Annotated in this window: 47 protein-coding genes and 1 pseudogene (1 of these 48 running past the window's edge); 38 read left to right on the top strand and 10 right to left on the bottom strand. The window is 40.3% G+C overall.

All coding sequences use genetic code 11. The annotated features are described in order from the left end of the window. From RMZ41_RS12080 to RMZ41_RS12010, 15 genes are all read left to right on the top strand, one after another. A protein-coding gene (locus tag RMZ41_RS12080; protein ID WP_322642740.1) for an HNH endonuclease crosses the window boundary here: on the top strand, positions 1-166 show its final stretch. 332 nt of this gene lie to the left of the window's left edge; 166 of the gene's 498 nt are visible here — the last part of the coding sequence; the start codon falls outside the window, past its left edge; it ends in the stop codon at positions 164-166. Positions 167-787: 621 nt separating this feature from the next. Further along, positions 788-2,074 carry a bifunctional oligoribonuclease/PAP phosphatase NrnA gene (locus RMZ41_RS12075; RefSeq protein WP_322642739.1) on the top strand — a complete coding sequence of 429 codons (1,287 nt, stop codon included), beginning with the start codon at positions 788-790 and terminating at the stop codon, positions 2,072-2,074. A 194-nt stretch (positions 2,075-2,268) separates the two neighbouring features. Continuing rightward, complete coding sequence (locus RMZ41_RS12070) at positions 2,269-2,739, top strand: DUF29 domain-containing protein (RefSeq protein WP_322642738.1); 471 nt, start codon at positions 2,269-2,271, stop codon at positions 2,737-2,739. A 253-nt stretch (positions 2,740-2,992) separates the two neighbouring features. Next, the gene (locus RMZ41_RS12065; RefSeq protein WP_322642737.1) at positions 2,993-3,193 is read left to right on the top strand and encodes a hypothetical protein; all 201 of its coding nucleotides are present in this window, start codon (positions 2,993-2,995) and stop codon (positions 3,191-3,193) included. Then, positions 3,190-3,450: a hypothetical protein gene (locus tag RMZ41_RS12060; protein ID WP_322642736.1), complete on the top strand. Its 261-nt coding sequence runs from the start codon at positions 3,190-3,192 to the stop codon at positions 3,448-3,450. The genes RMZ41_RS12065 and RMZ41_RS12060 overlap by 4 nt, the downstream gene beginning before the upstream one ends. A 51-nt stretch (positions 3,451-3,501) precedes the next feature. Continuing rightward, positions 3,502-3,996, top strand: a complete 495-nt coding sequence (sixA, locus tag RMZ41_RS12055; RefSeq protein WP_322642735.1) for a phosphohistidine phosphatase SixA — start codon at positions 3,502-3,504, stop codon at positions 3,994-3,996. Positions 3,997-4,104: 108 nt separating this feature from the next. Beyond that, complete coding sequence (locus tag RMZ41_RS12050) at positions 4,105-5,241, top strand: citrate synthase (RefSeq protein WP_322642734.1); 1,137 nt, start codon at positions 4,105-4,107, stop codon at positions 5,239-5,241. Between the two features lie 335 nt (positions 5,242-5,576). Beyond that, entirely contained in the window at positions 5,577-6,695 is a 1,119-nt protein-coding gene (gene nuoH / locus RMZ41_RS12045) for an NADH-quinone oxidoreductase subunit NuoH (RefSeq protein WP_174708586.1), read from the top strand. A 132-nt stretch (positions 6,696-6,827) separates the two neighbouring features. After that, a complete protein-coding gene (ndhI, locus tag RMZ41_RS12040; protein WP_322642733.1) occupies positions 6,828-7,412 on the top strand; it encodes an NAD(P)H-quinone oxidoreductase subunit I in 585 nt (194 codons plus the stop codon). A 111-nt stretch (positions 7,413-7,523) separates the two neighbouring features. After that, a complete protein-coding gene (locus RMZ41_RS12035; protein WP_322642732.1) occupies positions 7,524-8,138 on the top strand; it encodes an NADH-quinone oxidoreductase subunit J in 615 nt (204 codons plus the stop codon). 59 nt (positions 8,139-8,197) lie between these two features. Next, the gene (gene nuoK / locus RMZ41_RS12030; RefSeq protein WP_322642731.1) at positions 8,198-8,503 is read left to right on the top strand and encodes an NADH-quinone oxidoreductase subunit NuoK; all 306 of its coding nucleotides are present in this window, start codon (positions 8,198-8,200) and stop codon (positions 8,501-8,503) included. A 6-nt stretch (positions 8,504-8,509) separates the two neighbouring features. After that, complete coding sequence (locus tag RMZ41_RS12025; protein WP_322642730.1) at positions 8,510-9,430, top strand: NAD(+) kinase; 921 nt, start codon at positions 8,510-8,512, stop codon at positions 9,428-9,430. Between the two features lie 623 nt (positions 9,431-10,053). Beyond that, positions 10,054-10,848, top strand: coding sequence for a GNAT family N-acetyltransferase (locus RMZ41_RS12020; protein WP_322642729.1), 795 nt, complete (start codon positions 10,054-10,056; stop codon positions 10,846-10,848). Positions 10,849-10,997: 149 nt separating this feature from the next. After that, positions 10,998-12,653: a glycosyltransferase family 39 protein gene (locus RMZ41_RS12015; RefSeq protein WP_322642728.1), complete on the top strand. Its 1,656-nt coding sequence runs from the start codon at positions 10,998-11,000 to the stop codon at positions 12,651-12,653. Between the two features lie 197 nt (positions 12,654-12,850). Then, positions 12,851-13,570 carry a DUF4079 domain-containing protein gene (locus tag RMZ41_RS12010; protein ID WP_322642727.1) on the top strand — a complete coding sequence of 240 codons (720 nt, stop codon included), beginning with the start codon at positions 12,851-12,853 and terminating at the stop codon, positions 13,568-13,570. A 22-nt stretch (positions 13,571-13,592) separates the two neighbouring features. Here RMZ41_RS12010 and RMZ41_RS12005 read toward each other — a convergent pair whose 3' ends face one another. After that, positions 13,593-14,012 carry a hypothetical protein gene (locus RMZ41_RS12005; protein WP_322642726.1) on the bottom strand — a complete coding sequence of 140 codons (420 nt, stop codon included), beginning with the start codon at positions 14,010-14,012 and terminating at the stop codon, positions 13,593-13,595. Positions 14,013-14,058: 46 nt separating this feature from the next. Further along, positions 14,059-14,634 carry a bifunctional adenosylcobinamide kinase/adenosylcobinamide-phosphate guanylyltransferase gene (cobU, locus tag RMZ41_RS12000; RefSeq protein ID WP_322642725.1) on the bottom strand — a complete coding sequence of 192 codons (576 nt, stop codon included), beginning with the start codon at positions 14,632-14,634 and terminating at the stop codon, positions 14,059-14,061. Between the two features lie 469 nt (positions 14,635-15,103). Here cobU and RMZ41_RS11995 point away from each other — a divergent pair, with 469 nt between their 5' ends. The 4 genes from RMZ41_RS11995 to hpsU all read left to right on the top strand — a co-directional run bounded on the left by RMZ41_RS11995 (position 15,104) and on the right by hpsU (position 18,596). Then, entirely contained in the window at positions 15,104-15,913 is an 810-nt protein-coding gene (locus RMZ41_RS11995; RefSeq protein ID WP_322642724.1) for a hypothetical protein, read from the top strand. Between the two features lie 134 nt (positions 15,914-16,047). Next, positions 16,048-16,980: a glycosyltransferase family A protein gene (locus tag RMZ41_RS11990; RefSeq protein WP_322642723.1), complete on the top strand. Its 933-nt coding sequence runs from the start codon at positions 16,048-16,050 to the stop codon at positions 16,978-16,980. A gap of 74 nt (positions 16,981-17,054) precedes the next feature. After that, a complete protein-coding gene (locus tag RMZ41_RS11985) occupies positions 17,055-18,011 on the top strand; it encodes a glycosyltransferase family 2 protein (protein WP_322642722.1) in 957 nt (318 codons plus the stop codon). Between the two features lie 3 nt (positions 18,012-18,014). Next, positions 18,015-18,596, top strand: coding sequence for a hormogonium polysaccharide biosynthesis acetyltransferase HpsU (hpsU, locus tag RMZ41_RS11980; protein WP_322642721.1), 582 nt, complete (start codon positions 18,015-18,017; stop codon positions 18,594-18,596). A gap of 158 nt (positions 18,597-18,754) precedes the next feature. On the opposite strand, the gene RMZ41_RS11975 is transcribed toward hpsU, so the two are convergent. From RMZ41_RS11975 to RMZ41_RS11960, 4 genes and pseudogenes are all read right to left on the bottom strand, one after another. After that, positions 18,755-19,447, bottom strand: a complete 693-nt coding sequence (locus tag RMZ41_RS11975) for a manganese catalase family protein (RefSeq protein WP_322642720.1) — start codon at positions 19,445-19,447, stop codon at positions 18,755-18,757. A gap of 160 nt (positions 19,448-19,607) precedes the next feature. Continuing rightward, positions 19,608-19,829: pseudogene (locus RMZ41_RS11970) on the bottom strand (GlsB/YeaQ/YmgE family stress response membrane protein); the annotation flags it as partial. A gap of 679 nt (positions 19,830-20,508) precedes the next feature. Next, positions 20,509-21,891 (bottom strand): oxygen-independent coproporphyrinogen III oxidase, encoded by a 1,383-nt coding sequence (gene hemN, locus RMZ41_RS11965; protein WP_322642719.1) that lies wholly within the window; start codon positions 21,889-21,891, stop codon positions 20,509-20,511. 155 nt (positions 21,892-22,046) lie between these two features. Then, positions 22,047-22,724 carry a heme oxygenase (biliverdin-producing) gene (locus RMZ41_RS11960; protein ID WP_322642718.1) on the bottom strand — a complete coding sequence of 226 codons (678 nt, stop codon included), beginning with the start codon at positions 22,722-22,724 and terminating at the stop codon, positions 22,047-22,049. Between the two features lie 402 nt (positions 22,725-23,126). Here RMZ41_RS11960 and RMZ41_RS11955 point away from each other — a divergent pair, with 402 nt between their 5' ends. Further along, complete coding sequence (locus tag RMZ41_RS11955; RefSeq protein ID WP_322642717.1) at positions 23,127-23,348, top strand: hypothetical protein; 222 nt, start codon at positions 23,127-23,129, stop codon at positions 23,346-23,348. On the opposite strand, the gene egtC is transcribed toward RMZ41_RS11955, so the two are convergent. Next, positions 23,311-24,120, bottom strand: coding sequence for an ergothioneine biosynthesis protein EgtC (gene egtC / locus RMZ41_RS11950; protein WP_322642716.1), 810 nt, complete (start codon positions 24,118-24,120; stop codon positions 23,311-23,313). The two genes, RMZ41_RS11955 and egtC, sit on opposite strands and share 38 nt — an antisense overlap. A gap of 192 nt (positions 24,121-24,312) precedes the next feature. Here egtC and RMZ41_RS11945 point away from each other — a divergent pair, with 192 nt between their 5' ends. Beyond that, positions 24,313-24,819, top strand: coding sequence for a DUF1993 domain-containing protein (locus RMZ41_RS11945; protein ID WP_322642715.1), 507 nt, complete (start codon positions 24,313-24,315; stop codon positions 24,817-24,819). A gap of 150 nt (positions 24,820-24,969) precedes the next feature. On the opposite strand, the gene RMZ41_RS11940 is transcribed toward RMZ41_RS11945, so the two are convergent. Beyond that, a complete protein-coding gene (locus RMZ41_RS11940) occupies positions 24,970-27,801 on the bottom strand; it encodes a CHAT domain-containing protein (RefSeq protein ID WP_322642714.1) in 2,832 nt (943 codons plus the stop codon). A 559-nt stretch (positions 27,802-28,360) separates the two neighbouring features. On the opposite strand from RMZ41_RS11940, the gene RMZ41_RS11935 reads away from it, so the two are divergent. From RMZ41_RS11935 to RMZ41_RS11920, 4 genes are all read left to right on the top strand, one after another. After that, positions 28,361-30,778 carry a filamentous hemagglutinin N-terminal domain-containing protein gene (locus RMZ41_RS11935; protein ID WP_322642713.1) on the top strand — a complete coding sequence of 806 codons (2,418 nt, stop codon included), beginning with the start codon at positions 28,361-28,363 and terminating at the stop codon, positions 30,776-30,778. 104 nt (positions 30,779-30,882) lie between these two features. Then, entirely contained in the window at positions 30,883-31,164 is a 282-nt protein-coding gene (locus tag RMZ41_RS11930; protein ID WP_322642712.1) for a hypothetical protein, read from the top strand. A gap of 147 nt (positions 31,165-31,311) precedes the next feature. Continuing rightward, on the top strand, positions 31,312-33,039 hold the full coding sequence (locus RMZ41_RS11925; RefSeq protein WP_322642711.1) for a ShlB/FhaC/HecB family hemolysin secretion/activation protein: 1,728 nt from the start codon (positions 31,312-31,314) through the stop codon (positions 33,037-33,039). Between the two features lie 227 nt (positions 33,040-33,266). Further along, entirely contained in the window at positions 33,267-33,887 is a 621-nt protein-coding gene (locus tag RMZ41_RS11920; protein ID WP_322642710.1) for a Uma2 family endonuclease, read from the top strand. A 190-nt stretch (positions 33,888-34,077) separates the two neighbouring features. On the opposite strand, the gene RMZ41_RS11915 is transcribed toward RMZ41_RS11920, so the two are convergent. Both RMZ41_RS11915 and RMZ41_RS11910 read right to left on the bottom strand, forming a co-directional pair. Further along, positions 34,078-34,221 carry a hypothetical protein gene (locus tag RMZ41_RS11915; protein WP_322734340.1) on the bottom strand — a complete coding sequence of 48 codons (144 nt, stop codon included), beginning with the start codon at positions 34,219-34,221 and terminating at the stop codon, positions 34,078-34,080. A 103-nt stretch (positions 34,222-34,324) separates the two neighbouring features. Continuing rightward, a complete protein-coding gene (locus RMZ41_RS11910; protein WP_409875177.1) occupies positions 34,325-38,146 on the bottom strand; it encodes a filamentous hemagglutinin N-terminal domain-containing protein in 3,822 nt (1,273 codons plus the stop codon). 532 nt (positions 38,147-38,678) lie between these two features. Between RMZ41_RS11910 and aroF the strand changes: the two genes are divergently transcribed. The 13 genes from aroF (at position 38,679) to RMZ41_RS11845 (ending at position 57,293) form a co-directional block, all read left to right on the top strand. Beyond that, positions 38,679-39,788 (top strand): 3-deoxy-7-phosphoheptulonate synthase, encoded by a 1,110-nt coding sequence (gene aroF, locus RMZ41_RS11905; RefSeq protein ID WP_322643440.1) that lies wholly within the window; start codon positions 38,679-38,681, stop codon positions 39,786-39,788. Between the two features lie 58 nt (positions 39,789-39,846). Next, on the top strand, positions 39,847-41,553 hold the full coding sequence (locus tag RMZ41_RS11900) for an aromatic amino acid ammonia-lyase (RefSeq protein WP_322643439.1): 1,707 nt from the start codon (positions 39,847-39,849) through the stop codon (positions 41,551-41,553). A gap of 286 nt (positions 41,554-41,839) precedes the next feature. Then, positions 41,840-43,261: a cytochrome P450 gene (locus tag RMZ41_RS11895; protein WP_322643438.1), complete on the top strand. Its 1,422-nt coding sequence runs from the start codon at positions 41,840-41,842 to the stop codon at positions 43,259-43,261. A 165-nt stretch (positions 43,262-43,426) separates the two neighbouring features. After that, positions 43,427-44,950 (top strand): long-chain fatty acid--CoA ligase, encoded by a 1,524-nt coding sequence (locus tag RMZ41_RS11890; RefSeq protein WP_322643437.1) that lies wholly within the window; start codon positions 43,427-43,429, stop codon positions 44,948-44,950. Positions 44,951-45,044: 94 nt separating this feature from the next. Further along, the gene (locus tag RMZ41_RS11885; RefSeq protein ID WP_322643436.1) at positions 45,045-46,898 is read left to right on the top strand and encodes a ScyA-related TPP-binding enzyme; all 1,854 of its coding nucleotides are present in this window, start codon (positions 45,045-45,047) and stop codon (positions 46,896-46,898) included. Between the two features lie 299 nt (positions 46,899-47,197). Continuing rightward, complete coding sequence (locus tag RMZ41_RS11880) at positions 47,198-48,343, top strand: 3-oxoacyl-ACP synthase III family protein (RefSeq protein ID WP_322643435.1); 1,146 nt, start codon at positions 47,198-47,200, stop codon at positions 48,341-48,343. A gap of 572 nt (positions 48,344-48,915) precedes the next feature. Further along, complete coding sequence (locus RMZ41_RS11875; RefSeq protein WP_322643433.1) at positions 48,916-49,575, top strand: hypothetical protein; 660 nt, start codon at positions 48,916-48,918, stop codon at positions 49,573-49,575. A gap of 136 nt (positions 49,576-49,711) precedes the next feature. Next, a complete protein-coding gene (locus RMZ41_RS11870; protein ID WP_322643432.1) occupies positions 49,712-50,350 on the top strand; it encodes a hypothetical protein in 639 nt (212 codons plus the stop codon). A 687-nt stretch (positions 50,351-51,037) separates the two neighbouring features. Then, on the top strand, positions 51,038-51,475 hold the full coding sequence (gene aroH / locus RMZ41_RS11865) for a chorismate mutase (RefSeq protein WP_322643431.1): 438 nt from the start codon (positions 51,038-51,040) through the stop codon (positions 51,473-51,475). Positions 51,476-51,546: 71 nt separating this feature from the next. Beyond that, positions 51,547-52,785 (top strand): bifunctional chorismate mutase/prephenate dehydrogenase, encoded by a 1,239-nt coding sequence (gene tyrA, locus RMZ41_RS11860; protein ID WP_322643430.1) that lies wholly within the window; start codon positions 51,547-51,549, stop codon positions 52,783-52,785. 98 nt (positions 52,786-52,883) lie between these two features. Beyond that, positions 52,884-54,617, top strand: coding sequence for a multicopper oxidase family protein (locus RMZ41_RS11855; protein WP_322643429.1), 1,734 nt, complete (start codon positions 52,884-52,886; stop codon positions 54,615-54,617). A 101-nt stretch (positions 54,618-54,718) separates the two neighbouring features. Beyond that, positions 54,719-55,273: a hypothetical protein gene (locus RMZ41_RS11850; protein WP_322643428.1), complete on the top strand. Its 555-nt coding sequence runs from the start codon at positions 54,719-54,721 to the stop codon at positions 55,271-55,273. A 295-nt stretch (positions 55,274-55,568) separates the two neighbouring features. Next, complete coding sequence (locus RMZ41_RS11845; protein WP_322643427.1) at positions 55,569-57,293, top strand: ankyrin repeat domain-containing protein; 1,725 nt, start codon at positions 55,569-55,571, stop codon at positions 57,291-57,293. The last annotated feature ends 378 nt before the right edge of the window (positions 57,294-57,671 follow it).

Here is a 57,671-nt window from a genome sequence, read left to right as displayed (position 1 = left end):
TTGTGTCCGTTGCAATGTTAAAAAAGGCAGTCGCACTCCTCATGAAGCCCACATGCCTTTACGTCATCCTCCCCGCCAACCTTATAGCAGCCTTTATTTTGAGGTCAGCAAACATCTTAAGAGTGGACTGCATACAGAGTGGCAAAAGTATGTTATAGGTCTTTGAGTAATATAGAGGAGCAAAGGAGAAAGAAGAAATACTTTCTTGTGGGATACACTCAACGACTTTAGTTGTTGGGTGTTGAGAGATTGGTGGTTATACGAACTGCAACGAAGCGATCGCGTCTTGTAGAAAGGCAGAATGGAGCAACGCTCAAGCCTCTACACTTGTGTATGGGTTTTGTCTTTTGCTGCCCATTCTGACTTCCCAGAATTTTCAAAGGGCATATAAACTGTTAATTGCTCAATAGTCATAATAATGAGATTATTGAGCATAAAAATATTTGAATATCAAAGACTAACCCTAAAGTATAAGATAGAAAGTAGACCCTAAGTTAGATAAAAATCCTGCTGATTCAATTTACGGAAGGTCAAAAAAGCTCCTCAAACAAATTTATGCTCCCAAATACAGCCAAATATACTAAATTTTCTTGTCTCCAGCACTTATACACCCAATAGTCGAATTTAGTTGATGTCAAGCGCTATTACTGACAAAAAATATACTTAGATGTATAGTGCAATGTCTTTATATTTTTGCGAAGATCAAAATAATGTGGCTAAATTCAGTGAATAGCTGATCTTAGTATTTCTGAATTAAAGGAGCCTCACACTAAAAAAAAAGTTCCCTATGTACTTGAATTCTCCCGTTACTCAGTTTGAGAGTTTGTCATTGACCACAGCAGAGCCAAACCCAGAGGAACCTGAAATAGAGAAAGCGCCAGTGGAAGTTGCATTTAAAAGTCCATCATTACCGCCATCGGTAGGTGATGGGGCTATATTTCTCAATCAACGCGGTAATTCTTTGGCACAACAAAAGTCAGAAGAATTGCAAAAAACTCTTCTGGCACATCGACACGATCGCCAACTGGTAATTCTGCAAGATTTTCCTGACCCTGATGCCCTTTCTTGTGCGTGGGCTTATCAGTTAATTGCCCAGCAATATGATATCAAATGCGAAATCATTTATGCAGGCGCATTGAGCCATCAAGAAAATATTGCCTTGGTAAGGCTGACTAACTTACCTATTCAACGCTGGACAACGCAAACCTTGAAAACCAAGGATTTGTCATGTTATCAAGGTTTTGTATTAATTGATAACCAGGGAACCACTTCACAGCTACTATCAGCCGTGCAGCAGGCTAAAATTCCCCTAGTGGTACTCATTGACCATCACAGTATCCAAGGCGATCTGCACTCAGAGTTTGAGGATATCCGTCCTTACGTAAGAGCAACGGCAACAATTTTTACACAGTATCTCCAAATGGGGTTATTGGCATTAGATAGCAGCATAAATCAACACGTTAAATGTGCAACTGCCTTGATGCACGGCTTGCGATCGGATACAAATCGGTTAATGCAAGCACAAGAAGAAGACTTTATGGCAGCTGCGTATTTAAGCCGATTTTATGATGCCCAATTGCTGAATGCTATTTTACAGGCGAACCGTTCCAAGCGGGTAATGGATGTGATCGAGCGATCGCTAAAAAATCGCATCGTCCAAAATAACTTTTCCATTGCTGGTGTTGGTTACTTACGCTATGAAGATCGTGATGCCATCCCCCAAGCGGCTGATTTTCTCGTTACCGAAGAAAACGTCCACACTGCGGTAGTTTACGGCATTGTTCACGATGAAGATGATGAACTAGAAATAGTTATCGGCTCCCTGAGAACCAGCAAACTTACCCTTGACCCCGATGAATTCATCAAAGAAGCCTTTGGACAAGATAGTGCAGGGCGCTTTTTCGGCGGTGGAAGGACAAGCGCAGGCGGTTTTGAAATTCCAATGGGCTTCTTATCTGGTAGCAACGAAAATTCCGCCTATGCGAAAATGAAATGGGAAGTATTCGACGCTCAAATTAAGCAAAAACTGCTGAGGTTAGTTAACCCTAGAGACAACCCGATTCAGTCAGAATAAAGGCAGAAGGAGATGGGGAGAACTCCTAACTCATGCAGCAGTCAAAGTATTTGGTCAGATAGCATCCCTAAGTCATTCGTGATAAATATATTTCCCGGCTTTTTATAAAAGTCGGGAATTTTGATCTTTTGACATAGGCTGAACAGATTGAGAATGTAGTTTGTGCCTAATACTATTTGTAAAAGAAGAATTCTATGAAAATTATAGAACTGCAAATGTTACAAACTCTGTATGAGCAAGATTTTTATGCTTGGGTAGAGCAGACAGCAGAGCTTTTGCGATCGCACCAGTGGGACACCCTAGATTTAGAAAACTTAATTGAGGAAGTAGTGGACTTGGGTAAGAGTCAACAACGGGCGTTGCAAAGTGCGTTGCGGTTGGTATTGTTGTATTTGCTGAAGTGGAAGTATCAACCCGAACGCCGCAGCCGCAGTTCGCAAGTTACCATTACCCGTGAGCTACTAAATATAGATGAATTACTGCAAGAAAGTCCTAGCTTGCAGCGTTTTTTAAATGATGATGAGTGGATTAATACTATCTATCAAAGAGCGCAACGAGAGGCAATGGTGGAGACTGGTTTATCAGAGGATGAATTTGCGATCGCTTGTCCGTTTTCTGTTGATGAGATTTTAGACTTAGACTTTTATCCTAACGCTGACCAATAATCGTAAAGTTATTTACCCTCTAACAATTCCTACTCATAGTCTAAATTAAGTAAAAATACGGCTTAAGTTTAGTATGATAAATGGCTAGCATCATGATAATCATGAGCGGTCAATTTTATTTCTGATGGAAACTATAATTTTTCTTTGCAACGGTGAAGCAGAATATTACAGTGGAAAAGGAATCGTTAAAAATAGAGAACGGAAGTATTTGTATATTTAAGTTAGAGAATGACAAGCTTGATTTATCTAAATTATGAGTACCCTAAAGGAAGTAGAACTCGCTGTTAGTCAACTTTCACCAGAGGATTTAGCTGCTTTTCGTACCTGGTTTGCTGAATTCGATGCAGCAGCTTGGGATAAACAGATTGAAAAAGATGTGGCTGAAGGTCGGTTAGATGCATTGGCACAGAAAGCACTCAAACATTTTCGAGAAGGGCGTTGTACCGACCTGTGAAACATCGAGCAACCCCTGATTTTTGGTATTACTATCGCCAGTTACCAATTGATATCCAAGAGCTTGCTGATCGATGTTACGAGTTTCTTCGGGAAGATCCCAAATATCCATCATTGCATTTCAAAAAAGTCGGTCAGTTTTGGTCAGTGCGTATTGGTATATATTATCGGGCACTTGCTGTAAAAGAAGATGATAATTTTGTATGGTTTTGGATTGGCTCACATCCAGACTATGACAGATTGCTAAGTGGTGGATAGCGTTCTAACATTGCCTAAGAGCAGCCTAACTGATCACTCACAATACAAAGTATGGAACTATACTTAATTCGTCATGGCATCGCCGAAGATAAGGGATTAGGGATTAAGGATGAAGAACGCAGCCTTACCAAAGAAGGAAGGCAAAAAACTGAGAAAGTTGCCCAGAAACTTGTTAAATTGGGTTTAAGTTTTGACTTGATTCTTACCAGCCCCTTAGTGCGGGCCCGCCAAACGGCTGAAATTCTTATAGAAGAAAAACTAAGCTCCCAGTTAGAGGAATCTAGCCATCTCGCCCATGATGGTCAAATTTCTAGTTGGCTAAAAGACTGGTTAGAGCCAAAAAATTATTCTCAAAATACCCAACTGGCGTTGGTTGGACACGAACCTGATTTGACCAGTTGGGCAGAAATTCTCCTGTGGGGGGAAGTCAAAGAAAGCTTAGTCTTGAAAAAAGCAGGTATGATTGGGATAAAACTACCAGAAACAGGTTCTCCTCTGGGTCGGAGTCAGATGTTTTGGTTGACACCACCCAAGTACCTGCTATAACAGTTTTTCAACATTTTCGATTGTTGTTAGAACGGCTACTGTTATGGCGAAGATAAATTTCTGGTAAGTTAGCTTGATCAGATATTTCAAAAAGCAAATGGTGGTGCCATGATGGTGTGCGAATACAAGCCTGGTTTAGAAGGCATTCCCGCCGCTCAATCAAGTATCAGCTATGTTGATGGGCAAAAAGGAATACTAGAATATCGTGGCATCCGGATTGAAGAACTAGCAGAAAAAAGTACATTCCTAGAAACTGCTTATCTCTTAATCTGGGGTGAACTGCCAAGCAAGGAAAAACTGGAAGCATTTGAGCATGAAGTTCGTTACCATCGGCGGATAAAATACCGCATTCGGGACATGATGAAATGCTTTCCAGAAAGTGGCCACCCAATGGATGCCTTACAAGCCTCTGCTGCGGCTTTAGGCTTGTTTTATTCACTTCGGGATTTACATAATCCTGCCTACATTCGAGAATCCGTGGTGCGTCTGATAGCAACCATTCCCACGATGGTGGCGGCGTTCCAACTGATGCGAAAAGGTAACGATCCGATACGTCCCCGTGATGACTTAGACTACTCCGCCAACTTTCTATACATGCTTGATGAGAAAGAACCCGATCCTCTAATGGCGCGGATTTTTGATATCTGCTTGATACTTCAAGTCGAGCATACAATGAATGCTTCTACCTTCAGTGCCAGGGTGACAGCTTCCACCTTGACAGATCCTTACGCTGTGGTTGCTAGTGCTGTAGGAACTTTGGGAGGCCCTCTGCATGGGGGAGCCAATGAAGAAGTAATTCAGATGTTGGAAAAAATTGGCTCTGTAGAAAATGTCCGTCCCTACATAGAGCATTGTCTAGAAACTAAATCTAAGATTATGGGCTTTGGACATCGTGTGTATAAAGTAAAAGACCCACGAGCCATAATTTTACAAGGTTTAGCAGAGCAACTGTTTGAGAAGTTTGGGCATGACAAATTCTATGATATTGCTCTAGAGATGGAACGAGTGGCAGAGGAAAAACTTGGTAGTAAAGGGATTTATCCCAATATTGACTTTTACTCAGGTTTGGTGTATAGGAAGATGGGGATTCCTACAGACTTGTTTACGCCAATATTTGCGATCGCTCGCGTTGCCGGTTGGCTAGCCCACTGGAAAGAACAATTAGAAGAAAACCGGATTTTCCGTCCTACCCAGGTTTACAACGGTTTGCACGAAGTTACTTATACTCCAATTGAGGAACGGTAATTGGGCATGGGGCAGAAGAGGCAGAGGGGCAGGGGGCAGGGGGCAAGGGGGAGAATTAAAAATTACATCTTTCCCCTCTGCTCCCTGCTCCCTGCTCCCTGCGTCCCCGCATCCCATATCCGCTCAATAGCCAATCCCAATGCCAATCATAAGTAGAAGTTCTCATATCGCTTCAGAGGGCTAAAACCATCCAAGGATATACTAGGCATGGGAATTAGCGACAAATCTTCTATCAAGCATCATCTGGGCAAAAATTAAAAATGGGTGAATTTACAGGTATTAATTTAACTAATAGTTGTAATTCACTATGACTCGATGTTTTAAAGAGCGGAAACATGAACTCAGGAATTGACCTCCAAGGAACTTTTATTGAATCCCTCCGGGATTTAGGTTTACCAGCAGGAACAGCCAAAGCAATTTGGATGCCCCTGCCAATGATACTGATGCTGATTGGGGCAACAGTGGGGGTATTAGTTGCTACTTGGCTAGAACGAAAAATTTCTGCGGCAGCACAGCAGCGAATTGGGCCAGAATACCAAGGGCCTTTTGGGTTGCTAGTGCCTGTAGCGGATGGTTTGAAGTTGGTATTTAAGGAAGATATAGTACCAGCCAAGTCTGACCCCTGGTTGTTTACCCTCGGCCCAATTATTGTTGTAATTCCGGTGTTTCTGTCATTCCTGATCGTCCCCTTTGGGCAGAATATCGTTATTAGCAATGTGGGCATGGGCGTATTCTTGTGGATTGCCTTATCAAGTATTCAACCCATTGGCTTGCTGATGGCTGGCTACGCATCTAATAACAAATACTCCCTCTTAGGGGGCTTGCGGGCAGCAGCGCAATCTATAAGTTACGAAATTCCTTTGGCGCTGGCGGTGTTAGCGATCGCTATGATGTCTAATAGCCTCGACACCGTTGATATTGTCAATCAGCAATCTGGCTACGGCATTCTAGGCTGGAACATTTGGCGACAACCAGTTGGTTTTCTGATCTTTTGGATAGCCGCCCTAGCTGAATGCGAACGATTACCCTTTGACTTACCCGAAGCGGAAGAAGAAATCGTTGCAGGCTATCAGACTGAATATTCAGGGATGAAATTCGGACTATTCTACCTGGGTTCCTACGTTAACTTAATCCTTTCTTCCTTACTAGTAGCAATTCTCTACCTGGGCGGTTGGGACTTTCCCATTCCCCTCAACCTCATTGCTGGTTGGCTGGGAGTCAGTGAATTAAATCCCGTGTTCCAGATAGTCACTGCTTCTTTGGGAATCACAATGACCGTCTTCAAAGCCTATTTACTAGTGTTTGTCGCCATCCTATTGCGCTGGACAGTACCACGGGTACGGATTGACCAACTGTTAGATTTAGGATGGAAGTTTTTGTTACCAGTTGGCTTGGTTAATCTCCTATTAACCGCCGCCCTAAAATTAGCCTTTCCCTTCGCTTTTGGTGGTTAATCATTAGTCATTAGTCATTAGTCATTGGTCATTAGGAAAGGACAAATGACAAATGACAAACGACAAATGACTAATGACAAAAGACAAGGGACAAATAACGCTGATAGCTTAAAAAAGAGAGAGTGAGACAAAATGCTCAAATTCCTAAAACAAGTTGGTGATTACGCCAAAGAAACGGTACAAGCTGCGCGTTATATCGGTCAGGGGCTTTCTGTCACCTTCGACCACATGCGGCGGCGACCAATTACCGTACAATACCCTTACGAAAAACTGATTCCTGGCGAACGGTTTCGCGGTAGGATTCACTTTGAGTTTGATAAATGCATCGCCTGCGAAGTTTGCGTTCGCGTTTGTCCAATTAACTTGCCTGTAGTCGATTGGGAATACGACAAAGCCAGCAAAAAGAAAAAACTCAACCACTACAGCATTGACTTTGGAGTTTGTATCTTTTGCGGTAACTGTGTGGAATTTTGCCCAACTAACTGTCTATCGATGACAGAAGAGTATGAGCTTTCCACATACGATCGCCATGAATTAAATTATGACAACGTAGCACTAGGTCGTCTGCCCTACAAGGTAACAAACGACCCAATGGTTACACCACTGCGCGAACTAGTTTATCTACCCAAAGGTGTCCTCGAACCCCACGGACTGCCCGCAGATGCGCCGCGTGCAGGTGCGCGTCCAGAAGACCTGGTAGAACAAACAGAAAAATAAATGTCATTTGTCCATTGTCATTTGTCCTTTGTTATTTAACTAATGACTAATGACTAATGACTAATGACCAATGACCAATGACCGATGACCAATGACTAAGGACAAAAAACAGTGAATCTAGCAGAAGGAGTACAGTTAGTATCGCTTGGCATACTAGGCGTGATGATGATTGGGGCGGCCCTTGGTGTGGTGCTGTTCTCCAACATCGTCTATTCTGCCTTTTTGCTGGGGGGTGTGTTCATCAGCATAGCGGGAATGTACCTGTTGCTAAATGCTGATTTTGTTGCCGCCGCACAAATATTAATTTATGTTGGCGCGGTTAACGTGCTGATTTTGTTCGCCATTATGTTGGTGAACAAGCGGCAGGATTTCGTAGCATTTCCTAACTCTTGGGTGCGTAAACTACTTACGGGTTTAGTCAGCATAGGATTGTTTGGTCTTTTAAGTACGATGGTGCTGGCTACTCCTTGGGCTTACTCAACTGCTCCTATAGCAGGTGGTACAAGCTCTATAGTTTTGATTGGAGAGCATTTCTTCACTGACTTTTTACTACCTTTTGAACTGGCTTCCATTTTGCTGCTGATGGCGATGGTAGGAGCAATTATTTTGGCACGTCGTGAATATTTGCCAGATCAACTAACACGATCCGAAGTGGGACAAACCGTTTTAACTTTGCAAGAACGCCCCAGAGAACTGGTATCAACAACCAGCGAAACAAAAGAGTAATATTTGCGACTTAATTCGCAACTAAAAAGCCAGATTTTTCAGGAGGGATACCCAGATTCATGCAACTCCAATACTTTTTATTACTAGCAGCAGCTTTATTTTGCATCGGTATCTACGGTTTAATTACCAGCCGTAACGCTGTGCGGGTGCTGATGTCAATTGAGTTACTGCTCAATGCTGTTAATCTGAATTTAATGGCATTTTCCAACTTCCTCGACTCAACATTAGTTAAGGGTCAGGTTTTCACAGTATTTGTGATTACCGTGGCCGCGGCCGAGGCGGCGGTGGGTTTAGCGATCGTGCTTGCCATTTATCGCAACCGCGATACCGTCGATATGGAGCAGTTTAATCTCCTGAAATGGTAATTGTGCGTGCAACTAAAGCAGGTAATCATTGCTTATAAAGCGCGGGATGCCCGGAGTAAACAATGGGCAGAAATCTGTGCTAAACAACTAGAAAGCCGCGAGTGCCATGTGTTGATGGGGCCTAGCGGGCCAAAAGACAACCCTTATCCTGTCTTTTTGGCTTCGGCGGCTCAACCAATCGATCTCGCCTTGGTACTCGGTGGCGATGGTACTGTTTTAACTGGTGCCAGACATTTAGCCCCAGCTGGCATCCCGATTCTGGGAGTGAATGTGGGAGGACATCTGGGGTTTTTAACTGAGTCAGTGGAAGAGTTTCAAAATACAGAGAAAGTTTGGGATCGACTGTTTGAGGATCGCTATGCTATCCAACGACGGATGATGTTACAAGCTGCGGTGTATGAGGGTCACGGCTCTAATTTGGAACCCGTGAGTGAGCGTTACCTGGCTTTGAATGAATTTTGTGTCAAACCCGCCTCCGCTGACCGGATGATTACCTCAATTCTGGAAATGGAAATTGACGGTGAGGTAGTCGATCAGTACGTTGGGGATGGGTTGATAATTTCGACTCCCACAGGTTCGACTGGTTACACCGTTTCTGCTAATGGGCCAATTATGCATGATGGTATGGAGGCACTTACCATTACTCCCATTTGTGCAATGAGCCTTTCTAGTCGTCCCCTCGTTTTACCCCCTGGTTCTGTGGTGAGTATTTGGCCTTTGGGGGACTACGATTTGAGTACCAAACTGTGGACTGATGGAGTGTTAGGGACTTCTATTTGGCCCGGACACCGCGTTGATGTACGGATGGCAGAGTGTCGGGCTAAATTTATTATTTTGCGCGAGAACAATTCCTACTATCAGACGCTACGGGAAAAGTTGCTTTGGGCAGGTACAAGGGTTCACTACAACAATAATCATCGTAATTAATTAAGTATTTTAGAGTGCATCTACCGCAGATTGCGATCGCAACGAAAACCATCCAAGCCCCTGGATTTATCTAGGGGCTTTCCCCTTGTCCTGTTCTTAGAATTACATCTATAGCAAGGGACTGGGGACTGGGTGAAAAGTCTTTTTGTGTCTAAGTTTCATCATCTGTTGATGTCCTAACCACCAAGACTTGTGCTATATAGCCCAATACAGTTAAGTTAAGGTTAAAACTCTTTGCCAAAGTCAATTTTTTTAACGTAGACCCTTCTCTACGAGACGCTACGCGAACGGCTTGCCGCAGGCTACCGCAAAGGACGCATAGACACGAAGTGGCTTCCCGCAGGGTAGGACGCTAAGAGAAGAAAGAAAGACTTAACTGAAGCGTATTGATCTATAGCCTATATCAAAGGAAAATTTTGTATCTTATTGCCAGATTTTTTAGGAATTAATGCCCATAATAAAAGCACTGTACATCTAATCCAAAAGAGTAAGAAATTTCTCTAGAGGTTATTTTATCAAAAAGTGTTTCAATCATAATTCGACACATTAATGCATAATGTGAGCTATTTGTATAGTGCCTAAATCCTAGTAGGATATTTTCGCAAATCTAAGTAGGAAGATAGATGGAAGTTTCTGGACGCAATATCAATTATTCACTGAATCCTCCTCCGGCTATTGAAGATTTTCCCGTCCTTCAAACTGAAAAATATACCCTACGGCTGGCTTCAACTGAAGAAGAATTAGAATCAATTTTTCGGTTACGCTTTGAAGTTTTTAATCTGGAACTAAGCTTGGGATTTTCTACTTCCAACTTTACCCAGATGGATATAGATAAGTTTGATGCGGTTTGCCATCATTTAATCATGACTTCCAAACAAACGGGTAAAACCATTGGAACTTATCGGATGCAAACCTATACGATGGCTTCTCAAAGATTAGGCTTTGATGCTGCCGATATATTTAATCTTAATGCAATTCCTCATTCTGTGCTTCAGGCATCAGTTGAAGTTGGGCGTGCATGTATAGCTAAAGAATACCGTAATAGTCAGGCACTTTTACTATTATGGAAAGGGTTAGCAAATTATCTCATCTGGAGTAAAAATCAATATTTTTTTGGCTGTGCATCATTACTAACACAATGTCCTTTGAAAGCTATTTGCACTTATGATTATTTTCAGCAGAATGGTTTGATGCATCCAAGTATTTTGGTTTATCCAAATTCACAATCTTGTCTAGAACTGCCTCAAAGTTGTCCAGATTCATATAATGTGGAAATTCCTAAAATTTTGCAGGCATACTTGAATATTGGAGCTAAAATATGCAGTATTCCCGCTATCGACCGACATTTTAAAACTATTGATTTCTTAACTATATCGAATACCAAAGATTTTGCAAGATGGCGTTATAAAATATTATAAAAATTATCTTTAAACCTAATGCCTATTGAGATTATGTAACGAACAAATTTAGATACAATTACTAATTCGTAATTTGTCATGACGAATTATGATGATAGGCGTGGCTGCGGCACTAGATTATTTTAGACAAAAGCTTGGGAAAAATACTTATGCACCATCTCAAATTTGCTCCGAGTTGGTTGCGATTTTTAATTATTTTCTTATTAACAATGGGTATATTGTTTCGCTTTTTTAACCTTGATACCAAGGTTTTCTCCCATGATGAAACTTATACCTTATTACGAATTTCTGGCTATACAAGAACTGAAGCACAAAATAAACTATTTAATGGTAGTGTCATTGGCAAAGAAAGTTTTGCTCAGTTTCAAGGTGTAAATCAAAAAAGTTTAAATGACACAATTATGACTTTGGCTAAAAAAGATTCTTTACATCCACCGCTTTATTACGTAATAGCTAGATTGTGGTTGGAAATTTTTGGTAATTCAGTGACGGCAATCAGAAGTTTATCTGCTTTAATCAGTTTGCTGGTTTTCCCTTGTGTCTATTGGCTATGCCGAGAATTATTTAATGTGCCGCTATCGGTTCCTGGTGTAGCGATCGCACTCATGGCAATTTCTCCAATTCAACTAGTATACGCCCAAGAAGCACAAGAATATATTCTCTGGTTAGTCACCATATTACTATCTAGTGCATCTTTGTTACGAGCAATACGCTTAGAATCACAAGCTCAAGATGAGCCAGCAAAACAACAGCCAGAAATATTTGCTACTTGGAGCATTTACGCCGTAACTTTGGCAATCAGTCTTTATACATTTCTTTGGAGTGGATTTGTAGCAGTTGCTCACGGAATTTACGTTATTGTCACTGCCAGATTCCAGTTATCTCCAACTGTTAGAACTTATTTGCTAGCATCACTGGTAGGTTTTTTAGCCTTCATCCCTTGGCTAACGGTTGTGATAGGTGACTTTTTCCAATTTTTGATTTCAGCAGATAAAACAACAACGCAGTCATCTTTGATGCCTGTATTTGAACTATTATTAATGCAATTAAGCCGAATATTTTTTGATATAGACCTGAGCTTAGAAAATAGTTTTAGTTATTTAATTAAAATAATTTCTTTAATTTTTATAGGATATTCAATTTATTTCCTTTGCCACACAACTAACTATAAAGTTTGGTTGTTTATCATTATATTAATTGTAGTACCAGTATTGCCCTTAAGACTACCAGACTTAATGGCTGGCAGTATACAATCATCTACCGATCCATATTTCATACCATCTTATTTAGGAATTCAATTAGCTGTTGCTTACTTACTAGCTATCCAAATATATAATCAAAGCGTGTCACACCGGAATATTTGGTATGCGATCGTGGCATTAGTAATTATTTGCGGTTTAATTTCTTCTAAAGTTCATTCCCAATCAGAAACTTGGTGGAATAAGGGTATGAGCTATAGCAATCCGCAAGTTGCCCAAATCATCAATCAGACTACTCGCCCACTTTTGATTAGTGATGCTTTGGGTAATAATTATGGAAATGTTTTTTCTCTGAGCTATCTTTTAGAGTCGAAGGTGCGATTTCTGCTAGTTCAAAATCAAAAAATTCCTAAAATTCCTGATAGGTTTGCTGATGTTTTTTTATTCAATCCTTCAGATACTTGGCGCGAAACGATAGAAAAAAAGTATAATTTGAAGACAGATATTGTTTATAGGAACAAATATTATTCGGTTTGGAAATTAGCTAAACCTCACAGTGTGCGCCAACGCGATATTATCCGCAAGACGAAATTATCCAATCGTTGACTATCAGGTTATGAGACAAGTTTATTTTTTAGATACTTATTGTTCAAAAGGCATTTACATTTTTACTTGCTTAAATTGAGATAAAAATAACAAAAATAAATCTTCAACAGATTCTTATCTAAAATTAATTTAAGTGGTACTACGATGCTTTAAATTGTCATTTGAGATTAATTTGATGATTAATTTAAAGGTGTAGTATGCAAATAACAGATTTTCTTGGTCTTTTACACCCAGCGATCGCAATTATAGTCGTGTTTCCACTAATCGGGACAGTAGTTAATTTTGCTTGGCAAACACGCCAACGCAGATTGCAAATTTTAGCCGGGAGTAAGAGTAAAATTCCCCCAGTGGTAGGTGGAGAACATAAGCAGTTAGGTGAAAGGCTAACAAGTGCGGTTGTCGGATTAACTTTAATTGGATTAAGCTATCCTATTGGCAAAAATATTATTAACAATCAATTATGGAATAAAACACCTTTGAAAGTTGCTTTTATCCTATTAATATTAGCTGCTACCATCGCCTCTTTAGTATTTCTTTATCAGGCAAAGCAGCGAGTATGGCGGGCAATTTTTGCTACTTTAACTGGTGCAGGTTTAGTAATACTAGGCTGTCAGGATGGAGTATTTCGCCGTACTAATGAGTGGTATTGGTCGCATTATTATATTGGTATAATCGCAGCACTGCTAATGATTTTTTCATTAGCGATTGTTCAAGATATTTATCAAGATAAATCTAATCGCTGGCGTATCGTCCATACAATTTTAAACTGTATTGCTTTGTTGCTATTTATTGGACAAGGTATGACAGGAACGCGAGATTTATTAGAAATTCCCTTGAGTTGGCAAGAACCATATATTTATCAGTGTGATTTTGCTAATAAAACTTGTCCAACACCAAATTCTCAACTACCAAAGTGAACTAAGAAAATTAATCCTTTGTTTAAGCAATATTATCTACAAGACGATCGCGAATTGCTTTAAGTTGGTCTTGAGTCTTAATTGGCTCTCGTGGTGCTGGCAGTTCTGTATTCGGCCAGTTAGGTAAACTATTACAGGGGCATAACAATGCTGGCATCCCAACGTTTCGCGCGGCTACTGGCATATCACAACGACCACAAGGAACCATATCCCAGGCTGGTGTCAACAGTTCAGCAATGGTTTCTTGCGTACCCTCTAGGTAACAATCACCTGATTCCGGCGAAATAATTTTTTGCCAGCACTCTTCAAATTCTTCACTATAGCGATCGCCATTTAGCACCGATTGAGGCAAAATGCTTGCCTTACCGTTGCCCGTAATCACTTTCTTACCCAACTGAAACCAGTAGGCAAGGTATCCTCTAACTTCTTGTTTGGTTGCCATAAGACAATTTTAGTATTTTAGATTTTGGATTAATTTGAATCAATAGTTAAGAATCTTGACTCCTGAATGTTCCAGCATCCTCTCTGTTTGGCAATGGCGAACCAAGAACACTGAGATTGAGAACATGACCAGCAGTAACTAAATAGACAGTTTCGCTAAGGGCAGCTAACTGGCGCACTAAAGAACCCAAGCGATCGCGGAACATCCTCCCAAGGGGATAAGCTGGTACTACACCCCAACCTACCTCTTCTGCTACAAACAGCATATCAGCAGCAACCAGATCCACCGTCTCTAATAACTCTACAACGATATTTTCCCAGCTAGATTTATCTTCCTCTAAAAGATTAGCAACCCAAGTTCCTAAAGAATCAACTAAAAGGCACGTATAGGGTTTAGCATCGGCGAGGGTAGCAGACAGTTCTATAGGTACAGATAGAGTTACCCAGTCTTGAGGACGGCGTTGCTGATGTTCTAAAATACGTTGATGCCATTCTTGGTCATCTGTGTTATCGGTCGCTGTTGCTACGTAAACAACTGCTTTCCCTGACTGCATAGCTAGAGTTTCCGCCCATTCACTTTTACCAGATCGTGCTGGCCCTGTTACTAAGATGATTTTACCCAAAGTTGTTTTCTGAGTATTTTAACAATAATAGGAGATACGCAAAACTATACACCGTAAGGGCGATTCATGTAGATGCAAAGCGGCTTTCCACAGGATATTACCCCTACCGTAAATCAAGGATTTCACTGACTTTTTGCGTAAGCCATAAAATAAGTAGCTAGTTGCAATTGCTCGCTACAGTTTTTACTTTATTGGTAAAATTTTTGGTTTGAAATAACTTTTAAGGGATAAAATTAGCACCAGCACCATTCAAAATTTATAATTCATAATTCGGTTTCTAGTCAGGATTGACATCCCACCGCAAACAGGACTAACGTCATTATGCACTAGGTAAAAACTCTTTCTAATTAATTACGAATTACGAATTACGAATTAGATTGGTGTCACAATTGGCAAAAGCCGAAAATCCCAACAACCCCCTTCTCAATTATTCAACACCATTGGGGACAGCAAAATTTAGGATGTCTTTATGAACGCAGGCTTAAAACGCATAGAAGCAACGCTACACGATTTAGGGAATCGCGGCACTGCCTCTGCCGCCGAAGCAGGAGATTCGACAACAAAACGGCCTTTTTCCTTTAGAATCAGTGTCGGAGCCAACGAATCTACAGAAAGTACACAAACTCCATCATCTCAGCAAGAACAAACAGTTGATTTGGGCGTAAATACTGAGAGTAATGATGCTCCCGAACAGAATTTCTTTCCTCACCACGACTCTGTGCAGACCTTTCAAGCAGAAGAGAATGGTGGCAAAACACCCAGCCTACCCAAGTTAAAAACTCCGACCTTTAGTAACCATCGCCACGGAGCAAACCCAGCATTGGCGATGAATCTATTGCAAGAAATTCAGGAAACTGTCGCTGGTTGGCAAATAGAACTGCAAAATATTTTGAACCAAATTCAGGATATTTACTTAGAAGGGCCAATTGTCAATGGCTGGTTAGAATCCAATCCCAGCGAACCAGAACCGGGAGGAACTGCAACATTGCGCCATGCAGAAGTTGACCGCCTAATGAACTATGTAGAAGAAATTTGCGCCACTGGTGGGAAAGTATCTTATAAATCATCGATTACTGGCTACCGCCTCTGTGGTGTAGATGATGCTGGTAAAGTCTGGTCACGCCCATGTCCAGCAGATCAAGTTCCGAATGTTAGTATGGCGATCGCACGTTACCAAAAGTTACGTCAACTATTGGGGCGTAAGCAATCTTTAGAAACCCGCCTGAGTCAACTGGCTCAAACACTTGTAGTTTTACACAGTCATATTCAACAAACGTGAAGTTTTAAAGATTATTTCCGAAGAAACTCGGTTGGTGGGTCGGTAATTTTTGGTTTAGATTAACTCTCAGCAGGTATGCGTTGGATTTAAGATTTTTATCTAAAATCCCAAATCTCAAATCCAAAATAAAATCTATGCCAGACACCCAAATCTCTGCCATTATCTGTACCCACAATCGAGATACCTATTTAGGGGCTGCAATTGATAGTCTTTTAGCACAGGATTTTGCTACTGACTTTGAAATTGTGATAGTTGATAATGGATCTAGCGATCGCACCCGTGAGGTTGTAGAACAAAGAACCCACAATCCACGCCTGAAGTATGTATTTGAACCCACTCTCGGTTTATCTGTCGCCCGTAACACAGGCGCAAAAGTAGCTAGTGGTGACATTCTTGCTTATTTGGATGACGATGCTGTTGCTAGCCAGGGTTGGCTACAAGTTTTATATTTTGCCTATTACAATAATTCTAAACTAGCGATCGCAGGTGGCAAAGTCACTCTCTTATGGCCGCCAGGAATCGAACAACCACGGTGGCTATCTCCAGGACTAGCTGCAAATTTGGGTGCATACGACTTGGGTGATAGTAACATCTACATCGAGCAACCTGGCTTAACACCCAGAGGCTTAAATTACTCCATCCGCCGCAGTTTCCTAGAAGAAATTGGCGGTTTCGATCCTCATCTCGGTCGAGTGGGGAAAAATCTATTATCAAATGAAGAACTGCAAATGACCGAATTTGCCCTACAGCGTGGTTGGCAAGTCGCTTATCTTCCTGAAGCGCTAGTTGCTCACAATGTAGCCCCAGAACGTCTACAACGCACCTGGTTTTTAAACCGAGGTTGGTGGCAGGGTATCAGTGAATGCTATCGAGAACAACTTGCTGGTAAAGCTGGAATCGCTCAATTGCAGCGAGGTAGCGAACGGTTTGTGCGTGGCTTGTATAAAGCATTGCAATATTTTTCCGATCCAGCAGAACGGTTTGACAAACTTGTATATGCTTACGGTCAGATTGGTTACTTAAATGCTGCTATTCAAGGTCTTTTATTCACATCAAATAAGAAATAAAGAAGAATGGAGAATTCAGAATTCAGAATTCAGAATGCTTTACTCCTAACTCCTAACTCCTAACTCCTAAATATATGTCATCTAAAATACCAGTTTCAGTACTAATTCCAGCAAAAAACGAACAAGCAAACTTGCCAGCCTGCCTCGCTAGCGTCAGCAGAGCAGATGAAATATTTGTAGTAGACTCTCAAAGTACCGACAACAGCATTGAAATTGCGAAAAGTCACGGTGTAAATGTCGTGCAATTCAACTTCAATGGACGCTGGCCTAAAAAGAAAAATTGGTCTTTAGATAATCTCCCTTTCCGTAACGAATGGGTGCTAATTGTCGATTGCGACGAACGCATTACCCCAGAACTTTGGGAAGAAATTGACCAAGCAATTCAAAATGAAGAATATACAGGTTATTATCTCAACCGCCGCGTATTTTTCTTAGGAAAATGGATTCGTTATGGTGGGAAATATCCCGATTGGAATCTCCGTTTATTTCAGCATAAAAAAGGCCGCTACGAAAACCTACATACAGAAGATATTCCCAACACTGGCGACAACGAAGTTCACGAACATGTGATTTTGCAGGGCAAAGTTGGGTATCTCAAAAATGATATGCTCCACGAGGACTTCCGCGACCTTTATCACTGGTTAGAACGTCATAACCGTTATTCCAACTGGGAAGCCAGCGTTTATTTTAATATTCTTACAGGTAAAGATGATAGCGGCACTATCGGCGCAAATCTCTTTGGTGATGCAGTGCAACGCAAGCGCTTTTTGAAAAAAGTGTGGGTACATCTGCCATTTAAACCCTTTTTACGGTTTGTTTTATTTTATATAATTCAACGCGGTTTTTTGGATGGCAAAGCTGGATATATTTATGCACGCTTGCTGAGTCAATATGAATATCAAATTGGCGTTAAACTTTACGAATTACGCAACTGTGGTGGTCACTTAAATACTGCAACTACTCCAAAGGAAGAAGCAGGGGAGCAGGGGAGCAGAGGAGCAGAGGTAAAGCTATTAACCATTGATTCTTGACAAATGACAAATGACCAACCTTTCGTAGATTTACGTAAATATGACCAATCTTGGTTTGATCGCGGGCGGCCAAGTTGGTATGTTTTGTTATGGTGGCTTGTACAAGCGATCGCATTTCCCCTCACTCCTCAACCGTTAAATATTCTGCGTTGTGTCTTGCTACGACTATTTGGCGCTAATATCGGCAAAGGCGTATTAATTCGACCTACCGCTCGCTTCACCTATCCTTGGAAAGTTACCATTGGCAACTACAGCTGGATTGGAGATAACGTAGTTTTATACAGCCTGGATCGGATAGACATCGGTGAACACTGCGTAGTTTCTCAAAAAAGTTACCTGTGTACTGGTAGTCACGATATCGAAGATCCTGCCTTTGGATTGAAAACAGCGAGTATCACTATTAACAATGGTGCATGGGTAGCAGCAGATTGTTTCGTTGGGCCGGGAGTGCAAATCGGGACTAATGCTGTGATTGGCGCTCGTAGTACTGTTTTGGCTAATATGCCTTCTGGACAGGTTTGTTGGGGAAGCCCTTGTCATCCCAGGACGAGTCGGATAAAACTTGATTTCCCCACAACCCCCTGATTTTATCAACAAACACAGTAAGGTAGCACAGTTAACTGTGCTACCTTACGTTTTGTACTTTTCTAGATGGTATCGAACCCCCAAAACTTAGCCCGCAATTCCTCTATTTGCAACAACGAATTTTGGTAAATAGAGGAATTGCGGAAGTCTAGATAGAATTAAGAGTGACTTTCTAAAGGATTAGCAATGTATTTGAATTCTGGCTCAGAATTCCAAGGGCCACGCTCATCTTTACCATTACCATCTGTAGATAGGTTGTAGTAAAGAGCAACAGTTTCATCTGGCTTAATATTACCAAAGAATGGATCTGTCAGCTTACCTAGCGAATCTAGAGCTTTCATAAACATCTGGGTATGAGAAATTTCTCGTGTTAACAGATGCACTAAAGTTTCTTGAGTTCCTTTGTCAGTTGCCAACTTAATTAACTCTTCGTAAGTCTGACGAGCGCCAGCTTCTGCTGCAACGTTAGCTCTTAAATCACGGACTACATCTCCGCCTTCATTCAAGTAACTTGCAGTCCAAGCATTACCCTGACTATCTAGAAAATGAGGCCCAATGCCTCGAACTGCAAAGAGAGTACTCTTATAAGCCTCTGTCTGATCAGTATTCTTAGTATGAGCTTCAATGAGTTTCCCAACCATTTCTAAATGGCTGAATTCCTCAATTGCAATGTCTTGGAGCATATCTCTAATTCCAGCATTTTCAACATGGAATGATTGAACCCAATATTGCAATGCAGCACTAAGTTCTCCAGTAGCTCCGCCAAACTGCTCTAGAAGTAATTGAGCAAAACGAGGATTTGGTTCACTAACGTTAACTGCATGAATAGGCTCTTTTTTGTGAAAAAACATAGATTTACACTTCCAAAAAGTATGATGTTACAGAAGGGATGTAATGGTCTTTTCGGATTTTCCCAGAGAGAGCTAATTTGATGTTTGATAGCTTCTCAAGCTGGTTAAATAGAAGACCTGTCAGTGTTGAGAACTGCCAATTAGCGATTAGTAATTGCTGCTTCTTCTGAATTAATGCCCATAGATAAATAGCAAAAATTGCCTCAAGCACAGCAACTAAAATCCCAGGAAGAGTTAAACCAGTGCCAGCCGCAGTAATTTGTAGAGTTCCTGTTCGCAATCAGCTAAACAGACTTCCACCGACGAAAGCACCAATGATACTTAAAATCATTGTGGAGAGAATTCCATCACCTTGATAGCCAGGATAAATAGCTTTAGCGATCGCCTACACGATCACACCTGCCAAAAGTCCTAAAACTACCCAAGCAATAATACTCATAACTGCCTCAACAATTTCACATGTATCTAAGTTATCAACTCTGATTCACAATTCTTTCTACCAGATGGGATAAATCCTAAATCCAAAAGTTAGACAAAAGAGTTTACATAGCAATTTAGATGAAAATTGCCTTATGGCATAAATAAATACCATAAAGATGCTCAACATTTGTTACTAGGCAAACAAATCGTAAATTATTTAATTTCTAATCTATTAGGCTTTATTTTTTATAAAAATAATTATTAGCAAAAATATAACTTTCGATGATTAATAGATTAGCGATATAAACGAATATGTATCCATCTAAAGATATAAATGTTTTGTGTATCTTTTTGGAGATGTATAAAAATTATTTTTCAACTAGCTTTTCTAAGTTACATAAAAATTTATTTTGGACAATCAATATTTATTGAAAATATCAAACAGAATATTTATTCAAAAATTTAATCTCCAAGTTTGTTAATGAATCAGGAGTTTAAAGACCGCAAAATTTCAGCAATAATGAAGTAAGGCTATATCTCAATAGAGCTAATTTCGTGATATTTTTCCAAGAATATTCGCTCCTCCTTTTTTAAGAGGTTTAATTCCCTCCTTAAAAAGGAGGGTTAGGGAGACGACTATTTTAAATAGCACGAGAGAATTTTGTCTCTTGCATTTTTGTGTGGGTATCAAATATAACCGCAATATTTCTGACTAGTAATCTCCCGATGTCTGTAATCTGAATCTGATTTTTTGATAAACTGACTAGACCATCAGCTTCTAATGGTTTTAACGCCTCTAGTTCTTCAGCAAAATATTCATCAAAATGGATCTGATATTTGTTTTCAATATCTTGCTTATGCAACTGAAAGTGAGACATAATACCCATGATGACATCCCGCCTGATAATATCATTTTGAGTCAGCTTGACACCTTTGCTAATAGGTAAATTACCTGATGCAATTGTCTGATAATAATCCTTTAATTCCTTGTGATTTTGAGCATAAGCATCTTCTAGCATACTGATGGATGTAGAACCAAAGCCAAATAATTCTGTCTCAGCGTGGGTAGTGTAGCCCTGAAAATTGCGTTTTAGAGTGCCATTTCGTTGAGCGATCGCTAGTTCATCATTAGTTTTGGCAAAGTGATCCATCCCAATAAATAGATATTGGTTATTCGTCAATTCTTCAATAGTCATTTTCAGAATCTCTAACTTTTCCTCGGCTGGGGGTAGCGCTTCTTGAGGAATATTTTTTTGTGTCGGTTTTAGCCACGGAACATAGGCGAAGTTAAAAACAACAATTCTGTCAGGATCTAATTCAATTGTCTTTTTCAGCGTTTCTCGAAATGTTTCACGGGTTTGATAGGGTAAACCATAAATTAAGTCTACATTCACACTTTCAAACTTAGCTTCTTTGACCCAACTCATGACATCCAAGAGCATTTCTTCTGGCTGGACACGATTTACAGCTACTTGAACTTGGTGATTAAAATCCTGAATGCCAAAACTAATGCGGTTAAACCCAATCTCTCTCAGAAAGAAAATGTAGTTTTTATCGATATAGCGGGGATTAATTTCAATTGAAATTTCTGCTTGGGGATCAATGTTGAAATAGCGATTGATGTTTTTCCATAAAAATTCTACTTGGTAACGATCCAAATAATTAGGTGTGCCGCCTCCCCAATGGATTTGCAACACTTTCCTGTCTGAATCGATTAAAGCTGCGGTGTTTTTGATGTCTTGAACCAAAGACTCCACATAAGGTTTAGCAATATTCTTGTTGTTAGAAATTACCGTGTTACAGCCGCAGAAGTAGCAAGCACTTTGGCAAAAAGGGATGTGGAAATATAAACTCATAGGAGTTTGGCGTTGATTAGATGCTGCGATCGCGGCCTTAAAATCAGTTTCAGTGAATGTTTCGCTTAACTCTGTAGCGGGCGGGTAACTAGTATATCTAGGTGCGCGAGTGTCGTACTTTTGAATCAGATCCAGATCGAATTTGACACCAGGTAATAGAAAAACCATTGAGTTACTTTCCAATAAGTGTGTGAAGGGAGTGGGGAAGGAGGCAGGGGGCAGGGGGCAGGGAGCAGGGAGCAGGGAGCAGGGAGCAGGGAGCAGGGGGCAGGGGGCAGGGCGAAATGACTAATGACTAATGACTAATGACTAATGACCAATGACTAATGAGTTAGGCTATTAAAGAGGACTTGTCCGAGTGCGTTAATTAAAGTTCCCTCTAACTCTTGAGCCATTTGCAAATTGAACTCAAAGGCATTATTAGCTTCTGCAACAATCCGTTCTGCTGTTGCATCATCGATGGGTAATGCATTTAATGCCTGACGATACTTATCCTTAAATGCCTTTTTATCAGGAATTTGCTCAAAATTGTAAAAGGACGTGCCTTCATAGCCAGAAAGCTTCAGGGCTGATTGAGCAACTTTTTGAAGCATTTGACCCCCAGAAAGATCGCCCATGTAGCGAGTGTAGGCATGACCTAGCAATAAGGCTGGTTCACTAGCAGAAATTTCCCGAATGCGGTTAATGTACTTTTGGGTAGCAGATGAGGGTATAATTTTCTCTCTCCAATCATCCCCATAATAGAACACCATATCTTTTTCGAGCGAGGATTGGCGATTAAGTTCTAGAAAGTAAACTGCACTAACCACAGGATGGTTTACATGACTCTGTAATGCTGCTTCTAATTCACTGTAGACGTAATACAAGTTACTTAAGAATTTGGCGAAGCAGTCTCTATCCACAACTCCTTGCACAAAACATTTCATGAATCCCACATTTTCTGCTGATGCGTGGGCTTGTTGAGTTCCAGAACGCAGTTTGATGGCGAGATTGCTACTCATTGTTGCTTCCTTCATGTTCAAGCGCAAGGTTGCTGGACAGCCATCGGCTTAGGATGCCTGCCAGTGCCAGCTAGAAGATTGTTATTCTGGGTTTAGAGAGGATCTACATCAGTCTATCCAGTAAGTACCACTGCCGATTTAGATCCAGGTATTGTTATTTCTCCTAAGATTATTTAACTATTAATTTATATATATCTATCAAGATATTAGTATTTATTTATGTTTTTCTGATACTCATATTTAGGCATATTTCAGTTAAGTTGTAACAAAGCTGATTTTGGAATAAGCATTTTAACTATTTTGAAACGATGGGTAATAAGTTTATTTCTCACAATTAGCTTTCAATAATTTAACTGATGTTCAAAAATAACTATTTATACTTATTTAAATTTAAAAGAATGTATGAAAAACTCCACGCCACTTGCGGGATGGAGTTTTTGGGCATGGGGAATATGCCCCAAGCGGCGGGGCGGCTATCCCTCTGCACCCATGAAGGGATGGAGTTTCCCACCGCTTTCAATGAAGGCTGCGGGGATTGCCATCGATTCGGAGCATTTTCGCAAGGTGGCTAATGAGCAATCCTTATCTAAACCCCGATGGGAGCAAATCTCTCCAATAGACTAATTGTTGGCTGTAATGACTGGGCTTGAACAAATAGTGTACTTTGCTCACCAAAAGCAGTCCAATTTTCGTTAGATAAAGGCTCAGAGGCAACAATAACTTGGTTTGGGTGCTTGAGAAAATCACTTGACCAATAAAGCGTAGGGGCTTGTGTACGGTAAGCGTAGCGAACTGCTGCAAGTGCTTGACCATCACTGACAATTATATTGGCACTAAAGCTGGTGTTGTGTTCTGATGCCAACTCAGTCAATTTTTGAAGTGTTGCACGTAAGGCATCAAACAGAGTACTGTCTGGAGAAGACTGCCACATTTGCACTAACAAGGCGAAGATGTGTTCTGAGTCAGTCATGCCTTTAATCAGGCGGTATGTGGAATCACAGAGGCTCTCACGTATTGGTCTATAAAGAGTCTGTTGAAAGTTTGAGATTTCGCCATTATGCACAAACAACAGTTTCCCACTGCGAAATGGTTGACAGTTGCTAATGTCCAGCGATTCACCTATCCCAGCTAATCGAACATAGCCTACAGTACAGCTAGATTGTACATAGTTGCTTAACTCTTTCAGATTCGGATCGTTCCAAAGCGGAATCGTGTTTCGGTAAATGAAGGGTTTTCCCACTTCGTCGTACCAGCCTACACCCGCCCCGTCTGCACAAACTCCTCCTGATTTTAATTCCAAGGGGCTGTAACTTTGTTTGTAAAGCGAATGCTCCGGTTTATACAGCAACTCATCTAATGGGATGGGATTACCAAGGTAGCCAATTAATCTACACATAAAAAATGACGTTGCTGAAAGATTAACAAAATTTAGCCACAAGCCCCGATATTAATCGAAACTTTTAACTGTGCAATTACTGCAAAACATTACTAATTTAACAATTATTTTTTATCTTGTGTATGCTTAAACCATGACTTTAGTCATACTTTTGTTTGTAACTTTCATTAAACTTTTTCTGGAGAATTCTCAATGACCATTTCAATGTACCAAGCTTCAATACCTGTGTCTATTCGGGCACTGAATAACCTTGTAAGTATTCTGGAAAAAGGCGCTAATTATGCTGAAACAAAAAACATAGATCCTTCTGTTTTGATCAATAGTCGTCTATCCCCAGATATGTTTCCGTTATCAAAACAAGTGCAAATTGCCTCCGATATTGTAAATAGAGGTGCTGCACGACTAGCAGGGATAGAAGCACCCCAATTTGAGGACAATGAAACTACATTCCCTCAACTTATTGACCGCATTCAAAAAACTATCTCTCATTTAAATACATATAAACCTGAGCAAATCGACGGTTCTGAAGAGAGAGCAATTTCCATTAAAATGCGTGACAACACTCTCTCCTTTCAAGGAATGCCATATCTGCTCTATTTTGTGTTACCAAATCTTTATTTCCATGTCACAACAGCCTATGACATTCTCAGACACTGCGGTGTAGAACTTGGTAAACAAGACTTTCTTGGTCAGCCTTAATAGGAACAATATCTAATGTCATTTCACGAAATACCTGATACAAATAATTTATTTCTAATTCTTTCCCCCCTGCCCCCCTGCTCCCTATTTGTATCAACCTTAAAGTGAAATGGTATTAGCCGAGAGTGCGAGAATAATTTGTAATTAGTATCAAAGCCAATTACCGATCGCAATCATTGGGGCCCAATAGGCAGGATTTTCATAGTTGGTATCTATGTCTTCAGATGGTAATGATTTTTTAGGATGAATCATCTTAATTTGGGCTTTTTGCAATGCTTCTGCAATACTCATGCCACTATTATGATAATTGGTGTAAAACTCTTTGACTAGTTCAGATGTTGATTCATCTGTGACATTCCACAAAGATGCGATCGCACTTTTAACCCCAACTTGCAATGCAACTCCAGCTAATCCTAGTGTGGCACGGTCGTCGCCAACTGCGGTTTCACATGCAGTTAATGTGAGTAGTTCGACGGGATCTGATTTACTGCTGAGGTTTCGCAGTGAGTTTTCTAATTCACTGATGGTAAGTTTTTGGTTTTTGCCTGTGACAATGAAGGTGTCTTCAGGAATAATCCCAAATTGAGCGTGACTAGCTATGTGAACAATAGGATATCTGCTTTTGTCAAGGGTTTTCTGAAAACTTTCGGGGAAAAACTTTTCATCGATCAGGTCGGTATGATTAGGAAATATACTTTTAATTGCATTAACTTCATCAGAAACAGCTGAAAGTGCATCAAAAGTCTTGCCGTCGATTGTGGCTTTTTCTGTTAAACCCAAAATTAACGCCTTTTGCGTCCTGCGATCGCTGGCTTTGGGTGTGTTAAGTCGTAAACTGGGGGTTGTTGCGATCGCGTAGGTTTCAACTAAATATTTCTGTTGTTGGCTGTCATAAAGTGCTGCCATTGGAACACTACGCAAAAATCCATCCTGAATAAACACCAGGGTTTTAATTTTCTCCGGTTTAAGATCCTCAGCAAAGGGGCGAATTATCCAATCATAAAGTTGTGCCGCAGTTGTTGTATTGTAGTTAAATTCTTCTTTTCCTTTAACTAGTCCTGTGCGAAACTCGGTAATTTTTTCTTGTAGGGTATCGCTACTAACTATTTTTTTTATACCTTTTTGGTTGGGGTCTTCAATCCACTTAAATTTAGTTGCCTGATTCGGTAACTGTAATAATATCCCGGTTTTGCCATCTAATATTATGGAACTCAAAAACCCAGTATTCTGAAACGCTACACTATTATCTTGAAGTAGTTCTCCTACCTGTTTGGGATTTAAGGCACTTAAAATGCAATCGTTGCCAAAATAATTCTGTAATTCTGCTAGTTTTAACGCATCAATGGTATTAACTACTTTTGATAGTTCCTTGGCGCGTCGTTCATCTGCAATTGCCCCAACATCTAACAAATCAAGCCGCGACTGTGCCAAGGTACGATACAATGGACGCACAACATCGCGTAAGTCAAACTGGACATTTCTCTCAGCTGTTAAAATATCGCTGCGAATATCTTCTAGGGTATCAAATGCTCGTTGATAGGATGCGATCGCTTCTTCTTTTCGATTCTGTTTATCTAAAATGCGTCCTGCTTGCCATTCCCACAAATACAAGCTATCTTTTGCACTCAATTTATTCTCTGCTGCGAGGATAGCAGCTTGGGTATATTTTAAGGCTTTTTCATTATCTGCTCTACATTCCCATAAATGACCTAAAGCTCCATTAGAATAAGAAATTAGGCGATTATCTTGTAATTTTTTACTTGTTAATACTGAGTTATTGAGCAAATTCAATACTTCGTTATTACCAGATAAAACCACCTGAGTTGGACAGTAGGTAAAGGGTGAAGTTCCTTTAGCATCGCGCTGCAAGTATGCTAAATCAATTGCCCCATAGACTTTTGTGGCTGAATCGGGTAAGCTTTCAAGAACTTTTAAAGCGTCTTCAAGGGTTTTGTTAAACTCGCTATCGTTAATAACTTTGCTCTTATTTGTTTGAGAATCCAACTGAATTAAATTTAATAATCCTCGCATCTCTGCTAAATTATCTTTATGGTCGCTGGCGAGTTTTGTACTTTTATCAAAATATTGATAAGCTAGCTTATAGTCTTCTATAGACTGTTGAATAAATTTACTTTCTTTACTAGAAATACCAGCTTTATTTGCAGAATCAGCTTGTAACTCTCGTAATTGAGCGCGACTTTTGTAGGCATTCCCTAAACTATTTAGCAATAAAAATTCAGAACCTGGATCGAGTTTTTGTGCTATACGCAAATATAGAATTGCTTGGTTGTAATCACCAATTAAGCGATATGCTTCGCCGAGAATTCCCAAAGCTGCAACTTGACCGATTTTATCGTTGTATTTTGTGGCAATTTGTGTAGCACTTTCGGGAGTGCATTCTATTTCATGACTTGGTTGATTTTCATAGCTTTTTGACTTATCTACCAGTTTGCCACACAAAAGTGCGATCGCTTTGCGGGGTTGTCCCAAACTGCTGTACACTTGGGCAAGTTCAGACTTCATTCGTCCCACTTGCTGAATATTCTCCACTGCGCCATAGTCACGAATTGCTGCCGATAGGGATGCAATCGCCTCTTTATTGTCTCCTATTTCTTGGTAGGCACGCGCCAAATTTTCATTTATAATCGCAGTCGAGTCTGGATTATTCTTATCCTGATTTAATGCCTCCTGCCAATATTTGATCGCATTAAAAAAACTTCCTGTATTATATGCTTCAATTCCTTGTTCAACTAGTGCAGTAGCATTTGGAGTTTGTGCAGATACAACTTGTCCAAACACAATACATGTTAATAATGTAGCCAAAAACAATACTTTAATCTCTCTTACATGGCGATTTGGTTTTTGGTATTGCTGAGTTAAAAAACAAACTAGTTTTTTGTAGAGATTCCCAACCTTTAACAACATCTGCATCCACCGATGTGCAGAAAAAAATATTTTAAGATATTTATTCTTAGCTTTCATATTTCTCCACCTAGATAAAATATTTATCGAAACAGAATTCAAGAGTCAGCAGTCATAATGGGCTAAACCTTAGCTTTCCGCTAACAGAATGATGTTCATATCGAAAAAGCGGATGGCGTAGCGAAAAGCGGGCGGCATAGCATCTCCTAGAGAAACGAGGCGTAGCCCATTCTAACTTCTGAATTCTTCTTTAATGAGCTTTTATTGTTTAAGTTACCAGAAATCCGCAAAAAAAACTGAAATTTCTAAAAGTGTACAGTTTTATGCAATTTATCTAAAACAGTAATCAGGATTCTAGAAGATTAAAGTGTACCAAATTTTTATCAACAATTAAATATGACTTTTCTATACAGGATTTACACACAAAAGAGTCAAAACCCTTATTTTCGGGTAAAAGCAAGAAATTAAATTCCTCTAATCTCTGTAGTTTTGCGTAATCAATAGTTCTGGTGCTGATATTAATAAACGATCGACTAACCTCGAATATTTACAAAATAGAAAGATATTCCGTTGAGTAATATCGTAAATTTTATTTTGATTCTTTCAAAGAAAATTACTTATGAATATAGTACATCATATTCAACAAGCCAGGATTAAAAATATCCTTTATTATTCATGCCTAATATTGGCCATAGACAGCCAAAATTTGCCAGCGAAAGCACAAATCACACCTGATAGCAGCCAGGGAATAGAAGCTTCTCAACTCAATCGAAATGTGTTAATTCATGGTGCGCTAGGCGACAAAATTAATGGTGGTGCAAAACGTGGCGGCAATCTTTTTCATAGTTTCAGCGAGTTTAATATCCAAGATGGGCAAAGAGTATATTTTGCCAACCCCACTGGAGTAGAAAACATTTTGGCACGGGTAACAGGTGGGAAGGCATCGAATATTTTCGGGACATTAGGCGTTGATGGTGCAGCAAATTTGTTTTTGATTAATCCCAATGGGATTTTGTTTGGGGAGAATGCACAGTTAGATGTGCAAGGAAGTTTTGTCGGCACAACAGCCAATGGAGTACAGTTTGGAAATCAAGGAAATTTCAGTGCCACCAATCCCCAAGCACCGGCATTGTTGACAGTAAATCCTTCGGCGTTGTTTTTTAATCAGATTAATCAAGGTGCAGGGATTCAAAATAACTCAATTGCACCAGTAGGGATAGAACCCGCAGGTTTTAATACATTTGGTTTACGAGTAGGAGATGGTAAAAGTTTGCTGCTAGTTGGTGGCAATGTCAGCATGAATGGTGGATGGTTAAATGCTTATAGTGGGAGAGTTGAATTAGGAGGATTAACAGCACCTGGAAACATCAATCTTACTTTAAATGGGGATAATCTCAGCTTGAAATTTCCTGAGAATGTGACTCGTGCAGATGTATCGCTTACCAATAAGGCAATTATTTCTGTACAAGGGTTTGGGGGTGGTAATATTGCGATCAATGCTCGAAATATAGAGATATTAGATGGAAGTGGACTTAATGCTGGTATTGGGGTGAGTTTGGGGACACCTAAAACGATTGCAGGTGATATTACCCTTAATGGAACTGGAGAAATCAAAATTGCGGGTTTAGAGAGTCAAATTGTCAATTTAGTTCGTCCAGAAGCAAAAGGCAATGGGGGTAACATTACCATTGATTCTGGTTCTTTCTTATTACAAGACGGTGCTATGCTGTCTACCTCAACTTTTGGGGAAGGAAATGCGGGGAATGTGACAGTAAATGCAAAAAATGGTGTTTTTATTACAGATGCGGCCATTTTAAGCGCGGTATCAGGTAAAGCTGTTGGTAACGGTGGCGATATCAACATCAATGCAGCAAGCCTGTCACTTAGTAATGGCGCTCAACTGCTAACCATTACTGGTAGTCCATTTAATACTCTAACAGCAGTATCGAGGAATCCAGGCAATGTCAATATTAAGGTAACAGGCGCTGTTGATATTGCTGGAGGGAAAAGCGGTTTACCTAGTGCAATTGCTAGCTTTATGGGCAGGTGGGCTTTTGGCGATGGAGGTAACATTACCATTGATTCTGATTCTTTATCATTACGAGATGGCGCTCAACTTTCTGCCTCAACTTTTGGACAAGGAAATGCAGGAAATATTCGTATTAATGCCACAAATTCTGTGACTGTTTCAGGAACTAATCAAGATACTGGATTTTCAAGTGGTTTATCTACATCTAATAATTTTTATTCTCAAGGCAGAAGTGGTGACATCATTATAAACACCAAGATATTTCACGTATCAAATGGCGCTTTAATAGATGCAGGCACTAGAAATAATCAAACGGGTGGCAACATTACAGTAAATGCAAATACTTTTGCAGTAGACAATCAAGGTAAACTTAATGCCGAATCTAGATTAAGTAACGGTGGTAATATCAACATCAACAGCGATTTGGTTTTTCTCCGTAGTGGCGCTCAAATTTCTACCAGCGCCGGAACAGAAAAATTAGGTGGCAATGGCGGTAACATCAATATCAACTCAAGATTTATCATTGGATTTTTCAATGAGAACAGCGATATCAGTGCTAACGCATTTATGGGAAAAGGTGGAAATATCCAAATTAACTCTCAAGCTATCTTCGGTATCGAGTCACGTCTAAAACTAACTCCTAAAAGCGATATTACTGCAAGTTCAGAATTAGGTATTTCGGGTGTAAAAAATATTAATAAGCCTGATAACAGTTCTATTCAAAACAGTTTCACTGGATTATCACAAAATGCCATTGACACCAATGCACTGATTGCCAATAGCTGCATTTCACGCGGCATCAAGCAACAAGAAAACTCTTTTACTATTACAGGTTCTGGTGCTTTGCCCACTAATCGCCCTGGGGTTTTGGTTTCTAGGTACACAACTGGCGAAGTAAGAGGTATCAAAATTGCATCCCGTCTTTGGAAAAAGGGCAATCCGATTATTGAAGCACAAGGATTACATCGATTATCTAATGGGCAATTAATTTTGAGCCAAAGTTGTTAAACTGAAATATTGCACATATTGGGAAAATTTGATGTGCAGTTTTCTGCACACGCACCAGACAAATTACACACTTGTATCTGCATAAAAGGTGAATGCATTCCCTAATGGTTTCTTATAGTCTGAGTATTAAAGAAACGGTTAATGAATCGAGAAACAACAAAACTTATGAATTTATCAACCGTTTTGATGAAAATATCGTTATTTTTTTAACTTTGATTGAGAGGTTGATTATGTTTGATAAATTAGTTCGCAAGACAATTTTAGCAATACCTTTGAGATTACCAAAATTCCCAAAAACAGCTTCCATTGCAATTTTAGTAGCTGGAATTGGATTATTTTGTATTAAATCATTAGATGCAAGAAATGCCTTGATGCAAACACAATAGCTATAAGAATTATTTGTTAAATACCTAATTATTAATGCGATCGCTAAACCAGTTGGTGGGAGTTAATAGAAATATGTTAAATAGCATAAATACATCTAAAAGCCTTACCAATTATAAATTATTCTCCTTATAAATCGTAAATAAACAATGGGTTTTTACTTTCGGTTTCAACAGTTTTTTGTCATACTGCTTTCTTGCATCAGTGTCACTCCACTCGCAGTATTTGCCCAATCGACACCCCCACCAGGAATCACAATTCCCCCCGATGCTCCAGGAAAAGTGGAACAAACTATTCCTCAACCATCACCATCACCAAGTACTTCTCCCACCCCACCTGCACGAACTGTTCCTATACTCCCATCATCACAACCGGAAAATGTACCTGATACCACTTTTCCGAGCGGCGAAAGTTTCTTTGTCAAAGAAATCCAAGTTATCGGCTATTCTGTTTTAAAAGATGAAATTATTAAGTTAAAACAACCCTTAGAAAATACAAACATTACATTTGAGCAATTATTGCAACTGCGATCGCAAATTACCAAACTCTATGTTGATAATGGCTATATCAGCAGTGGCGCATTTATTCCCAATAATCAAGATATTGCAAACGGTGTCGTGCAAATCCAAGTTGTAGAAGGCGAACTTGAAGGGATTTCTATTTCAGGGTTACAAAGATTGCAACCTGCTTATGTACGTTCTCGGATTGCACGGTTGGCAAATAAGCCTTTAAACCAAAAACGTCTTGAAGAAGCGCTGCAATTATTACAACTCGATCCTGCCATTGAACGAGTTAATGCCGAGTTAACCGCAGGTAGCACCCCAGGTAACAATATTTTACAGGTAACAATTACCGAATCGCCAGCATTTCATGCTGGGGTAAACTTTGACAATAACCAATCACCTAGCGTTGGTTCAGAACAAGGAAGCGTTTTTATTGCTCACGATAACTTATTAGGATTTGGAGATAGATTTAATGCTGAATATGCTAAGAGTGAAGGTTTAAATATTTACGATATCAGTTATTCTATTCCCTTTAACCCCTTAGATGGAACTATCGGTGTCCGCTACAGTAACAGTGCTAGCCGGATTATTGAAAACGAATTTAGTGACTTGCATATCCGCAGCGAAGCCGAAACCCTTTCTTTTAATATCCGTCAACCTCTAATTCACAAGCCAAACAACGAATTTGCTTTAGGTTTAGCATTCGATTTACGGCAGAGTCAAACCTTTATACTTAACGATCTTCCCTTTTCGTTCACTGAAGGGCCAGAAAATGGGAAATCAAGAGTTACGGTAATTCGCTTTTCTCAAGATTGGTTACAACGTAATGCTAACAGTGTTTTTGCAGCGCGATCGCAATTTAGTTTTGGTATCGATGCAATTGACGCAACCGTTAACGATAGTGGTACTGATGGGCGGTTTTTCTCATGGGTAGGGCAATTACAATGGGTGCAACGGCTATCTCCCCGCATTTTGATGTTAGCCAAAATTAATACTCAACTCACACCTGATTCTTTACTTTCACTAGAAAAAATTAGCATTGGCGGAGTAGATACAGTCCGAGGTTATCGTCAAAATCAACTTGTTGCTGACAATGGGGTAGTTGGAGGAGTGGAAGTTCGGATTCCCTTGACATCAAATATCCAAACTTTACAGCTAACACCCTTTTTTGACATCGGCACAGCTTGGAACAATGGCGGTAGCAATATCGACCCACAAACCATTGCTAGCCTGGGTTTGGGCTTAAATTGGCAACCTGTAAACGGTTTGGTATTGCGTGCTGATTATGGTATACCATTTATGGGGACTAGCGATCGCGGTAATTCGCTACAAGATAATGGCTTTAATTTTTCAATTCGCTATCAACCGTTTTGATATTATAGCGTTTCCCGGTCTGGTGAGATACAAGAACCCCACCCCCAACCCCCTCCCCGCAAGCGAGGATGGGGCTATAACGTACCTCATTTGATTAGGAAAAGCTATAAGTCAATCGGCGCTAATATTTTTTTATATAGTACGTGAGTTTGCAATTATAGCATTATTAAATGCAGACTACGTTTGTATAGCCGCAATTTCTAATCGCTGCTTTTTTATTAAACCTGATGACTCAAACCCAAGCCGAACCAAAAATATTTACTTTCGATGAATTTATCGAATGGTATCCAGAGAACTCAGAACGGCGCTATGAATTACATCATGGGGTAATTGTTGAGATGCCTAAACCCAGAGGTAAGCATTCCAAATTAACAGGCTACCTAATTGAAAAACTACTTATAACTATTAGAGAGACAGGTAAAGGTGATATTTGGTTTATTCCTAGAGAATCAATAGTTAAACCTATTCGTAATCAGTCAGGTTACGAGCCGGATATCATTGTTCTTAACCAAGAAACTATCAGCAATGAGACACGTTGGGAAAGTGAATCAGTTATTCAAAATGCAGCTTCGGTCAAATTAATAGTGGAAGTTGTTAGCACTAATTGGCGTGACGATTACTATGATAAGTTCAGAGACTATGAAGAGATGGGTATCCCCGAATACTGGATTGTAGATTATGCTGGTTTGGGAGGACGTGATTTCATTGGCAACCCCAAACAACCTGCTTTTTTTGTGTGCGAACTAATTGATGGAGAATATGTTAAGAAGTTATTTCGAGGTAATGATGTAATTGTCTCTCCCACTTTTCCCAAACTCAACCTGACGGCACAACAAGTTTTTGATTAATTTGTGAAAATTGCTATATTCTTTCCTATGAACTATAGGAATCCGGTTTGATTTGGAGAAAATATACGTAGTGGTGTGACGAGGCTAAATTGTTGCAAAAAAATTGGAGGTTGGGTTGAGGAACGAAACTCAACACTCCGATCAATGTTGGGTTTCACGTTGCTCAACCCAAGCTACATCTAACGCTATTTTACATTGCTGTAGCGACTCCAGTCATGATTGTAGCGCCTCCGGTCATGGCTGTAGCGACTCCGGTCATGGTTGTAGCGGCTCCGGTCATGGCTGTAGCGACTCCGGTCATGGTTGTAGCGGCTCCGGTCATCTTTAAAGACACGATAAATCGCCGTCTCTACAATAATCAGTCTTTTGTAGAGACGGCGATTCATCGCGTCTCTTGCTTCGGGTTTAATGAGTAATCAAGCAGATTTGATATAACATTAGTGAGAACATTCTCGACTCAATAGCATCTGTCCATTATTCAGCCGATATAATCCAAGGGGTTCAATAATTGGCTGGTTTTTCTTCCAGTGAGGGGATGTAGTTTCAACACCTCTAACCTCTCCAGTTGTGTAGTAGGTAGAAACTAAAATCCCCGGACGATTAGTAGTCAAACCACTAGAACCTGTGATGGTGAAAGAGTTTTCTTGCCGCTTAGTACCGCGTGAAATGCAGCTATTAGCGATGAGTGCATTGGTATCAATAACTGGAGATAATTCGGTAAAGCCGTTTTGGATGGAACTGGTATCAGGTGCGTTAATGTTGATAACACCTGAAACGCCTTGTTCAGAACTGGCGGTAATATCACTTTTTTCCGTTGGTTTTTTCCGCGACTCGATACCGAAAATACCTTGAGAATTGATTTCCACTTTGCCACCTGTCCCTGTGAAGGCATTGGCTGCGATATCGCTGTTTTCTTCAGGGACGGCAATGATAAATCTGGAATCGATATTGATGTTACCACCATCACCGCCTGCTTGCGCTGTACCTGCGGTGGTCGAAATTTGGCTATCGTTACGTAATAATAAGCGATCGCTGGCAGTTAAATTAATATTTCCACCATCACCAGAGTTCGTTATTGCTGCAATAGCTGCTTTGTTATCAAGTACTGTGGAAACAGAATTAATATTAATATCTCCGGCTTTTCCTTGCCCAAAGCTGCTTGAACTGATTCCCCCGCGATTTAAAAATAAAAAATCTGTTGTCAGGTTAATATTACCTGCATTGCCTACAGCGTTTTGATTGACTGTACTAAAAAGACCGCTAGCATAACCTGTAGTGCTAACACCGTCAATAAAAATGCGATCGCGTGCATCAATGGTAATATTACCCCCATTGCCTTTAGAAGTAGTACTAGCATTGACTACTCCACCATTGGTTAACGTTAGCGTCCCTGTTTTAACCTGAACATTTCCACCATTCCCGCTTCCAGCAGCAAAGGTATATGCCGCACTTGGCACATTTTCACCATTGGTTCCGTCAAAGGTAACGGCATCGCGTGTATCGATAAAGATATTACCACCACTACCTTGACTACCAGTATAAGCGGTAAGTGTGGCACCATTTTTTAGAAATAATTCTCTGGCGTTGATGCGGATATTCCCAGCGTTACCCGTGCTAGTTCTTCCCGCATCAGTGTCTACGTTAGTAGCTAAACCATTTTTTCCACCATCAAGAGTTACTGTATCACGGGCTTTGATGGTGATATTACCTCCATTTCCCTGTCCACCTGTACTTCCAGCAATGACTGCACCGTTAGTAACGGAAAGTGACCCTGTTGTAATTTCGATGTCACCTCCTTTGCCTTCACCACTTAGCAAGTAACTGAATAAACCGCTACTTATATCGATTATTTGGCCAGTACTCAAAGTTACATCCTTTACAACACCATCAATTTTGACACTATCACGAGCATTTATGGTAATATTTCCACCATTACCTTTTCCTTGTTGATGTGAAGAAGATATCCTACCGCCATTTGTTAAAAACAGCGATCCTGTTTCAATTTGAATATTTCCGGCGTTACCATTGAATGTTTCCGTAAATGCACTACTAGGTTTTCCATTACCGCCTACACCATCAAAAGTAATAGTATTTCCAACATCAAGAAAAATATTACCTGCATTTCCTTGTCCGTAGTTACTAGTATTTAGTAGTCCGCTATCTTTAAATAGTAAATTACTTGCAGTGATGCGAATATCACCACCATTGGCTATTACATTATTAACAACACTTCCAGTTGACACTATACTGCCAGATTTTGCCCTGCCCCCAAAACCTGAAAATGTGACATTATCGCGGGCATTAATAGTGATATTTCCTGCATTTCCAACTCCAGCAGTAAAGCTAGATATCTCAGCACCATTAGTAACAGAAAGTGATCCTGTTGTAACTTGAATGTTTCCTGGTTTCCCAATACTTCCAATGTTTAAATCGCTTTTCAAACCACTAGACTGATCGTAATCCAAGTCATTAAGGAAAAACTTCCCCGCGTCGATGAAAACGCCATCTAGCTTGACATTACCAGAGGCTTCTACAGTAATATTTCCGGCATTACCTCGCCCTGATACATTTGTTGATACTTGACCGCCGTTAGTTAACGAGAGGGAACCTGTTTTAAGATAAATATTTCCTCCGTTACCTACCCCTACCCCCTCATTAAAAACATCACTACTAGCGGTGCTATTAGTATCAAAGACTATGTTATTCAGGGCGTTAATGCTGATACTTCCACCGTTTCCTTTGCCACTGGTACTGCTACTAATAAAGGCTCCATTAGTAACTTTTAGTGTACCTGTCGTGATTTGAATATTACCTGCGTTACCTTCACCAGTGAGTTGCACATCATTAATAATCCGGCTAAAAAAATTACCGTCATTACCATCTAACGAAATATTATTACGAGCATTAATGATAATATTACCAGAATTACCTTTTCCATAAATGCTACCTTGAATTTCTGAACCATCCTTTATTTCTAAAGAATTGGTATTAAGCGTAACGTTACCACCATTACCTATAGCGCCTTCATTTACCTTAACAACAATTCCGTTAGCTTCCCCTGGTATCGAGTTACGAAAACTGATATTACCTTGAGCATTGATATTTACATTTCCGGCATTACCTTGTCCGTAGAGATTAGCATTAATGAGTCCAGTTTTTTCTAATGTCAATGTCCCAGTTGTAATATTAATATCGCCAGCTTGACCAAAAGCTTTTTCTTGCACTACGTTAGCGATCCCACTCTCACCTATTAATGTTGTATCTGCTATAGCATTAATAGTAATATCTCCACCCTTACTATTTGGAGTACCTAAACCTGTATCTATTCCTGCTCTTAATATACTTCCCGCAACTAAATTTACATTTCGAGCCTGAATTGTGATATTACCGCCATCTGCACCGCGAACATTAACTTCTGCACCATTACTCAGCGAAACATCGGCGCGTTCCACATTTTCAGGTATTACTAAACCCAGATTATCACCCGCAATATTCAACTCCACATTTCCCGGTGCAGCTAAACCTGCTAACTCAACATTTCCGCCATAAGCGCGAATTCCACCACCATCTATATTGATATTTCCACCAACCAGCAGCAAACTTTTACCATCAGCAACTCGCAAACCCGTAACATCTTGTCCAATGAGATTTGTCCCTGCGGGTGCTTGGGATTGATTGATAATTCCTCCATTTGCTTGGATTTGATTAAACAGCAATACTGAAGGATTAATAGTCAACAATGGCACAGCTTGGGGATTTGTCGCACTAAAAACCCCTTGATTCCCAAACTGAATTCCATTTGCAGTCGTCCCCACAAAGGAACCTTGTACATCTAAACTGGCATTTTTGCCAAACACAATCCCATTGGGGTTGATCAAAAATAAATTCGGACTAGAATTACCAAATGTGCCAAGTATGCCCAAAATTTCTGAACGGTTATTACCTGTCACCCGTGCCAGAATATTCTGAATATCTGCGCTAGGACTGAAAAAATACGCCGCCCGTCCCTCGCTGATATTAAATTCTTGAAAGCTGTGAAATAGATTGCTTTGGCGAGTTGCACCACCTGTAATTACTTCTATGGGTAGTCCTTGAAAGTTATCTATAACTTGAGAGGATTCAGCGCCAAGTGTTTTGTCAGGTACGATATTACTTTGCTGTGCTTGGGTTTTTGCAGTGAAGAGACTTACGCAAAAGCAGCCTAGTAAGCCTGCTAATCCAAACTGCAAACACTTATGGAATCCGTATTGTCTGGTCATTTGGTGCAATTCTATTAGATGACTTGAGTATCTAATAGAATTGCACCCCTAGATGATAAATAAACAAATAATTGGTTAATTATGCAGTTTTCTGCAATGAGGCGATGTTTGACGACAAGCCTTACGGCTACGCATTCGGTTTTTTTATCATGTCCGCTTGATTAGTCAATGCAAGTAGGACTTAAGCAAAATCACACGCGGTAGGGGCAATTCGTGAATTACCCCTACGTGAGAACAAGGGTTTTGGCGCACCTTAGCCACAAGTTATTTTTCTAACAAAAGTCTTATTTTTCAGGTAAAAATTGCATAAAAGCTGTCAATGCACTTTTGTGCATCTTCGAGGTAGAAAAACTGCACACAAAGCAGCAGAAAAGGTTGCTGTGTTACATGAAGTTCTCAGATATTGTGTAATTCATTGGCAACAGTAAAACTACTGAACGCCGTTATTTCCTGGTTTTTAAGCTAAGTAATTACACAATTTCAGATTTGTACAAATTAATTGCATACATATTTTTAGAAGGATGTTGAAACGATGATTATCGTGATGAAATCCGGTTCTCCTCGACAAGAAATTGACTTATTACTCACAGAACTTTCACGCTGGAATGTTGTCCCAGAACTCTCTGTAGGTAAACACAAAGTAGCTATCGGTTTAATTGGTGATACGGCAGAAATCGACGTGCAGCAAGTACAAAATTTAAGCCCTTTTATTGAGCAAGTGCTACGCATAAAGAAGCCATTTAAACGGACTAGTTTAGAGTTTCGTCATGGTGAACCCAGCGAAGTAAAGGTGTTTACACCCTCTGAAACCATCACCTTTGGTCAAAACCATCCTGTAGTTGTAATCGCAGGCCCCTGTTCTGTAGAAAGCGAAGAGATGATTGTAGAAACTGCACTGAAAGTCAAAGCAGCAGGTGCAAAGTTTCTCAGAGGAGGTGCTTACAAACCCAGAACTTCACCTTATGCTTTCCAGGGACATGGAGAAAGTGCTTTGGACTGGTTAGCAACAGCTAAATCGGTTTCTGGCTTGGGCATTATTACCGAGGTAATGGATGCGGCTGAATTGGAAGTAATTTCATCAGTTGCAGATATTTTGCAAATTGGCGCACGCAATATGCAAAACTTTTCCCTTTTGAAAAAAGTCGGTGCAACAAATAAACCTGTGTTCCTCAAACGTGGTTTGTCAGCCACTATTGAAGATTGGCTGATGTCAGCAGAGTATATTTTGGCAGCAGGAAATCCCAATGTGATTTTGTGCGAACGAGGTATTAGAACTTTTGATCGGGAATATACACGCAACACATTAGATATATCTGCAATTCCGGTTTTGCGTAATTTGACTCACCTGCCAATTGCGATCGATCCTAGCCATGCTACTGGTAAATCGGAATTGGTGACATCAATGGCGCTGGCTGCGATCGCGGCTGGTTGTGATTCGCTCATGGTTGAGGTTCACCCTAACCCTCAAAAAGCTCTTTCAGATGGGCCTCAATCGCTCAATTTTCCTAACTTTGAGCAATTTATGAAAGAAATCACTCCTCTGGGCAAATTCTTTGGTCGCTGGCAAGAACCAAGATACACAAACAGTAAAGTCACTCAGTCGCAGACATCCTTAGTAAATTGGAAGATTGGGGTTCTTTAATAATTGTTAACTCATCAGTCAAGATTGAAAACTTTAGTCACAACAAACTCAAGAAAACATGAATACAGTTAGCTTAAGTACAAACACTGCCCAGAAAACAGCCTTTTCTTTTGTCCCTAGTTCTGATGATGCTGTAGTTGTTGGCGATCGCAATCTCACTGTTGAAGAAGTAATTAGTGTAGCGCGTTATGGCAAACAGGTACGTTTAACTGACGATCCAGAAAAACTGGGTAATATCCAAGCATCCTGCGATTATATTCGTAATGCCGTTGAATCTGGTGAACCTATTTATGGGGTGACAACTGGATTTGGTGGGATGGCAAATGTGGTAATTTCTCCTGAATCTGCGACTTTACTACAAAACAATTTGATGTGGTATCACAAAGTCGGTGCAGGTAAAAAATTACCTCTAGTTGATGTTCGGGCTGCCATGCTGCTACGTGTGAATTCACACATTAGTGGTGCATCGGGGATTCGTTTAGAAATCCTCAAACGGATGTTGATATTTCTCAATGCTGGTGTTACACCTTATGTCTGCGAATTTGGTTCTATTGGTGCTAGTGGTGATTTAACACCCTTGGCATATATCACCGGAGCATTGATTGGTTTAAATTCCAGTTACACCGTTGACTTTAATGGTGAAGAAATAAATGCCCTAACAGCACTCAAAAGGCTGAATTTAGAGCCATTGCATCTACTTCCTAAAGAAGGGTTAGCAATGATGAATGGTACTTCAGTCATGACAGGTATCGCCGCTAATTGCGTCTACGACACCAAAAACCTTTTAGGTTTGTCAATGGCTGCCCACGCCTTAGCTATTCAAGGTTTAAATGGGACTAATCAATCATTCCACCCATTTATCCATAAACTCAAACCACATTCAGGACAAAGATGGGCTGCTGACCAAATGCTCAACCTGTTAGAAGGTTCACAGTTAGTTAGAGACGAGTTAAATGGCGATCACAACTATCGCGGCGAACATCCGATTCAAGACCGTTATTCACTGCGTTGTTTACCTCAATATATGGGGCCAATTGTCGATGGACTTGACCAAATTCAAAAACAAATTGAAGTAGAAATTAACTCTGTAACTGACAACCCACTTATCGATGTAGAAAACCAAGCAAGTTATCATGGCGGTAATTTCTTAGGGCAGTATATTGGTGTGGGCATGGATCAATTGCGTTATTACATCGGGTTGTTAGCTAAACATTTGGATGTCCAAATAGCGTACTTGGTTGCACCAGAATTTAACAATGGCCTATCTCCATCTTTAGTTGGTAACACAAATCGAATTGTCAACATGGGATTGAAGGGATTACAAATTACTGGCAACTCGATTATGCCTCTGTTAACCTTCTACGGAAATTCTATAGCCGATCGTTTTCCTACCCACGCAGAACAATATAACCAAAATATCAACAGCCAAGGTTTTGCTTCCGCAAATTTAGCACGTCAATCAGTAGAAATCTTTCAACAATATATAGCGATCGCTTTGATGTTTGGTGTGCAATCGGTTGATTTACGCACATACAAAAATTTGGAACATTATGATGCTCGTGCTACACTATCGCCTGCAACTAAAGATTTATATCTCGCAATCCGCAATGTAGTTGGACAACCACCTTCTGCTGAACGGCCTTATATTTGGGACGATAATGAACAAGCCCTAGACGAACACATTGCCAAAATTGCAACTGATATTGCCAATGGTGGACAAATTGTGCAAGCAGTTAACAATCTGTTGTTGATAGAGGATGTTTGAAAAGTTCTCTAAGCAGTAAATAATAGGAAACTGATGTAAAAACTCTTTAAATCTTCTTACCTTTGTGTCCTTTGTGTCCTTCGCGGTTCGTTTTTATTCTTTGGGATAAGTCAGAATACTGTATGTAAATTAAACTTGCACATTTACGAACCGCAGAGGCGCGGAGGACGCAGAGAGAAGAAAGAGAATGAAAAAATTAATTAACCCTAATGTATTGTCTTCTAAAATCATCTCAATCTATTACGAATAGTCATAACTTTTTCGATTAAATTGGGGAAAAAATACAATGCTTCGACAGAATATATATCAAAGTGTACGGAAAAATCCTCCTGGGCCACGTGGTTTTCCAATTATTGGCTGCTTTCCACAAATGTCAACAAATCCATTGCAATTTCTTACTAGTGCAGCGCGTGAACATGGTGGCGTTGTCCATCTAGGGGCAATTGGCCCGCAACAACTTTACTTAATTGCCGATCCAGATTGTATTAAGTATGTGCTGCAAGAAAATCCTCAGAACTATACAAAAGGTGAAAATTTCAAGGATATAAAACTGGTAATTGGTGAAGGCTTGGTAATTAGCGAGGGTGATTCATGGCGTTCTCAGCGTCGCCTAATGCAACCATCTTTTCACCGTCAGCAAATTGCCGCAATGGTCGATGATATGACCCAGCTTACTAACCAAATGTTAGAATGCTGGCAAAAAAAAGCTGCTGGAACAACTCTTGATGTCTCTGAGGAAATGCTCGTTTTGACGCAGAAAATTCTTCTGAAGACGACTTTGAGTATCGAAGCTGATAGCGATACCACTGAACTAATTCAGGCTTGGAATATTATCTACAAGTTCCTTAGCGATCGCTTATGGGCTGTCATCAAGCCGCCTATTAGCTTCCCCACGCCAAAAAATCGCCAGTTTACCCAAGCAATCAACACTCTCCGCACAGTTGCTAACAACATTATTCAGCAACGCAAACAAGGCAATCATAATACTCATGACATACTTTCAATGTTCATGAGTACCCAGGATGAATCTGGCAAGGGATTGAGCGATCGGCAATTACACGATCAAATAGTTGGACTCTTCTCGGCTGGATTTGAAACCTCAGCTGTAACACTTGGCTGGATTTGGTATTTGCTTTCTAAATATCCCAGCGTGGAACGCCAATTACAGGCAGAACTGACTACGGTATTGGCTGGAAGAACCCCAACTTTTGAGGATTTACCGCAGCTTAAATATACGAAAATGGTTGTCCAAGAAGCCATGCGACTTTATCCCGGTGCTTGGGTTTATGCCCGCAACAACCTAGCTGACGATTGCATTGGCGGTTATGATATCCCAGCTAATTCCATGCTTTTGATTAGTCCCTTTGTTACACACCGCCTCCCTGAGTTTTGGGATAATCCTGAAGGTTTTGATCCTGAGCGATTCACGCCAGAACGTTCTGGCGATCGCCCGCGTTATGCATACTTTCCTTTCGGCGGCGGCCAACGTCAATGCTTAGGTGACATGTTTGCGTTAACAGAAATTCAGCTAATTGTAGCAATGGTCTGTCAACGTTTCCGCCTCAATCTATTGCCAGAACACCCAGTTGAATGCCAGCCATTGCTAACTCTGCAAACCCAAAAAGGCATCATGATGACTTTGGAGCCACGAACTAAAGTTGATAACCTCAGTCATTTAAATACTCAAAAGACATTATTAACTCATTAAAGGACTTCCAAATAAAAAAATATTCCAAAACTGACGCAAAAATCTTCTTAATCTCTCCTCTCTCTGCGTCTCTGTGGTTCGTTTTTTGGGATAATTTATTCCTTGGATGCATAAATAACTGTCAAATTAAGCAAAAGTCATAAAATTTAGTGAGTAGTTTTAACTATGAATATTGCCAATCATATCGAGCGTGGTCATCAATTATATCCTGAAAAAATCGCTCTGGTTTTTGAAGATAAAATATTTACCTATAAACAGCTTAATCAGCTAGCAAATCGTGTTGCTAATGGGTTACATGGATTAGGAATTGAAAAAGGCGATCGCGTCATTTTGTTTTTGCCCAATATTCCAGAATTTATTATTTCTTATCTTGGCATTCTCAAAATTGGTGCGGTTGTCGTCTCAGTCAACGTCATGCTCAAAAGCAATGAAGTTAGCTACATTTTCAATGATTGTGCTGCTAAGGCAATAATTACCTCAGAGTCACTTGTTGAAAATGTCCCAGAGGTAGATTTACCAGAACTAGAACATATTTTGATTGCAGAAGGTAGCGCCACAAATGGAGTTTCTCTAGCGAAAGTGATGGAAAATGCTTCTCCTAATGCTTATGCTATTGAAATAGATCGTCATGCTCCTGCTAGCATCGTCTATACATCAGGAACAACAGGTTTTCCTAAAGGAGCAACCCTTTCCCACGGCAACATAATTTCTAATATGTATTCCCAAAACCGTTGTTGTGGAATGCAACCAAATGATCGATTACTACTTTACTTACCACTGTTCCATTGTTTTGGTCAAAATGCTATTCTTAACGCCGCATTAAATGTCTGTGCTACAATTATCCTACAACGCCGATTTGACCTTGAAAAAGTACTTGATGCCATCGCAATTCATCAAGTAACAATGTTCTTTGGTGTACCAACAGTATTCATTAATCTGTTAAATAGCGATTTATCTAGCTACAATCTCAATAGCGTGCGTTATTACTTCTCAGCAGCCGCACCGATGCCAATTGAAGTTGCACAAACTTGGCGAGATAAATATGGAAAAGTCATCAATGAAGGATATGGTTTAACTGAAACATCACCATGTGCATCTTATAATCATGATTTGAAATACAAACTCGGTTCCATTGGCGCTCCCATCGAGAATGTAGAAATGAAAGTTATTGATATTAAGGGGAATCAGGTAGAGCTTGGTGAATTGGGTCAAATAGTAATTCGAGGCCCTAATGTCATGCTTGGTTATTGGAATCGCCCATTTGAAACTGCTGAAGTAATTAAAGATGGTTGGTTCCATACTGGCGACATTGGTCGGGTAGATGAAGACGGTTTTTTCTACATCGTTGATCGATTAAAAGACATGATTAATATGTCTGGATTTAAAATATATCCAACTGAAGTAGAAAATGTAATTTATCAACACTCATCTGTTTCTGAGGTAGCTGTATATGGTGTGAATGATGATTATAAAGGTGAAATAGTTCATGCAAATATTATTTTGAAAGAGGGTCACGTCATTAGCGAAGAACAAATTATAAAATTTTGCTCTGAAAGAATGGCAAAATACAAACTTCCTTGCAACATTAATTTTGTAGATTCGCTGCCAAAAAACCCAACTGGGAAAGTACTGAAACGAGTTTTGCGTCAGCAATCAAGTTCTAAAAAGGTGTTGATAAATAAATCGTAACTGCAATCCAAGTATCTTTCCCAAAATACGCAAGTTTTTAAAACTTTAACTTATTGCGTAAAAAATCAACAAAAAGTAACCAAAATTGGTAATTATGAATATTAAATCTATCAACAAAAGCACTAATTCTTCTCAAGCTTTGGGAACGAAAACTAACCTCTCACCTAATCAAATCTCCTTTGATTCAACTGGATCTTCTATTTTCTCGCCTGCATCACTGAACGAAAAATCTCCAGAGTCAGAATTAACTCAACCCACAGTTGCAGAGGCTTTAATTGAGATCCTAGAAAATTTGGGAGTTGAGTATGGATTCGGTGTTTCAGGAGGCGGTATCGGGCCATTATGGGCAACATTAAACCGTAGCAGCATCCAATTGCTTCACTTCCGCCATGAATCAGGAGCAGCCTTCGCCGCAACTGAAACTTATTTTGCCAGCGATCGCCCCGTCGTGGTATTTACTACTACAGGCCCCGGGATCACTAACGCTCTGACTGGGCTTTTCGCCGCCCGAGGGGAAGGAGCAAAGGTAATTTTCTTATCAGCTGCAACCTCAACTGCAAATCGCGGTCGCGGAGCTTGTCAAGAAACTAGTGCCCACACAATGCCCTTCTCAGGAATTTTTACTTCCGGCCCATTATTCAATTACGCAACTATATTAGAATCTGGGGATCAACTACCAGAAATTTCTCGCAGACTTGCTCAAGGTTTAGCCCAACCAGGCAGCTTTGTAGCTCATATCAGCGTTCCCACCCCAATCCAGACGACACCATTAAAAGCACAGTTACCTCAGCAAGGCTTTTCTCAATCTGTACCAACAGCTAGCGAAGAAGCGATCGCTGAATGTGTAAAACTATTATCTGAAGAATCCTTTGCCATCTGGGTTGGCTTCGGGGCGCGACACGCCGCCGAGGAAATTCGCCAGTTGGCACAAAAAACCGGGGCGGCGGTAATGACATCACCTCGCGCCAAAGGGATTTTTCCAGAACATCATCCCCAATTTATCGGTGTCACAGGCTTTAGTGGACATTTATCAGTCCTGACATATATGCAGGAGCAACGACCGCAACGCATACTAGTGTTGGGAACGCGCCTTGGTGAACCTACCTCATTTTGGAGTCCGGCGATGATTCCCAGTAATGGATTCATTCATGTTGATATCGATCCGCAAGTTCCAGGAGTAGCTTATCCATCAGTAGAGACTGTTGCTGTCCACTCAGAAATCAAAGCATTCCTCAAAGCGATATTAAAACACTTGCCGGAACGTCTTAATTGGTTTCCCAATTCCTCACTACCGCGCCCTGAAATTTACACCAATGCTCCCCGCAACAATGGTTTAGTGCGCCCCGAAGTACTGATGGATGCAATTCAACGGCTGATTATTGAAGGCAGCGATGCTTCAATCTTAGCTGAAGCGGGTAACTCCTTTGCTTGGGCAACTCACTTGTTGCGATTTAAGCAACCAGGTCGTTACCGGATTAGTACTGGTTTTGGCTCTATGGGTCATGCTACTACCGGGGTAGTTGGTACAGCATTAGGGCGAAAAGGTAAAGCCGTTGCAATTGTTGGCGACGGAGCAATGCTGATGAACAACGAAGTCAGCACGGCAGTGAGATTTGAGGTTCCATCTGTCTGGATTATCCTCAACGATGGGCGTTACAATATGTGCGCTCAAGGAATGGCATTGCAGGGGTTAAGCGGCGAGGTTCCCATAGATACAGAGATACCGAGTACTGATTTTGCTGCGATCGCCAGAGCTATGGGAGCCGATGGTATCTGTGTTAATACTGAACTTGACTTAGAAGCAGCGCTACAAAAAGCACTTTCCTCTACTCTTCCATTCATTGTTGACGTGAAAATTGACCCAACGCGACCCGCACCTATTGGAGGCCGCATTCAAAGTTTGATTAAGCAAGGAGCTATAGAAGCTAAAACGGTTATTGGTCATTAGTCATTAGTCATTAGTACCAATGATTAATAACTACAGCATATTTCAAGTTACTGAAGTACACAATGATTCATATCAAAGCCAGGTATAAAGCCTGTTTTACTTCTGACTCCTGAATTCTGAATTCTGAATTCTGCTGTATATAGCGTTTCCAAATCATACAAGGTATATCATAGCCCCCTCATCGCTTGCGGGGAGGGGGTTGGGGGTGGGGTTCTTTTACCTCACTCAACTGAGAATCGTATCAGTATTTTCCACTTTTATCGTGTAACACGAAAAACAAAATCAAAAGGATATTTGTCATGACAACATTAGAACCAGTAGGTATTCGTGCAGTTTCAGTTAACTTTCCTAGCATCATCCGTACAAACAATTACTACAGAGAAAATTTCCCAAAGATGGTTGCTGAGGCTGAACAAAAAACTCTAGCGAAACTGTTTGTACCCGACCAAGCCACAGTCACCAGTGATGACGATATTTGGTCACAAGAGGTAACACCATATATGTCAGACCCCTTCCGTGGTACTGTCGAACGTAGGGTGTTAGCTCCCGATGAAACTTCGCTTTCACTAGAATATCGCGCCGCGCTCGATGCCCTTGAAGCTGCAAAGCTATCTCCTGAAGATATCGATCTTATGCTCGTTACTTCACTATTTCCAGAGCAAATCACACCTGGTAACGCTGCTTTTCTCGCTGGAAAACTGGGACTACAAGGTGCGGCGTGGAATATAGAATCAACTTGCACTTCGGTATTAGTTTCGCTTCAGACAGCCTGTTCTTTAGTGCAAACGGGACAGTATCGCAATGTCTTAGTGGTCGTGTCAACTACATATTCGCGCTACACTGACGAAAATGATACTTTAGCCTTTTTATCAGGCGACGGTGCTGGAGCCTTCGTAGTTGGTAAATTGAAAGCAAACCAAGGTATTCTCGGTACTAAAATTGCCAATACTGCTGCTACCTGCGGTGCTTTCTATAATGAATTCACCACCGATGAACATGGCAACGTCAAAATGTTCATTCGAGGCGGCAAGGGTGCAAGCAAAATGTTTAACGAGACAACAGTGAAGTTTATTCGTCTATGTTGCCACGGTGCGATCGCTGATGCTGGACTCACCTTAGATCAAATCAACTTTTTTGTCTTTAATACACCCAGCGCTTGGTATTCACGAGTTTGTACCCGCGCTCTAGGTATTGAACCAGAGCGTACAATCAACATCAATCCCCTATATGCGAACATTGGGCCAACCTTTCCTGTTGCTAATCTCTACCACGCCGCCCACGCAGGTAAAATTCGTGAAAATGACCTAGTTCTCGTCTACACAATGGGTTCCTCATCTAATGCTGGTGGTTGTGTAATGCGCTGGGGCGATGTCGCACTAGGCCCTGCTCCTGCTCCATCAGTTAGCTTTTCTCAACAAGAAGATAAAATTCTGATTCATCACTAAGAATTTTTGAGAATTCAGAAGTTCTCAGGAAGTTGCTTTGATTTTGGGGAATTGGGAATTGGGAATTAGGAATTGGGAATTGGGAAGAAAATTTGTAGGTTGGGTTGAACGAAGTGAAACCCAACAAAGCCTCGGAAATGTTGGTTTCGTTCCTCAACCCAACCTACGAAATTTAAGCTTTTTTAGTAAAACCTACGCAGTATTGAGTCCCATAGCAGTCAATTTAGTTCAATCTAAAAATGTTAAGGAATGAAACCTAATCTTCTCAAGAATTTGTTGAGTTCCGCAACAGCGAAACTCAACTTACAGCCTCTAACCTCTTACCTATGGAATTTCATTTTTAGAGAGAAATTTTCATAGGGAAGCAATGAGTAAATATGTACTCATATTTTTCACCCAATCAAAGAGGAGTTTTATATCAATTTGAGGTTATACATAATCTTTGTATTATCATTTTTCTCATAATACAAAAATTATGCACATACACATGGTACTGTTATCCATAACGCGATCGCGTGCTAAACGCTCAACTTTCCAGCATTCAAGTACAGCCATATTGCGAGACAACTAAAATGACTTTGTTAAATAAATTCTTCATAGCTTCTGCTATCAGCGCCGCAACATTTTTAGTTTTAGGAACAGTTGGCATAAATCCAGCACAAGCTGCTCTTTTTAAATTTACCTTTGAGAGTGAGGAAGCTAATGGTTACTTTATTTATGATGACTCAGCTACTAAAATAGAACCTCTTGGGCCTGACTTTCCTCTTGCTGAATATGATGGCTCGGTGGAACAATATTCTATTAATGCAGGGGGTATTGTTGCTGAGGGAACAAAAGGATCGCAACAAGATATACATAATGAAGCCAGAAATGTTGTTTATCTTGGACGTGTTGGTAATTTGGGCTACGACGATCCCATTGATGACTTTATTCTTTACATTCCTCCGGCTTCTCGTGGGGAGCAATACGGTTTGTCAATTCGCTTTAGTTACCCAGAGGGAACTTTTTCAGATTCTGTTGCCATCAGAACCAGCGTACCTGATACCGCTAGACTCAGAGTTTACCCATATTGGGATTTCCCTAATACAACGGGAGACTATACATTTCAAGGAACTGTTAAAACAAAAATCGAGAGGGTTCCTGAACCTGCATTAGTGTCTGCATTACTAGGAATGAGTGCTTGGTTTATTTTCCGTCGTCAGCGCCGACAATTATTATCTGTACAGGATTAATTATAGCGAGCCGACTTAGTATATTTAGGTCTTTTTCTGTTAGGTTATTCAATTTTGTGCCATGAAGCTATAAAGTGGCAAAAAACTCTTAAGACTAACAGTTTTTGGTAATCAATCTTTTTTAGAGGTAATCAAAATGGCTCTCCTCAATAAATTATCGGTTTCTGCTATTTCCAGCGCCGCAGCGTTACTCATGTCAGTAACATTAAATCAAGATACTGCTCAAGCAGCATTGTATAAATTCAGCTTTGAGGGTGAGGGAGTGAATGGTTACTTTACTTACAATGACACTACCGAAGGGTATGCAAATTCACCCAACGCTACCGGATATTTTGAAGCGGGATATGACTATAAATTTGACTTGGGAGATAAGGGAGTTTTTGAAGGAACTATAGGCAATCCGATCGTTTTTTTACCCCGTCAAGAAGATGGGATTACAGCACCTGAAACCGACGATTTTCTTTGGGAAGTACTCGCTTCTCAACGGGAGCCAGCATCCTCCCTTGCTTTCGTGAGCTATTTTCATTACCCAAAGGGTTCATTTGATGGATCTACCGCCATCCGAACAACAGTTCCAAGTACTGCAATCCTTGATGTCTATCCAAATGTAGACTTTCCTAATTCAATAGGCAATCTACTGTATACAGGAACTGTCCAAACCCGAATTGAAAGGGTTTTTGAGCCTGGATTCTTGCCTGCATTGTTAGGAGTAGGCGCTTACTTTATCTTCTGTCGTCGTCAGCGCCAAGGAAAACTAATTGATACAGATATGTAGAAAAGACCCAGTCTAGATTACCCCTCTTTTATCACTTTTAGTCAAACTGGAAATTGTCGAACAATCGTTAATTTATCTAAAGTAATGAAAGAGGCTTAGAAATAGTTTTCTAACTCTTTAATCTCAATAATCTCTCTAAAAGTTTCTCAGAACATATCGGAATCCGGTTTGATTTACAGAAAATATCTGTAGGATGTGAGCGCGGAGAGTACGGCATCGAATTCTTGATAATATAGGACTCATATTTGATTTTTGAACAAAACTCAGCACACCTTTATTCCTTCTTACCAGTCCTCAGTCCCCAATCCCCAGTCCCTTACCTTTACAAGTGATTCAGAAATCAAATAGTAATCCTATAGTGCGTTACGAACTCCGTTCTAACACACTCTACAATACCTAATTTCGTTCAAAAAACAAATATGATTACTATATACCTGATATATATCGCATCAAAACTACAATAGGCGATCGCACTATTAAAAGCAGTATCAAACTAGTGATATTGAGAGATAGTAGACATCAATCTCAGTAAGAGAGTTACATAATTCTTACTATTTATCTACCTTTACTATTTCTGAAAATTAAACTAACAACTCGAAAACAAGCTCCAGTTATTTTGGGTTGAGAAAGTAGCTAATTAAAACTTTGTATTGGAACAAAAATTGAGTGTTTAAGGGTTAAATCAATATGGATAAGTTCACATTGCTTACACATACATACCAAAAAAATCACATATCAGCGTCACTCGCAGAATGGCGGGTGCGAGGACTCCGGGGTGCAACTACAGTCAGCCAAAACTCAGCCCAAGCGATCGCTGAGGCTGTAGATGAGTTATTGAATGCCTTAGAAGCAAACAATCCTTTAGATCCTGCCGAAATCGTTAGTGTCACCTTTTCAGCGACTCCTGATTTAGATGCAATCTTTCCCGCTGCGGTGGCACGTCAACGTCCGGGTTGGGATCAAGTTCCTCTATTGGATGTGCAGCAAATGCAGGTAAACGGTAGCCTGAAATGCTGTATTCGGGTGCTAATTCACCTTAATACCCCCATACTTCAAAATGCATTACGCCCGGTCTATTTGCGTGGCGCTGCACAGTTACGCCCGGATATAGCGAGATGCAGTTAAGCGACACCGAATAGCCCGTCGCAGACATCGCTATTTTTGAAAAAATAATCATCTTCTATTGAAGAGGTCTTATGCTTCCAGAAAAGCTGAAACAAATTGACCAACAACTCATTGATTTACTAGGTAAAAGAATTGCAGTTTTAGCTGAATCACAATTTATATCTTTAGAAGAACAAATTACTAATTTTGCATTTTCCTTAGTACAGGCTGGTGTTCCAGAATCAATGTGGAAAAACCTGGTTACAGGTTGCACCTCTGCTGCTAATACATTTTCGCCAGCAAATACCAAACCACGACGGGTTACTCTAGTTGGTGGACGCGGCATGATGGGGCACTTTTTTCAGCAGAAATTATCAGCCGCCGGTCACTACATCAGTATTCTCGACCAGGGGGACTGGGAACAAGCAGAATCGCTCCTAAAAAAAGCAGATTTAGTTTTAGTTTGTGTTCCTATTGAATATACAATAGATGCGATCCATAAACTTGCTAAATACCTCTCTCCAACTACTGCTTTAGCTGATATTGCTAGTATTAAAACTCCAATATTACAGACTATGCTTGAGCAGCATAGTGGGCCTGTAATGAGCTTACATCCAATGTTTGGCCCAGGCATCAAATCGTTCTTATGCCAAAAAGTGGTAGTATGTTCTGGTCGTGGAGACGATGCATTCCAATGGCTTTTAGATTTAATTGAACATGATGGTGGTAAACTGATTGTATCCACACCAAAAGAACACGATGAAATGATGATTGCTGTTCAAGCAATCCGTAATTTTACAACGTTTAGTCTTGGTGTTTTCCTAGCAGAACAAAACATTGATATCCGTCGTAGCTTAGATTTTTCTAGCCCAATTTTTCGTCTAGAAATGGATATAGTTGGTCGCTTGTTCAGTCAGTCTGCACCTCTGGTAGTGGATATTATGCTTGCGACATCAGAGCGTCGAGAAGCTATTGGACAACTAGCGATCGCTTATAATCGCTTGGCGCAATTAGTTATTCAAAACGATCGAGATAGTTTAATCCAGGAGTTCAAAGCAACCCATAGCTTTTTGGCAGAAGACATGCACTCTGCTGTAGAAGAAAGTACTCATCTGATTGACACCTTGAGTACACTCTTAGCGGCTAAAGATGTTGAACAAAAACAACTATGTTTCGTTAGTAAACAAAATGCGATGCCTTCTTTACGAGAGGCTTCTCTTTCAGAGACGCTAACGCGATCGCCAACGGCGGGAGTAGCGATCGCTAATCAACCTATAGCGCCACGAGTCGAGATTATTTCTCATGGGAGAACTAGTGAATCCAAAGGCTAGAGCGCATTCGCACAGCGTCTAGTTAGAGTTTCAAAGAGTTATTGCGTAAGTCCAATTCCTTGTAGACTCAACACTAATTTTTACAACCAAAATCAAAAATGTTAACTAGAAAGCAATTTTTAACGATGAGTGCAGGTTTAGGAGCCGGAGTTCTGCTCCCCGAACTACTTAAAGGAAAGAGAACCTATGCAGCCTCGCCCTCACTTTCAAAATTTACCGAGTCTCTGCCCATTTCATACCCAATTTCACCGCCTAGTACCTTAGATATTGCACCAGGTACACACTCGTTCCATAGCAGCTTAGGGTCTTCTACCACCTGGGGTTACGGCGGATTGCCTTATCTTGGCCCCACTTTCGAGGTAGCAAGGGGAACGCCCGTTACGATTCAGGCATTCAATAAACTTGGCACTCATCCATTAGCTGCGTCAGTGGATACAAACTTGCATGGTGTCAATGCATCTGACATAACCAATCCCCGGACAATCATCCACTTACACGGCAGCAATACCGAACCTGAAAGCGATGGTTATCCAGAAGATACATATCTGCCTGGAGAGAGCAATGTGTACAACTACAACAATAATCAAGAGTCAGGAACACTTTGGTATCATGACCATTCCCTTGGCATGACCGCCTTGAACCTCCAAGCCGGGTTAGCTGGAATGTATCTGATTAGAGATGACGACGATCCCATTGGTGGCAATGGCCCCCTTGGTATCCCTGCCGGAGCGCCTTATGAAATACCGTTGGTGCTGCAAGATCATTCCTTCGATTCCGATGGTTCGATGTCTTTTCCAGCGACATGGAAAACTGAGTTTTACGCTGATGTTGCTGTCGTCAACGGCAAGGCTTGGCCAAACCTCAATGTTGACCGAACTTTGTACCGCTTCCGCATCGTCAACGCCTCAAACTCCCGATTCTTCAGATTAAAGCTGTCGTCAAATCAGCAACTAATTCAAATTGGCAGTGACGGAGGATTCCTAAACGCTCCAGTATATTTGTCTAAGCTACTGCTAGGGCCTGGTGAACGAGCAGACGTACTCATCGATTTTTCTCAAAGCCTGCCAGGGGAGAAAATTGTATTGCAAAACGACGCTGCTGCACCGTATCCCAAAGGTTTGGCTACGGTAATTGCTCAGGGTTTCTTTCAAATGCCAGAAGTTATGCAGTTTACAGTGAATCAGGGCGCTGCCGTTCCTAAACCTATTCCCACAAGGCTACGAGTAAACAATCCATTAATCACAAAAATTGCTACAAAACCAGTGAAAGAGCGCAACCTGGTTCTAATAGATATTTTGAACTCTAACTTTCAAGTATTAGCCATGATACTCAATGCCGTCTACTGGCATGAAGCAGCCAACCACCCAGAATTAAGAGAGCAACCACAAGTAGACACAGTAGAACAATGGAACTTCATCAACCTCCAGCCATTTGCCCACACAATGCACCTGCATCTAGTACCATTTCAAATCCTCAACCGCCAATCAATCAATGATAGTGCGTACTCAGCAGCATACAGGGCTACTGGGCCGCGTAAAGTACTCATGCACAATGCAGCAGGTGGGGATACAGTGCCTTATGGTTATCCACCACTTGATCCTACCCCCTATTTAAAAGGTTCAGCAAAACCGCCAGCAGCAAACGAAGCTGGTTGGAAAGATACTGTAGTAGTCAATCCGTTTGAGGTGGTTCGTGTAATAGTTCCTTTTGGTGCTAAAGCCGCAGCAAACTTACCTTTTGGCAATTCATTCACTGGACGATTTGTGTGGCACTGCCACATGCTGAATCACGAGGATAACGACATGATGCTACCCTTTGACGTTCTACCGTAGCCTCGTATGTATTGCGAAGAGAATTAAAGATGGGGTTCTTTAAGAATAAGTCATTAACCGAAGACGATCTTATAGTGATTTGAAATAAAAGGGGAAATGGAATGAATTTTGACAAAAAACTTGCAGCTACTCTTACTGGCACGGTCTGTTTTCTAACGGCTATGATGGCTCCTGTTTCGGCTGCCATGTTTAATTTTTCCTACTCTGGTACAAGTGTACTGAACCCAAATGACATTGTTACAGCCAGTGGAACATTAACAACTAACTCTTACGATTCCACCACAAATAGTTATGAGATTATAGATATTACTGGCACTAGAAATGGCGATCCAATAGAATCTTTATTATCTCCAGGATCATTTCTTGACAATGACAATCTCTTACTAGCTGATTCTCCAGCATTGAGTGAATTTGGATTTGCTTACACCGCAGGAGGAGTGTCATATAATGTTTTTAACACTTATGACTATTTAGAAGTTGGATATCAAGGTTCCTATACAGGTTATCCTCTCAGTTCTTTTTCTATAACACCTATACCTGAGTCTTCCTTAATGTTGGGAATACTAAGTGTAACTGTTTTACTAGCTGTCAACAAAATTAATCGGAAGGTAATTCTTAAAAAACTCAATCATCCCAATGGAAGCGTTGCTGATTAAAAGATTGTTTTAGGGACTTCCAAGAAATAAATTACCCAAATGAAACGAACCACAGAGACACAGAGAACACAGAGGAATGAGGAGGAGAGAGTTTTTTCGTCAGTTTTTTGAGTATTTTTTTATTTGGAAGTCCCTTAAATGAGGTACATCATAGCCCCCTCCTTGCTTGCGGGGAGGGGGTTGGGGGTGGGGTTCTTGTATCTTCACCAGACCGGGAAACGCTATATTTAATTTAACTATATTTGTGATTTAGCAACACCGATAATTAAGTTTATATCTTCGTTAACTCAAACAAATGATGCAAATTCATATTTATGCACAGCAGGGAGATATTGCAGGAGTCAGGGATAAAATAGCCAATGGCATTGATATTGATTGCCCAGATGAGTATTCTCACCAAACACCATTAATGTATGCGGTTAGTAGCGCCAATGCAGGCATTGATATGATTCGCTTCCTCTTAGAACATGGTGCAAATGTAAATGCTGTTGAACAAGAATCTCAAAATACTGTACTTGGCTTGGCTGTGCAGTCGGGAAATCTAAATAAAATTCAATTGATTCTGGATTCTGGAGCGGATATTAACTATCAAAGTCCAGACGGATATGATGTCTTAATTCATGCTATGTATGGTCGAGATATTTTGCAGGATCAAAACTTAATATCAACTTTGAATTTACTTATCTCTAGAGGTGTTGCTGTCAATGGCATTAGTAGCTATGGTGAATCTGCAATCAAAGTCGCTGCTCATATTGGGAGATTTGATGCTGTCAAATTATTATTGAATGCAGGTGCTAACCCAGAACAACTGGGATGGACAGAATTAATGCACGCTATCGTTTTTGACAGCTTAGAGCAAGTAAAGTTATTGCTAGAGGAAGGAGCAGATAAAGATGTGCGTGATTGTTGGCATAGAACGCCTTGGTTGTTAAGTGTTCAGATGGGCGAACTAGCTAAAGCTAAATTACTTTTAGCTGCAACAGCAAATCACAACGATGTGGGAAACTGCGGAAAAACGCCGTTAATGTATGCGATAGAAAGTGATAAGCCTGAAGTTCTAGAGTGGCTAATTGTAGAGGGATTTGATATTGAAGCCACTGATGATTTTGGTAACACTGCGTTAATAATCGCAGCAGAGCATGGTGCTACTGATTGTGTCAGAATTTTACTAGAAGCTGGTGCAAACCCCAGCAAAATCAATAATTGTAATGATACAGCCATCAAGGTAGCTGCAAATAAGCAAATTGTCAGAATGTTAGTTGCAACTGGTGAAGATTTGAGCGATATTAATGATAATATGCGGCGATCGCTCACCGGAATTGACAACAGCAAATTTTCACTATCCAAATTATCACCAGAGCAATATTTTGCTGGCAAACATCCGCGCTTTGGCAAAATCAATCCAGAATTGATGCAAATACCTTTTTGGCAAGCGATGATTTGTGAAGGTTGTTCTGCTTATACAGCCAAAAATATTTTTAACGATACAGAGAATTGGCAAGAGAAAGTATGGTGTTATGACCGATTTGGCAGAACTATTACAGAATTACCAGATGGCAGAATTGTAGAAATTGCTGGTGAGCATGAAGACTACTACGATCCTGATTTTTGTATCTATAACGATGTTGTAGTTTATCAAAGTGATGGAAATTTTCAGATATTCGGTTATCCCGAAGATGTTTTTGTGCCAACTGATTTTCATTCAGCCACATTATTTGGAAAATACATATATATTATCGGTAATTTAGGATATACCAACACTAGAATCTATAATCAAACCCAAGTCTATAAATTACATATTCACACATTTAAAATAGAAAAATTAGAGACAACTGGTGATAAACCAGGATGGATTAGTAGACACAAAGCTTATTATAAAAATCCAGCTAAAATTTATATTACTGGCGGTAAATTGTCTGTATTGGTTAATGACCAATCAGAAGATTATATAGATAATTCAGTTGATTACATATTGGATTTAGTTGACTTAACTTGGAGTCGCGCTACTGTTGAAACATAACTCTATCTTTGAGACAGTAATTACCTAATGGTAAAAAATCAGTATGCCCTCTCCTACGTTTCAATCACTAATAGGGATTTAGATGCAATTTTACAGCAATCAAGTTAGTCATAAATCAATACGGTTCATTTAAGGGCTATTGGTCAAAAATTTTGGTTTTCGAGACGCGATAAATCGCCGTCTCTACAAGTGTTTTGGTCTTATCTAAAACTGTATTAAGTCATAAATCAGTTCAGTTTCAATCCCTAATAGGGATTTAGATGAATTGCAATACTAAATCAGCTAAAGTTTCAGAATCTTTATACCAATTCTGTATGAAGATGCGCCAAACTACGTCAAACTTATAGATGGGTGCATTTAGTAATTTTGTTATGAGTC

The sequence above is a fragment of the Nostoc sp. DedVER02 genome (genome assembly GCF_034530675.2).
In the GTDB taxonomy this organism is placed as follows: Bacteria; Cyanobacteriota; Cyanobacteriia; order Cyanobacteriales; family Nostocaceae; genus Nostoc.
Note: the sequence above shows the minus strand (reverse complement) of the source record. Positions and strands in the feature narration are given on the sequence as shown.

Coding starts and splice junctions, on each gene's coding strand:
- RMZ41_RS11995 (WP_322642724.1), top strand. CDS start 15,104: ATGAACGCAGGCTTAAAACGCATAGAAGCAACGCTACACGATTTAGGG.
- RMZ41_RS11940 (WP_322642714.1), bottom strand. CDS start 27,801: ATGAAAGCTAAGAATAAATATCTTAAAATATTTTTTTCTGCACATCGG.
- sixA (WP_322642735.1), top strand. CDS start 3,502: ATGGAACTATACTTAATTCGTCATGGCATCGCCGAAGATAAGGGATTA.
- RMZ41_RS11955 (WP_322642717.1), top strand. CDS start 23,127: ATGAAAAACTCCACGCCACTTGCGGGATGGAGTTTTTGGGCATGGGGA.
- hemN (WP_322642719.1), bottom strand. CDS start 21,891: ATGGTTTTTCTATTACCTGGTGTCAAATTCGATCTGGATCTGATTCAA.
- RMZ41_RS12075 (WP_322642739.1), top strand. CDS start 788: ATGTACTTGAATTCTCCCGTTACTCAGTTTGAGAGTTTGTCATTGACC.
- RMZ41_RS11855 (WP_322643429.1), top strand. CDS start 52,884: ATGTTAACTAGAAAGCAATTTTTAACGATGAGTGCAGGTTTAGGAGCC.
- RMZ41_RS12010 (WP_322642727.1), top strand. CDS start 12,851: ATGCAAATAACAGATTTTCTTGGTCTTTTACACCCAGCGATCGCAATT.
- RMZ41_RS11850 (WP_322643428.1), top strand. CDS start 54,719: ATGAATTTTGACAAAAAACTTGCAGCTACTCTTACTGGCACGGTCTGT.
- RMZ41_RS12020 (WP_322642729.1), top strand. CDS start 10,054: ATGGAAGTTTCTGGACGCAATATCAATTATTCACTGAATCCTCCTCCG.
- RMZ41_RS11880 (WP_322643435.1), top strand. CDS start 47,198: ATGACAACATTAGAACCAGTAGGTATTCGTGCAGTTTCAGTTAACTTT.
- RMZ41_RS12065 (WP_322642737.1), top strand. CDS start 2,993: ATGAGTACCCTAAAGGAAGTAGAACTCGCTGTTAGTCAACTTTCACCA.
- RMZ41_RS11925 (WP_322642711.1), top strand. CDS start 31,312: ATGGGTTTTTACTTTCGGTTTCAACAGTTTTTTGTCATACTGCTTTCT.
- RMZ41_RS11975 (WP_322642720.1), bottom strand. CDS start 19,447: ATGTTTTTTCACAAAAAAGAGCCTATTCATGCAGTTAACGTTAGTGAA.
- RMZ41_RS12070 (WP_322642738.1), top strand. CDS start 2,269: ATGAAAATTATAGAACTGCAAATGTTACAAACTCTGTATGAGCAAGAT.
- nuoK (WP_322642731.1), top strand. CDS start 8,198: ATGCAACTCCAATACTTTTTATTACTAGCAGCAGCTTTATTTTGCATC.
- egtC (WP_322642716.1), bottom strand. CDS start 24,120: ATGTGTAGATTAATTGGCTACCTTGGTAATCCCATCCCATTAGATGAG.
- ndhI (WP_322642733.1), top strand. CDS start 6,828: ATGCTCAAATTCCTAAAACAAGTTGGTGATTACGCCAAAGAAACGGTA.
- RMZ41_RS12015 (WP_322642728.1), top strand. CDS start 10,998: ATGCACCATCTCAAATTTGCTCCGAGTTGGTTGCGATTTTTAATTATT.
- RMZ41_RS11930 (WP_322642712.1), top strand. CDS start 30,883: ATGGTTTCTTATAGTCTGAGTATTAAAGAAACGGTTAATGAATCGAGA.
- nuoH (WP_174708586.1), top strand. CDS start 5,577: ATGAACTCAGGAATTGACCTCCAAGGAACTTTTATTGAATCCCTCCGG.
- RMZ41_RS11890 (WP_322643437.1), top strand. CDS start 43,427: ATGAATATTGCCAATCATATCGAGCGTGGTCATCAATTATATCCTGAA.
- RMZ41_RS11875 (WP_322643433.1), top strand. CDS start 48,916: ATGACTTTGTTAAATAAATTCTTCATAGCTTCTGCTATCAGCGCCGCA.
- RMZ41_RS11900 (WP_322643439.1), top strand. CDS start 39,847: ATGAATACAGTTAGCTTAAGTACAAACACTGCCCAGAAAACAGCCTTT.
- aroH (WP_322643431.1), top strand. CDS start 51,038: ATGGATAAGTTCACATTGCTTACACATACATACCAAAAAAATCACATA.
- RMZ41_RS11920 (WP_322642710.1), top strand. CDS start 33,267: ATGACTCAAACCCAAGCCGAACCAAAAATATTTACTTTCGATGAATTT.
- RMZ41_RS11845 (WP_322643427.1), top strand. CDS start 55,569: ATGATGCAAATTCATATTTATGCACAGCAGGGAGATATTGCAGGAGTC.
- RMZ41_RS11885 (WP_322643436.1), top strand. CDS start 45,045: ATGAATATTAAATCTATCAACAAAAGCACTAATTCTTCTCAAGCTTTG.
- RMZ41_RS11870 (WP_322643432.1), top strand. CDS start 49,712: ATGGCTCTCCTCAATAAATTATCGGTTTCTGCTATTTCCAGCGCCGCA.
- RMZ41_RS12050 (WP_322642734.1), top strand. CDS start 4,105: ATGATGGTGTGCGAATACAAGCCTGGTTTAGAAGGCATTCCCGCCGCT.
- RMZ41_RS11985 (WP_322642722.1), top strand. CDS start 17,055: ATGTCATCTAAAATACCAGTTTCAGTACTAATTCCAGCAAAAAACGAA.
- RMZ41_RS11910 (WP_409875177.1), bottom strand. CDS start 38,146: ATGACCAGACAATACGGATTCCATAAGTGTTTGCAGTTTGGATTAGCA.
- hpsU (WP_322642721.1), top strand. CDS start 18,015: ATGACAAATGACCAACCTTTCGTAGATTTACGTAAATATGACCAATCT.
- RMZ41_RS11990 (WP_322642723.1), top strand. CDS start 16,048: ATGCCAGACACCCAAATCTCTGCCATTATCTGTACCCACAATCGAGAT.
- RMZ41_RS11945 (WP_322642715.1), top strand. CDS start 24,313: ATGACCATTTCAATGTACCAAGCTTCAATACCTGTGTCTATTCGGGCA.
- tyrA (WP_322643430.1), top strand. CDS start 51,547: ATGCTTCCAGAAAAGCTGAAACAAATTGACCAACAACTCATTGATTTA.
- RMZ41_RS12005 (WP_322642726.1), bottom strand. CDS start 14,012: ATGGCAACCAAACAAGAAGTTAGAGGATACCTTGCCTACTGGTTTCAG.
- RMZ41_RS11960 (WP_322642718.1), bottom strand. CDS start 22,724: ATGAGTAGCAATCTCGCCATCAAACTGCGTTCTGGAACTCAACAAGCC.
- RMZ41_RS11935 (WP_322642713.1), top strand. CDS start 28,361: ATGAATATAGTACATCATATTCAACAAGCCAGGATTAAAAATATCCTT.
- RMZ41_RS11895 (WP_322643438.1), top strand. CDS start 41,840: ATGCTTCGACAGAATATATATCAAAGTGTACGGAAAAATCCTCCTGGG.
- aroF (WP_322643440.1), top strand. CDS start 38,679: ATGATTATCGTGATGAAATCCGGTTCTCCTCGACAAGAAATTGACTTA.